Here is a 55,316-nt window from a genome sequence, read left to right on the forward strand (position 1 = left end):
CCTGTCCCGCACCCGGCGCCGGCGGGGCCGCGCCCCGCCGCCCCGCCCGGCCCGCCGATCGGGTACGGCCAGCCGCCCACCGCCCCGGCCGGACCGGGGACGGCCCCGGGCGGGTGGCCGCCCGCCTACGGATACCCGCCTCCCGGGTACCCGCCGGCTGGCGGCTCGCCGAGGAACAGTGGCCGGGTGGTGGGCATCGTCGTCGCGGTGGTCGCCGCGGTCGCCCTCGCCTTCTGCGGCTGCCTCGGGGTGGGCGGCGCGCTGGTCGGGCGGCACCTGCCGGGCCCGGCCGTCGACGACGACACCTCCTACGACGCCGACGACCCGTACTACTACGAGGAGGAGGGCGAGGACCCGGTGCCCGCCTGGACCCCGCCGACTCCCAGCCAGCCGGCGAGTCCCGCCGCCTCCCCGTCCTCCAGCCGGGGCAGGTACGCGGTGACCTACGAGGTGACCGGCCCGGGCGAGGCCAATTTGCAGTGGTACGACGCGAACGGCGAGTTCATCCGCCAGGAGGGGGTACGGCTGCCCTGGCGGCAGCGGATACGCACCGACGACCTGGGGCGGGTCATGGTCATCGCCGCCAACCTCACGGACGGTGGGACCATCCGCTGCTCGACCACGGTGACCGGCCGCACGCCGGTGACCGACGCGGGTGAATGGCAGGCGACCTGCACCGGCAGATCGGCCAGCTGAACGGATGCCCTGGCCCCGTAGGCTGACCACCGTGACGACACCCCCCGATGTCGACCCGCTCGTCGCCCGGATGCGGCCGTTCGGGACGACGATCTTCGCCGAGATGTCCGCGCTCGCCGTCCGGACCGGGGCGGTCAACCTGGGGCAGGGTTTCCCGGACACCGACGGCCCGCCGGAGATGCTGGCCGCCGCCGTCGAGGCGCTGCGCGGCGGGCAGAACCAGTACCCGCCGGGTCCGGGGATCCCCGTGCTGCGCCGGGCGATCGCGGACCACCAGCGCCGCTTCCACGGTCTGGAGTACGACCCGGACGGCGAGGTCGTCGTCACCGCCGGCGCCACCGAGGCGATCGCCGCCAGCATCCTCGCCCTCTGCGAGCCGGGCGACGAGGTGGTCTGCTTCGAGCCGTACTACGACTCGTACGCCGCCTCGATCGCGCTTGCCGGCGCGGTCCGGCGGCCGGTGACCCTGCGTCCCGGGGGCGACGGCCGGTACGCCTTCGACCCGGCGGAGCTGCGCGCCGCCTTCGGGCCACGGACCCGGCTGGTGCTGCTCAACTCCCCGCACAACCCGACCGGCAAGGTCTTCACCCCCGGGGAGCTGGCCCTCGTCGCCGAACTCTGCCGGGAGCACGACGCCTACGCGGTCACCGACGAGGTCTACGAGCACCTGGTCTTCACCGACGCCGCCACCCCGCACGTGCCGCTGGCCACCCTGCCCGGGATGCGGGAGCGGACGCTGCGCATCTCGTCGGCGGGGAAGACCTTCTCCTGCACCGGGTGGAAGGTCGGCTGGGCGAGCGGGCCGGCGGCGCTGGTCTCGGCGGTGCTGCGGGTCAAGCAGTTCCTCACCTTCGTCAACGCCGCCCCGCTGCAACCGGCGGTGGCCGTGGCGCTGGGCCTGCCCGACGCCTACTTCACCGGGTTCCGCGACGACCTCCAGCAGCGCCGGGACCAGTTGGTCGCCGGGCTCGGCGACGCCGGGTTCGAGGTGCTGACGCCGGAGGGGACGTACTTCGTCACCGCCGACGTGACCGCGCTCGGCGGCCGGGACGGGGTGGAGTTCTGTCGCTCGCTGCCCGAGCGCTGCGGGGTGGTGGCGGTGCCCACCCAGGTCTTCTACGACGACCCGGAGGCCGGCCGGCGACTGATCCGGTTCGCCTTCTGCAAGCGCCCCGAGGTGCTGACCGAGGCGGTCACCCGGTTGCGCCGGCTGGCGGCGGTCCGATGACCGGCGGGTACGCCGAGCGGGCCCGGCAGATCACGGCGCTGCGCGGCTGCGACCGGATCCTGACGCGTGCCCGGCCCACCTCGGTCCACGACCAGCTCGCGGTCATGCGGGCCACCGCCGACCCCGACGGCCTGCCGGACATCTACGGCGAGGGCGGTGCGGTGGCGGCGGTGGAGCGCCGGGTGGCCGAGTTGCTCGGCACGGCGGACGTGGTCTTCTTCCCCACCGGCACGATGGCCCAGCAGGTCGCCATGCGGTACGGCGCCGAGGTGACCGGCCGCAGCGCCGTCGGCCTGCACCCGCTGAGCCACCCGTTGGTGCACGAGCGGGATGCGTACGCGGTGCTCGGCGGGCTGCGCGCGGTGCTCACCACGCAGGCCGCGCGCAACCCGGACGCCGACGAGGTGGCCGCGCTGGCCGAGCCGATCGGCACCCTGCTGCTCGAACTGCCGCTACGCGACGCCGGTTTCGTGCTGCCGAGTTGGGACGAGCTGACCGCGACGGTGGCGGCGGCCCGCGACACGGGGGCCCGGGTGCACGCCGACGGGGCCCGGCTGTGGGAGTCCACCACCCACCTCGGGCGCCCGCTGTCCGAGGTGGCGGGGCTCTTCGACAGCGTCTACGTCTCGTTCTACAAGTCCCTCGGCGGCATCTCCGGTGCCGCGCTGGCCGGTGACGAGGCGCTGGCCCGCTACGCCCGGGCCTGGCGGCACCGCTACGGCGGGCAAGTCTTCCAGCAGTGGCCGGCGGCCCTGTCCGCGCTGGCCGGGCTCACCGAGGAGCTGCCCCGGCTCGCCGGATACGTGGCGCACGCCCGGACCGTCGCCGCGGCGCTGGCCGAGCTGCCCGGCGCGGTGGTGTTCCCGGCACCCCCGCACACCCACCAGTTCCGGCTCTGGCTGCCGCACCCGGCCCGGCTGCTCGACGAGGCGAATCTCGCCCTCGCCGAGGAGGAGAAGGTGTGGTTCGCCGGCGGCTGGCAGGACACCGAGGTGCCCGGTCTGGCGATGACCGAGGTGACGGTGGCCGGCCCGGCGCTGGAGTTCGACGCCGCCGCCGTGGTCGAGCTGGGCGAGCGCTTCCTGGGCCGGGTCGCCGCGGCCTGACCGCTCCGGCGGGTCAGCCGGCCGCGCGTGCCGCGCCCGGCTCCTCGGTGGACGTCTCGGCGGGGTGCGCGGCGAGCTGGCCGAGCAGCGCGCCGCCGTCGGCGAGCAGGACCGACTCGGCGTCGTCGACGAAGGCGAGGTCCGCCTCGACGTGCCGGGCGGCGGCGGCGAGCAGCAGGCCGACCACCGCGTCCTCGGCGCGGCGCCGCAGCCCGTCGAGGTTGCGCAGCTCGCGCATGAGGTGGCCGCGCTGATTGCTCAGGACCGTCCGCACGGTCGCCGCCTCGCCGGAGCGGGCCGCGGCGGTGACCTTCAGGAAGAAGTCGTCCCGGAAGCCGCCGCTGCGCGGGCTGGGTTCGGTGAGCCAACGGTCCAGCTCGACCCGGCCGCCGTCGGTGATCTCGTAGACCACCCGGTCCGGCTTGACGGGTTGGGCCTGACGCTCGGCGACCACCAGGCCGTCCCGGGAGAGCCGGTCGAGGATCTGGTAGAGGTGCCCGATGTTCAGCGGGCCCCACTGCGGGCCGACCGCCTGTTCGAAGGCGCCCTTGAGCTGGTAGCCGTAGCTGGGACCGCGGGCGAGCAGGGCCAGGACCGCGTGCTGGATCGCCACCGTCTCCTCCAATCCGGCCCGCCAGGTCCACCCGGGTGGGCTCTTGCATTGTCACAATGTATCGCGCACAGTGTGCTCAGCACACGGGGAGGCGCGACATGTTTCGGTTCATCTGGAGACAGCTACGCGGCCGTGCGGGGCGGTCGGTGGCGCTGCTGGCCGGCGTGCTGGTGGCGACCACCGGCTTCGTCGTGCTGACCGGCGCCACCACCACCTCCCGCCTGGCCGTCACCGGCACCGTCGAGCGGAACACCCACGCGGCGTACGACATCCTCGTCCGTCCGCAGGGGACGCGCACGCCCTTGGAGGCCGAGCGCGGGCTGGTCCGACCCAACTACCTCTCCGGCCTCTACGGCGGCATCACCCCAGCCCAGTACGAGCAGGTCAAGGCGGTCGCCGGGGTGGACGTGGCCGCCCCGATCGCGATGCTCGGCCACTCGACCACCCCGATCGACATGCCGGTCGACCTGACCGGCGCGATCGACCGGAGCCTGGACCGCCAGGTCATCCGGGTCGACCGGACCTTCCTCGCCGAACGGGGCCTCACCCACGCCCCGGCCGAGCCGGTCTACGTGTACGTGACGAAACACCGGCTGCTCTACCCGCAGCTGGGCGACAGCTTCGAGCCGGCCGCGGTGCGCTACACCGACGGCCGGGCGTACGACACCCAGGAGTGCGGGCTGGTCGCCCGCGAGGTGCTGCCGGACGGCCGGAACGCGGCGGTCTGCGACCCGTACACCGCCCAGCTCGACACCCTCTTCAGCCTCACCGAGCGGCAGACCCGGCGGGTGGAGACGTTCCGGCTGCTGCCCGACGGGCGCTTCGAACGTCCCACGCCGGGCGACGGGCGGGGCACCGCGCCGTCCAGCGCCGACGATCGGCTCGTGCTGCACCTGCGCCTCACCGTGCCGTTCCTGCTCGCCGCCGTCGACCCGGACGCCGAGCAGCGGCTGGTCGGCCTCTCCGGCGCGGTGGTGGACGGCCGGCCACTCGCCGTCGACGACCGGGTCGCCGACAACCGCTACCAGGGGGGCCTACGGTCGCGGACCCTGCCCGTGCTGGCCACCAGCCGACCCTTCCTCGACGGCACCCTCCGCGCCGGCTACACCCGGATCGCGCCGGGCCGCAGCATCGCCGGGGTGCGGCCGGATGAGCTGGCCGGGACGCTGCGCGGTGCACCCGCCATCCCGGCCGGCGGCAGCACCCAGGACGCCGTGTCGGCGTACCGGAAACAGCTCGCCACCGGGCTCGACGGGAGAACCTGCTGCTTCGGCGAACTGCAACGCATCCTGCAGGCCGGCGAGACCGGCTACGTCGAGCGCCCGGACGGCACCCTGCGCGCCCGTACCGCCCCCGCCGATCCGTCCGTCTACGCCGATCCGAACCTGGCCACCTGGTTCGCCCGGCCGTGGTTGACCGAGGACACCTCGTTTCGGCCGCTGACCACGGTGAAGCTGCCCCCCTCCCAGCAGGACGCCCGGCAGTGGAGGGCGGTGGGCGTCTTCGACCCGCAGAAGCTGGCCGGCTTCAGCGACCTGGGGCGGGTCCCGTTGGAGACGTACGAGCCGCCGGCGGCCGAGGGCGCGGACGCGCGTAGCCGGGCCGCGCTCGGCGGGCAGCCGCTGGAGCCGAGCGGCAACCCGGCCGGCTACCTCTCCGCCCCGCCGCTGCTGCTGACCAACCTGGCCAGCGTGCAGGCGCTGCTGACCGGCACCGGCCCGCAGGGCACGGCCCCGATCAGCGCGATCCGGGTCCGGGTCGCCGACGTGGACGGCTACAGCGAGCGCTCCGCCGAGCGGGTCCGGCTGATCGCCGAGCAGATCAACCGGGTGACCGGCCTGGACGTCGACATCACCCTCGGTTCCTCGCCAGCCCCGCAGACCGTCGAACTGCCCGCCGGGTCGTTCGGCCGACCGGAGCTGCGACTGAACGAGAACTGGTCCGCCCTCGGGGTGGCCTCGACCATCACGAAGGCGGTGGACCGCAAGAGCGTGGCGCTCTTCGGGCTGGTGCTGGTGGTCTGCGTGCTCTTCCTCGGCAACGCGGTCTCCGCCGCGGTCCGGGACCGCCGGCCGGAACTGGCGGTGCTCGCCTGCCTGGGCTGGCCGGCCCGGCGGATCGGCGCGCTGATCCTCGGCGAGGTCGCCGTGCTGGGCCTGGCCGCCGGGTTGCTCTCGGTCGGGCTGGCCGTCCCGCTCGGCGCCGCGCTCGGCATCGACGTGGACTGGCGACGGGCGCTGCTCGCCGTACCGGTGGCCCTGCTGCTGGCGCTGGTCGCGGGCCTGGCACCGGCGCTGCGGGCCGCGCGCGCCCACCCGGCCGCCGCGCTCCGGCCGCCGGTGGCGACGGCCCGCTGGGTACGCCGACCGCGCACCCTGCCCGGCCTGGCCCTGGTCAACCTGGTCCGCACCCCCGGGCGCACCCTGCTCGGCGCGGGCGCGCTGGCCATCGGGGTGGCCGCGCTGACCCTGGTCACCGCCGCCGCGTACGCCTTCCGCGGCGCGATCGTCGGCAGCCTGCTCGGCGACACCGTCTCGCTGAGCGTGCGCGGCGCGGACACCATGGCCGCGGTCGCCACCGTGCTGCTCGGCGCCGCCGCCGTCGCCGACGTGCTCTACCTGAACATCAGGGACCGGGCGTCCGAGCTGGCCACCCTGCGCGCGGTCGGCTGGACCGACGCCGCGCTGGGCCGCCTGATCGGGTACGAGGGAATCGCCCTCGGTCTGCTCGGCGCCCTCACCGGCGCGGCACTCGGCCTCGGCGGCGCGGCCTGGCTGGTCGGTGACCTGCCCCGGCCGCTGGTGCTGGTCGCCGCCGCGGTGGCGCTGGCCGGGGTGCTGGTCACCTCGCTGGCCGCGCTCGTCCCGGCTGCGCTGCTGCACCGCCTCCCCACCGCACGACTGCTCGCAGAGGAGTGACCATGGACGCGACCACGGGCAGTACGGTCCGGACGGCCGGGCTGGTCCGGCAGTTCCGCACCGGCGCCGAGCGGCTCACCGCTATCGACGAGGTCTCGCTGGACGTCGCCGCCGGATCGGTGGTGGCGCTGACCGGCCCGAGCGGTTCGGGCAAGTCGACGCTGCTGCACATGATCGGGGCGATCGAGCAGGCCGACCGGGGCACCGTGACGGTGGACGACGTCGAGGTGACCGCGCTGCGCCGGGCGGCCCTGGCCCGCTACCGGCAGCGGGTCGGCTTCGTCTTCCAGCGCTACCACCTGCTCCCGGCGTTGACCGTGCTGGACAACGTGATCGCCCCGGTGCTGCCCCGCCGTGGGCACGGCGACCACGCCGCCCGGGCCCGGGAACTGCTCGACGCGGTCGGCCTGGCCGGGCGGGAGCGGGCGCTGCCGGCGCAGCTCTCCGGCGGCCAGCAGCAGCGGGTGGCGATCGCCCGCGCGCTGATGGGGGCACCCCGGTTGCTGCTCGCCGACGAGCCCACCGGCAACCTGGACTCCACCACCGGCGGGCAGATCCTCGACCTGCTGCTGGACCTGCGCGACCGGCACGGCATGACGATCCTGCTGGCCACCCACGAGCGGGCCATCGCCGCTCGCTGCGACCGGCTGGTCCGGCTCGGCGACGGGCGGATCGTGGAGGACCTCGATCTCACCGACGGCGAGGACCCGGCCGACACCTTCGACCGCGCCACCCGCCTGCGGCTGTAGCCCCACGGCCGGCCCGCGCCCAGGGCTCCCGACCATTCGGGCGTCCCCGGACCGGCCGGGCCGGAAGCCGGCCAGGGCCGCTCCGGCGCAGGTCCCGCGCGGTCGACGTCATCCGTCCCGCCTCCCGGCCGGACCGTTGCCGCTCGTTACGACCTTGCTGCCGCTCGCTACGAACTTGATGACGGCAACGAATCATGAGGCACGGCACGGCACGGCCGGCGGACGGACGGACCTGCTCGGCCGTGACCCCACCGCCGATTCGTTCACGTCATCAAGTTCGTAGCGTCCGCCACGACCGTCCGGTGAGCAGAGCGCGGGCACGCCGGTGTCGGCGAGGGCCTTGAGGGTCGGCAGACCGGCCGCGCCCGCGCACCCACGCGCGCCCGCCATGCCATGGCCGCCAGACACCGACCCGTGCCCGCCATGCCATGCCGCCGGGCACCGACGCGGGTGCCCGGCGACGACAGGAAGTCAGGAAGCGGGGCTGGCGGTGCGGACGTGCTCGGCGATCCGCTCGGCGACGGAGCGGGCGGTCGCCTCGGTGGCCGCCTCGACCATCACCCGCACCAGCGGCTCGGTGCCGGACGGGCGCAGCAGCACCCGGCCGGTCTCCCCCAGCTCGGCCTCGGCCCGCTCCACCTCGGCCCGGACGGCCGGAGCCGCGGCGCCGACGGTGCGGTCGCCGACCGGCACGTTGATCAGCACCTGGGGCAGCTTGGTGATCGCTCCGGCCAGCTCCGCGAGCGACTTGCCGGTCGCCGCCAGCCGGGCCATCAAATGCAGCCCGGTGAGCACCCCGTCGCCGGTGGTCGCGTACGCCGGCATGACGATGTGGCCGCTCTGCTCGCCGCCGAGGGCGAGGCCGTTGGCCCGCAGCTCCTCCAGGACGTACCGGTCGCCGACCTTGGTCTCGACCAGCCGGATGCCCTCGGCGGACATCGCCAGGCGCAGGCCGAGGTTGCTCATCACGGTCGCGACCAGGGTGTCCTCGGTGAGGGTGCCGGCCTCCCGCATGGCCAGGGCGAGGATCGCCATCAGCTCGTCGCCGTCGACCTCCTCGCCGTCGGCGGTCACCGCGACGCAGCGGTCGGCGTCACCGTCGTGCGCGATGCCGAGGTGGGCGCCGTGCTCGACCACGGCGGCGCGCAGGGCGTCGATGTGGTTCGAGCCGCAGTCGTCGTTGATGTTGAGCCCGTCGGGCTCGGCGTGGATCGCGATCACCTCGGCGCCCGCCTCGCGGTAGGCCACCGGGGCGACCTCGGCGGCCGCGCCGTTGGCGCAGTCGACCACCACCTTGATCCCGTCGAGGCGGTGCGGCACGGTGTTGACCAGGTGCTGCACGTAGTGGTCGGCGCCGTCGAGCAGATCGTGCACCCGGCCGACGCCGGCCCCGATCGGGCGGTCCCAGGCGGTGGTCGCGTTCGCCTCGACGGCCGCCTCGATCCGCAACTCGATCTCGTCCGGCAGTTTGTGCCCGCCGGCGGCGAAGAGCTTGATGCCGTTGTCCGGCATCGGGTTGTGCGACGCGGAGAGCATCACGCCCAGGTCGGCCTTGGTCTCGGCGGTGAGGAAGGCGACAGCGGGGGTAGGCAGCACCCCGACCCGCAGCACGTTGGCTCCGGCGCTGGTCAGCCCGGCGACCACCGCGGCCTCCAGCATCTCGCCGCTGGCCCGGGTGTCCCGGCCGACCACGGCCAACGGGGGATGGCTCCTGTCCGACTCCGCGAGGGTGTGCGCGGCGGCCACCGCCACCGCGAGCGCCAACTCCGGGGTGAGATCCGCGTTCGCCCGCCCGCGTACGCCGTCCGTGCCGAACAACCGGCCCATACCCGCCAACCTCCGATGAAAGGGTCCCAGGGGAAAAAGCGAACGGCCGGGCCACCTCCTGTGAAGGGAGGCGGACCCGGCCGTCCGTCAGAAGTACAAGGCGCGGCTGAAGATCAGCGCTTCGAGTACTGAGGAGCCTTACGGGCCTTCTTGAGGCCGTACTTCTTGCTCTCCTTGACGCGGGCGTCCCGGGTCAGGAAGCCGGCCTTCTTGAGGGCCGGACGGTCGTCGGGCTCGTTGACGATCAGCGCCCGGGCGATGGCCAGCCGCAGCGCACCGGCCTGGCCGGTGGTGCCGCCGCCGCGCAGGTTGGCGATGACGTCGAACGCCTCGGGCTTCTCGGCGGTCACCAGCGGGTCCTTGATGAGCTGCTGGTGCACCTTGCTCGGGAAGTAGGCCTCGAGGTCGCGGCCGTTGCAGGTGATCTTGCCACTGCCGGGGACGATGCGCACCCGGACGATGGCCTCCTTGCGCCGACCCACGGTCTGGATCGGGCGGTCACCACGCGGCGCGCGGGCGACGGGCGCGGGCGCCTCGGTGGCCTCGGGGGCGACCTCGGTCTCGGTGATGTCGGTCATGCTGTTTCCTTCGCCCGCGCTCACTGCGCGATCTGCTTGATCTCGAACGGCACCGGCTGCTGCGCGCCGTGCGGGTGCTCGGCACCGGCGTAGACCTTCAGCTTCTTGATGAGCTGACGGCCGAGCTTGTTGTGCGGGAGCATGCCCTTGACGGCCAGCTCGATGGCCCGGTCGGGACGCTTGGTCAGCAGCTCGTCGTAGCCGACCTGCTTCAGACCACCCGGGTAACCGGAGTGGCGGTAGGCGACCTTGGTGTGTCGCTTGTTGCCGGTCAGCGCGACCTTGCCCGCGTTCACGATGACGACGAAGTCGCCCGTGTCGACGTGCGGCGCGAAAGTCGGCTTGTGCTTGCCGCGCAGCAGCGTGGCGGCGTGGGTGGCCAGGCGGCCCAGCACGACATCAGAGGCGTCGATAACGTGCCACTGACGCTCGATCTCACCCGGCTTCGGGCTGTACGTACGCACAGGTCTACCTTGTCTCGTCGTCGGTCTGGGGTCGCGCGCCGAATTGATCAGGCGCGCACGAACGACCAAGCGTACCTGATGCGGCACGCCTCTGGATGTCGTACAACAGCAGGCAACGATACCCGCCGCCCGGTCCGCAGGTCAAAACGGGGGGTTCACCCAGCGTGGCTTGCGGCTCCACGATGTCACAGGTCACACGCCGGTCAGCCGGTGGGGGCCCCTCCTCAGGTAGACGGCCCAGGTGACCAGGAAGCAGAGCGCGTACCAGCCGATGAAGGCCAGGTAGGCCGCGTCGGCGTTGCCCGAGGCCAGGAACGACTGGCGGAACGCCACGTTGACCAGCACCCCGCCGGACGCCCCGACCGCGCCGGCGATGCCGATCAGCGCCCCGGAGAGCCGCCGGGCGCGGCGCTGGGCCGCCTCGGGGTCGCCGGTCAGCTCGGCGTCGGCCGCCGCCCGGGCCCGGAAGATCGCCGGGATCATCTTGTACGTCGACCCGTTGCCGATCCCGGAGAAGACGAAGAGCGACAGGAACCCGGCCAGGTAGAGCGGGAAGGACCTCTCCCGGGCCGCGTAGAGCACCAGCCCGGCGCCGACGGCCATCGCGACGAAGTTCCAGAAGGTCACCCGGGCCCCGCCGAGCCGGTCGGCGAGCTGCCCGCCGACCGGCCGGATCAGCGAGCCGACCAGCGGCCCGAGGAAGGTCAGCCAGGCCGCGTCGACCGGGGTGGGGAACCGGTCGTGGAACTGGAGCTGGAGGACCTGACCGAAGGCGAAGCCGAAGCCGATGAACGAGCCGAAGGTGCCCACGTAGAGCAGGGACATCACCCAGGTGTGCGGGTCGCGGGCGGCCTCGCGCAGCGCGCCCGGCTCGTTGCGGGCGCCGGGGAGATTGTCCAGCCAGCGGGCCGCGGCGAGCGCGGCCAGCACGATCAGCGGCAGGTAGACCGCCGGCACCAGCCGGGGATACGCCGCCCCGGCGGTGGCCAGCACCGCCAGCCCGACCAGCTGCACCGCCGGTACGCCCAGGTTGCCGCCACCGGCGTTGAGCCCGAGCGCCCGGCCCTTGAGCCGGTCCGGGAAGAAGAGGTTGATGTTCGCCATCGAGGAGGCGAAGTTGCCGCCGCCCACCCCGGTCAGGCAGGCGAGCACCATCAACGTGGTGTACGACACCCCCGGTTCCAGCAGCAGCGTCATCGGCACCGCCGGCACCAGCAGCAGCAGGGCGCTCACGATGGTCCAGTTCCGCCCGCCGAAGCGGGCCACCGCCAGGGTGTACGGCAGCCGCAGCACCGCGCCCAGGGCGGCGGGCACGGCGGTGAGCAGGAACTTCCCGGCCGGGTCGATGCCGTACGCCGGGCCGAGGAAGAGCACGGTGACCGACCAGAGGCTCCACACCGAGAACCCGACGTGCTCGGCGAAGATCGAGACCCAGAGGTTGCGTCGGGCGATCCGGGCGCCCGTCGTACCCCAGAAGGTGGGGTCCTCGGGCCGCCAGTCGTCGATCCGGTGCCGGCCGGCGACGGCCGGCGGGTCGGCGGTGACTGCGGTGGTGCTGGCGAGCGTGCTCACGGCGGCTCCTCCTCGTCGATGTGACCAGGGGGAACGCTAGGAACGGCGGGTTACCCGACCGTGCCCGTCAGGGGTCGTTCCGGAAACGGAGATCGCACGTCCGCCGGCCGGCGATGGTGAGACTCAGATTTCCTGGAGGATGCGCAGCGCTCGGCCGACCCGCTGCATGGTCTCGGTGTCGGCGACGTCCACGCACTCGGTGAACCACTTCTTCATCGGCGAGGAGAGCCGGTCGGGCATCACCACCCACCGGCCCATCACCACGGCGAGCGGGGAGTCGCGCAGCAGCGACTCGTCGACCACCTCCACCACGATCACGATCGGCACGTCGGTGGAGTTGTAGACGTCGGAGCTGATCACCAGTCCCAGCCGCTCGCGGGCGCCCTCGATCCGCCAGACCTCTCCCCTACGCAGCACGCCCACGCCCGCCGAAGAGCACGTCGTCGACCATGCCGACCTCCGCCGCGTCGGCGAGGGCGGCGGATTCGAGGTCGATCCCGGCCCGCGCGACCGCCGCGGCGTGTGCGGTGAAGACCTCACGCAGGGCCTTCTCCCGGGCCGCCTGGTCCATCCACGCCGAGAGCGAGAGCCCCTCGCGCTTGGCGAACCGGCGCGCCTCCTCGATCGTCTCGTCGGAGAAGGAGAGTGTCACCTTGGCAGTCATGCCGCTGAGACTACCCATTGGTATGACCACCAGTCATCCCCGCTCGCGCCCGCCGTCGAACCGGTCAAACCGGGCGTGCTCAGCGGGCCCGCCCACCGAAGACGGCGAACCGCCAGGCCTTGAAGAAGCAGTCGACGTCGACCAGGCCGGCCTCGTCGAGCCAGCGGCACTGGTCGGAAACGGAGGCCGGACGATCGTGCCGCATCCGCTCCCGGGCGGCGGCGATCTCCTCGGCATCGGAGCCGAGCGCGGTGATCTGCGCGACCCAGACGTCGTCGTACCGGCGGTCGAGGGCCGGGGTGGGGCCGGCCACCTGCTCGGCGTTGACGAACACCCCGCCGGGGGCGAGCGCGCGTGCGGCCCGCCGGTAGAGCGCCCGCTTGCCGTCGTCGTCGAGGTGGTGGACGGCCAGGGCGGAGACCACCGCGTCGTAGCGGCCGGCGGGGAGCGGGTCGGCCAGGTCGGCCACCACCGTCCGGTGCGGCACGCCGCGGGCGGCGAGCCGCTCGGCGGCCACCGCGAGCATCCTCGGCGCGCCGTCGACCAGGGTCGGCCGGATCCCCGGCACGGCCGCGGCCAGCAGCAGTGAGAGCAGCCCGGTGCCCGCGCCCAGGTCCAGCACCTCGGGGGTACGCCCCGCCGCCAGCGCCGCCCGCAGCGGCGGCGCGGCCACCTCGACCGCTGTGCCGTAGAAGCTGTCGAAGCAGGGCACCAGGCGGCGTCTCGCCTCGTCGTAGCTGCCCGCCACCGCGTCGAAGGCCGCCGCCACGTCCATCCCAGCCTCCCACTTGTTGAGAAAGTCGTCTCATATTCTAAACCTCGCGGACCGTCCCGGTGGTCCCGTGCGTAGTGAGCCGCTCTTGACAGGACCGAAACAGAAGGGACCCGGACCGGAAACCGCTCCCCGGCACGCTTTGCCGACATGACAGACGGTGTGCACTTCGCGACCGCACCGGGGGCCGACCCTCGGCAGGCGGAGACGCACTGCCCGTACTGCGCCCTCCAGTGCGGGATGCTGCTGCGCGACACCGGCGACCGGGTCGAGGTGCTCCCCCGGCAGTTCCCCACCAACCGGGGCGGCCTCTGCCAGAAGGGCTGGACCGCCGCCGACCTGCTCGACCACCCCGACCGGCTGACCACGCCGCTGCTGCGCGACCGGCCCGACGGCGAGCTGCGGCCGGCGAGCTGGGACGAGGCGCTGGACCGGATCGCCACCGGCATCCGCACCGTCCAGGCGGGACACGGGCCCGACGCGGTCGCCGTCTTCGGCGGCGGCGGCCTCACCAACGAGAAGGCGTACGCGCTGGGGAAGTTCGCCCGGGTGGCGCTGCGCACCCGGCACATCGACTACAACGGCCGGTGGTGCATGTCCTCGGCCGCGGCGGCCGGGCTGCGTGCCTTCGGCGTCGACCGGGGGCTGCCCTTCCCGGTCACCGACCTCGCCCGGGCCGAGACCCTGCTGCTGGTCGGCGCCAACCCGGCCGAGACCATGCCGCCGCTGATGCGCCACCTGGCCGACCAGCGGCGGGCCGGCGGCCGACTGATCGTGGTCGACCCCCGGGAGACCGCCACCGCCCGACAGGCCGACCTGCATCTGCAACCGCTGCCCGGCACCGACCTGGCGGTGGCCAACGCGCTGCTGCACATCGCGCTCACCGAGGGCCTGGTCGACAAGGCGTACGTCGACGCCCGCACCACCGGCTTCGACGAGGTCCGGCGGACCGTGGCCAGGTACTGGCCGGCGGAGGTGGAACGGCTCTCCGGGGTGCCGGTGGCCGACCTGGAGGCGACCGCCCGGGCGCTCGGCACCGCCCGCAGCGCGATCATCCTGACCGCCCGCGGGGCGGAGCAGCACGCCAAGGGCGTCGACACGGTCAGTGCCCTGGTCAACCTGGCGCTCGCCCTCGGCCTGCCCGGCCGCCCCGGCTCCGGGTACGGCTGCCTCACCGGCCAGGGCAACGGCCAGGGCGGGCGGGAGCACGGGCAGAAGGCCGACCAGCTGCCCGGGTACCGGCGGATCGACGACCCGGCCGCCCGGGCGCACGTGGCCGGGGTCTGGGGCGTGGACCCGGACGAGCTGCCCGGGGCGGGCGTGCCGGCGTACCAACTGCTGGACTCGCTCGGCCAGCCGGGTGGGGCCCGCGCGCTGCTGGTCTTCGGCTCCAACCCGGTGGTCTCCGCGCCCCGGGCCGCCCGGGTCACCGAGCGGCTGCGCGGGCTGGACCTGCTGGTGGTCGCCGACTTCCTGCGCTCCGAGACGGCCGAACTCGCCGACGTGGTACTGCCGGTGACCCAGTGGGCCGAGGAGGACGGCACGATGACCAACCTGGAGGGCCGGGTGCTGCGCCGCCGCGCGCTGCGCCCACCCCCGCCGGGCGTCCGCAGCGACCTCGACATCCTCGCCGGCCTGGCCGAACGCCTGGCGGACGACGACCGGGCCGCCGAGCGGTTCCCCACCGACCCGCGGGCCGTCCTCGCCGAGCTGGGCCGCGCCTCGGCCGGCGGGCCGGCCGACTACGCCGGGGTGAGCTGGGAGCGGATCGACCAGGCCGACGGCGTCTTCTGGCCCTGCCCCGAGCCGGACGGACCGGACACGCCCCGACTCTTCGCCGAGTCGTTCCCCACCCCCGACGGCCGGGCCCGGTTCCACCCGGTGACCCACCGGCCGGCCGCCGAGGAGGTCTGCCCGGACTACCCGCTGCACTTCACCACCGGGCGGGTGCTGGCCCAGTACCAGTCCGGCACCCAGACCCGACGGGTCGCCGCGCTGCGCCGGGCCGCGCCCGGTGGCTTCGTCGAGCTGCACCCCGAGCTGGCCGCGCGGCTCGACGTGACCGACGGGGACGAGCTGCGGGTCACCTCCCGCCGGGGCGAGCTGCGCGCGCCGGCCCGGCTCAGCCCGGCGATCCGGCCGGACACCGTCTTCGCGCCGTTCCACTGGCCCGGCGCGGCCCGGGCCAACTCGGTCACCAACGACGCGGTCGACCCGGTCTCCGGAATGCCCGAGTTCAAGATCTGCGCCGTCCGGGTGGAGAAGGCATGAACATCGTCATCGTCGGATACGGAATGGCCGGCTCGCGGGTCGCCGCCGAGCTGCACGCCAGGGACGGCGACCGGAAGGTCACCGTGCTCGGGGCGGAGCCGCACCGGGCGTACAACCGGATCATGCTCTCCACCCTGCTCGCCGGGAAGATCGGCGAGCCGGACGTGGAGCTGGCCGAGGTGGCCGGGCAGGGCGTCGACGTGCGGACCGGAGTGGCCGCCGTCGCGATCGACCGGGCCGCCCGGGAGGTGCGGACCGACGACGGCGACCGGATCGGCTACGACCACCTGGTGCTCGCCACCGGTAGCCGGGCGGTGGTGCCGCCGCTGCCGGGCCTGGACCCGGGCGACCTGCCGGCCCGGGTGGCCGCCTTCCGCACCCTGGAGGACTGCCGGCGGATCCTCGCCGCGGCCCGGGACGCGCGCACCGTCCTGGTGCTCGGCGGCGGACTGCTCGGGCTGGAGGCCGCCCGCGGACTGGCCGCCCGGGGCCTCGACGTGACCGTGGTGCACCCCATGGGGCACCTGATGGAACGGCAGCTCGACCCGGCCGCCGGGGCGGTGCTCGCCGGCACCCTCGCCGGGCTCGGCATCCGCACCGAGCTGTCGGTCGGGGCATCCGGGGTGGACGTCGCCGACGACGAGGTCCGGCTCCGGCTGACCGACGGCCGTACCCTCGCCGCCGACCTGCTGGTGCTCTCCTGCGGGGTACGCCCGGACACCACCCTCGCCGCGTCGGCCGGGCTGGCCGTGGAGCACGGCGTGACGGTGGACGACCGGCTGCGCACCGACGACGAGGCGATCTCCGCGATCGGTGACTGCGCCCAGCACGCCGGAACGCTGACCGGGCTGGTCGCGCCGGCCTGGGCGCAGGCCCGGGTGGTGGCGCAGCTGCTCACCGGGGAGGACCCGGCGGCCCGGTACCGGCCCCGTCCGGTGGTGACCCGGCTCAAGGCGGCCGGCATCGACCTCGCGGCGATGGGCGACCCGACCGACGGTCCGGGCGAGGAGCTGACCTTCGCCGACCCGGCCCGGGGCACGTACGCCCGGCTGCGCATCCACGACGAGCGGCTGACCGGCGCGATCCTGCTCGGCGACAACCCGGCGGTGGGCACGGTGGTGCAGCTCTTCGACCGGGGTGGCCCGGTGCCGGCGGACCGGCGGGCGCTGCTGCTCGGCCGGGCGCTCGGCAGCGGCCCGGCGGCGCCCGTGGAGTCCCCGGCGCTGATGCCGGACGCGGCGACCGTCTGCCAGTGCAACGACGTCAGCAAGGGGGCCCTGGTCCGCTGCTGGCGGGCCGGCGCCCGGACGGTGGACGAGGTGGTCGCCACGACCCGGGCCGGCACCGGCTGCGGCGGCTGCCGCGACGCGGTCGCCGGGATCGTCGGCTGGCTGTCCGAGGTGGACTCCGTGGACGCGACGCGATGAACACCGGACCCAGAGGAGGTGACGCGATGACCGGCGGAAGACTGGTGGTCGTCGGCAACGGCATGGTCGGGCAGCGGTTCGTCGAGGCGCTGCGCGCCCGGGACCACGACGGCCGTTGGCGGGTGACGGTGCTCGCCGAGGAGGGCCGGCCGGCGTACGACCGGGTGCGGCTCTCGGCGTACTTCGACGGGGTGAGCGCCGAGGAGCTGAACCTGCACACCCCCGACGACGGGGTGGAGCTACGCCTCGGCGAGCCGGTCACCGGCATCGACCGGGAGCGGAGGGTGGTGACCACCGCGACCGGCGAGCACCCGTACGACGCGCTCGTGCTGGCCACCGGGTCGTACGCCTTCGTGCCGCCGGTGGACGGCACGGACCTGCCCGGGGTCTTCGTCTACCGCACCCTGGACGACCTGGCGGCGATCCGGGAGCACGCCCGGGGCCGGCGGACCGGCGCGGTGATCGGCGGCGGCCTGCTCGGGCTGGAGGCGGCCAACGCGCTGCGGCTGCTGGGGCTCGCGACCCATGTGGTGGAGTTCGCGCCGCGGCTGATGCCGGTGCAGGTGGACCCCGCCGGCGGGGCGATGCTCCGGCGCTACGTCGACGAGCTGGGGGTGAGCACCCACCTCGGGGTGGCCACCACTGCGCTGCGGCCCGGCCCGGCCGGCGCGGTCGGCGCCCTCGAGCTCTCCGACGGGAGCACGGTCGACGCCGACCTCGTCGTGGTCGCCGCCGGCATCCGCCCCCGCGACGAGCTGGCCCGGGCGGCCGGGCTGGCCCTCGGCCCGCGCGGCGGCGTGCTGGTCGACCCGACCTGCCGGACCGCCGACGAGCGGATCTGGGCGGTCGGCGAGTGCGCGGCGGTCGACGGCACCTGCCACGGCCTGGTCGCCCCCGGGTACGCCACGGCGGAGGTGGTCGCCGACCGGCTGCTCGGCGGCTCGGCGACCTTCCCCGGCGCGGACACCGCCACCAAACTGAAGCTGCTCGGGGTGGACGTGGCCTCGTTCGGGGACGCGCACGGGACCACCCCGGGCTGCCTGGACGTCACGTTCACCGACCCGGCCACCCGGTCGTACGCGAAGCTGGTCCTCTCCGACGACGCGCGGACGCTGCTCGGCGGCGTGCTGGTCGGGGACGCCACGGCCTACCCGACGTTGCGGGCCAGTGTCGGCGGGCCGCTGCCCGCTCCCCCGCTCGCGCTGCTCGCCCCGGCGGGCGAGGCGGGCGGCGGGGTGACCGCGCTGCCCGGCGCGGCGCAGGTCTGCTCCTGCAACGCGGTGACCCGGGACGACATCGACGTGGCGATCGCGGGCGGCGCGGCCGACGTGCCGGCGCTGAAGGCGTGCACCCGGGCCGGCACCAGTTGCGGCTCCTGCGTGCCGATGCTGAAGCAGCTGCTCGACGCGGCCGGGGTGGCGCAGTCGACCGCGCTCTGTGAGCACTTCGACGCCAGCCGGCAGGAGCTCTTCGACATCGTCCGGGTGCGCGGCGTGCGCAGCTTCTCGCAGCTCATCGCCGAGCACGGGCGGGGGCGCGGCTGTGACATCTGCAAGCCGGTGGTCGCCTCCATCCTCGCCTCGCTGGGCAGCGGGCACGTGCTCGACGGCGAGCGGGCGTCGTTGCAGGACACCAACGACCACTTCCTGGCCAACCTGCAACGCGACGGCAGCTACTCGGTGGTGCCCCGGATCCCGGGTGGCGAGATCACCCCGGAGAAGCTGATCGTGATCGGCGAGGTGGCCCGCGACTTCCGGCTCTACACCAAGATCACCGGTGGGCAGCGGATCGACCTGTTCGGGGCCCGGGTCGAGCAGCTGCCGCAGATCTGGCGGCGGCTGGTCGACGCGGGCTTCGAGTCCGGCCACGCGTACGGCAAGGCGCTGCGCACGGTGAAGTCCTGCGTCGGCGAGACCTGGTGCCGGTACGGGGTGCAGGACTCGGTCGGGCTGGCCGTCGCGCTGGAGCTGCGCTACCGGGGGCTGCGTGCCCCTCACAAGATCAAGTCGGCGGTCTCCGGCTGCGCCCGCGAGTGCGCCGAGGCGCGCAGCAAGGACTTCGGGATCATCGCCACCGAGACCGGCTGGAACCTCTACCTCGGCGGCAACGGCGGCTTCCGACCCCGGCACGCCGACCTCTTCGCCACCGATCTGTCCACGGAAGCGCTGATCTCGCTGATCGACAGATTCCTGATGTACTACATCCGCACCGCCGACCGGCTGCAACGCACCGCCGCCTGGATCGAGGCGATGGAGGGTGGCCTCGACCACCTGCGCGCCGTCATCGTGGACGACTCACTCGGGCTCTGCGCCGAACTCGACGCGGCCATGGCCCGGCACGTCGCGTCGTACTCCGACGAGTGGCGCGACGTGCTCGACGACCCGGAACGGCTGCGCCGGTTCACGTCCTTCGTCAACGCCCCCGACGTGCCCGACCCGTCGATCACCTTCGCGGTCGAACGCGGTCAGCCGGTACCCGCGCGCGGGGCACCGCCCGGGGCCGGCGCGGACCGCCGCCAGCCCGTCGCACTCGGCCTGCCGGAGGTACGGCGATGAACACCACGACCCTGGACTGGACCGCGGTCTGCCCGCTCCACCGACTCGACCCGGACCGCGGCGTCGCCGCCCTGGTCGACGGCGTGCAGGTGGCGCTCTTCCACACCGGCGGCGAGCTGTACGCCGTCGACAACCTCGACCCGGTCGGCGGCGCGTACGTGATGTCGCGGGGCATCGTCGGCAGCCGCGGCGGCGTACCGACGCTCGCCTCCCCCCTGCACAAGCAGGTCTACGACCTGCGCACCGGCGACTGCCTCGACCTGCCCGGAGTGCGGCTGCGGCGGCACCCGGCGCGTTGCCGGGACGGTCTGGTCGAGGTGCGGCTGCGACTGGAGGAGTGATGGCCGACGAACTGGCCGGCTTCACCATCGGAGTGACCGCCGACCGGCGACGCGACGAACTGGCCGCGCTGCTGCAGCGGCGCGGCGCCCGGGTGGTGCTCGCCCCGGCCCTGCGGATCGTGCCGCTGGCCGACGACACCGACCTGCGCGAGGCCACCCGGGCCTGCCTCGACCGCCCGCCGGACATCCTGATGGCCAACACCGGCATCGGGATGCGCGGCTGGCTGGAGGCGGCCGAGGGCTGGGGGCTGGCCGAGCCGCTGCGCGGGGTGCTCTCCCGGTCGTACGTGGTGGCCCGGGGGCCCAAGGCGCGCGGCGCGATCCGGGCCGCCGGACTGCACGACCAGTGGTCCCCCGACTCGGAGAGCTGCGAGGAGGTCGTCGACCACCTGCGCCGACGCGGGGTGGCCGGCCAGGTCATCGCCATGCAGCTGCACGGCGACCGGCAGCCGGAGTGCACCGAGGCGCTGGAGGAGGCCGGGGCCACCGTGATCGAGGTGCCGGTCTACCGGTGGGCGCCACCGACCGACCCGGCGCCGCTGCACCGGCTGATCGACCTGGTCGCCGGGCGGCTGGTGGACGCCGTCACCTTCACCTCCGCACCGGCCGCCGAGGCGCTGCTGCGGGCGGCCGGGGACCGGACCGAGACGGTGCTGGAGGCGCTGCGTGGGGACGTGCTGGCCAGCTGCGTCGGTGCGGTCACCGCGGAGCCGCTGGTCCGACGCGGGGTGCCGGTGAGCGCGCCGAGCCGGGCCCGGTTGGGCGCGCTGGTCCGGACGATCGTTGACGAGCTGCCCCGCCGGACGGTCAGCGTCAAGGCCGCCGGGCACGTGCTGACCCTGCGCGGGCACGCCGCCCTGGTCGACGGGGAACTGCAACCGCTCGCCCCCGCCCCGATGGCGGTGCTGCGGGCGCTCGCCGCCGCGCCGGGCCGGGTGCTCTCCCGTACCGAGCTGCTGCGGACCCTACCCCGGGGCGCGGACGAGCACGCGGTGGAGATGGCGGTAGCCCGGCTCCGGGTGGGGTTGCGGGCCCCCCGGGTGGTGCAGACCGTCGTCAAGCGCGGCTACCGGCTGCGGGTGGAATGAACCGCCCACCCGCAGCCGGTACGGCTCAGCCGACCGGCGCGGGCTGGTGGCCCCGGCCCTGATCGGCCTGGAGCCGGAGCATGGCGTGCTCGACCACCGTCACCAGCACCTGCTTGACCGACTCCCGCTGCCGGGCGTCGCACATCACCAGCGGCACGTCCGGCGAGATGGCCAGCGCCTCCCGGACCTCCTCCGGCTCGTACTGCGGGGCGTCGTCGAACCGGTTCAGCGCCACCACGTACGGCAGGTTGCGGTTCTCGAAGTAGTCCAGCGGCGCGAAGGCGTCGGTGATCCGCCGGGTGTCCACCAGCACGGCGGCACCCACCGCACCCCGGATGATCTCGTCCCACATGAACCAGAAGCGGGTCTGGCCCGGCGTGCCGAACAGGTACAGGATGAGGTCCTGCGCCATGGTGATCCGGCCGAAGTCCATGGCGACCGTGGTGGTCTCCTTGCCGGGCACCTTCGACGGATCGTCGATGCCCACGCCGGCGGCGGTCATCAACGCCTCGGTGGTCAACGGCGTGATCTCGGAGATCGCCCCGACCATTGTCGTCTTGCCCACGCCGAAGCCACCCGCGACCACGATCTTCGCGGAGATGATCTCCCGGCTACGGCGCGCCCCGGCGGGGTCATAGTTCGCGAAGTCCACTTAGCACCCTTCCCAGCAGGTTCATCCGCTCCTCGAATCCTTCGGCGGGAGCGGCAGTGTGTAGCGTCAGCAGGCCCTCGGCCACCAGGTCGGCGACCAGCACCCGGGTGACGCCGAGCGGCATCCGGGTATACGCGGCGATCTCCGCCAGCGACTGTGCCCGGCCCTCGCAGACCGTGGCGATGCGGTACTTGTCGTGCCCCGCGAACCGTGACTCGGCGACCTGGGTGGGGGTGGACGACAGCACCGCCTCCAGGGCGATGTCCCGGCTGGGCTCGGTACGACCCCGGGTGACCGCGTACGGGCGCACCAACGCACCGCGCGGGTCCCGCCGTGGTTCCATCCGCGATCACCTCCTTCCGCCCGGAGCCACCGGCCCCGGACCCCTCATTCCCCGGCCGGGCGCGGTCGCGCCCGGCCGTACAGCCGCCGTGTCAGGAACGCACGGCGTCCCGCGGCAGCGGGACCAGAGCGGCACCCACCCGCTCGACGAGCAGCGCCATCTCGTACCCGACCTGCCCCACGTCGCAGCTGCGCGCCGCGAGCACGGCCATCGAGGAGCCGTCGCTGATCGACATCAGGAAGAGGTAGCCGCTGTCCATTTCGATCACGGTCTGCAACACCCCGCCGGCGCTGAACATCCGGGCGGCGCCCTCGGTCAGGCTCACCACGCCGGAGGTGATCGCGGCGAGCTGGTCGGCCCGGTCCGTGGGGAGGTCCCGCGAGGACGCGAGCAGCAGCCCGTCCGCGGACACCGCCACGACGTGGGCGATGCCCGCCACGCTGTCGGCGAAATTGGTGAGCAGCCAACCCATGTCCTGCATGGCAGCTGGCCTGTTCATCGGCTCGTCTCCTTGGTCGAGGTGCTGTTCAGGTCCGCCCCGGCCGTCCGCCCGCGCTGTACGCCGCGGTGGTAGGCCGAGAGCAGGCCACGTACTTCGTCCGGGGTGCGCCGGCTGCGGTCCCGGCCGCCCTTCGGTTCGATGCCGCCCGGCACGAGCTGGGCCTGCGGCACCCGCTTCGGCAGACCGGAGCGGGTGGTGCCGGCGGCGGCCGGTTCGGCCGCCTTGGTGGCCCGGGTCCAGCCCTCGTCGGCGGCCGTGCGCCAGGCCTCCGAAGCCGGCTCCGGCGCGGTGGCCGGCTCCGGCGCCGCCGGGGAGGCCGGCGGCGCGGACGGCACCGGCGGCGGGACGTACGACGGGGGCGGGGTGGCGGCGGCCGGCGGTTCGGGGGTGCCGGCCGCCGGGGCGAAGGTGGGGGTGCCGCTGGCCGCCGGCGCGGCCGGCACCCGGGTCGGCAGCGGTGGCCGGGCCGGCGACGCAGCGCTGGGCCGCCCCGTGGCCGGGGCGGCGGCGGACGGCTTGTCGTCGAAGCGCGGCCGGGTGAAGATCGCGGTGGCGTCGTCCCCGTGGGACCGGAACCAGACCGCCTCCATCTCCCGGAAGATCGGGGAGTCTGCCGGCGGGGTGGGCCGGGCGACCACCGGGGCGCTGGGCGCCGCGGCCGGCGGGGTGTACGGCACCGCCGGGGCGACCGGCGTCGGGGCCGGGGTCACCGGCGCGGCGAACGGCGCCGGGGCGTAGGACGCCGGGGCGGCCGGGGCGTAGGACGACGGGGCGGCCGGCGCGGCGCCGAACGGGGCGTACGACTCGGCGGTCGGGGCGCCCGGGGCGCCGGCCACCGGTCCGGCCGGTAGCCCGGGGACGCCCTCACCGGCCAGGGACCGCCTCGCCAACGGGTCGATGGTCGGGTTCGCCACCGTGGAGCTGCCCGCCGAGAACCCGCCGAAGGAGGCGGGCTCCGCCGGCACCGCGGAGGTCGGCACCGCGGACGTCGGCACCGCGGACGTCGGCACCGCGGAGGTCGGCACCGCGGACGTCGGCACCGCGGACGTCGGCACGGCCGGCGGGGACGACACCGGGCCGCCGAGTCGCACCGCCGACGCGGTGTCCCGCGCGTCGACCGGAGGCTGCCAGGGCGCCGGAGCCGGCGGCGCGGTACGCCACTGGTCGGTCAGCGTCGCCGTCCGGCCACCGGGCAGCTGGTCGCCGAGCCCGACCGGGGTGAGCGGCGTCTGCTCGACCGCCATCGGCTGACGCGGTCGCATGATCGGCTGGTCCCGGCCCCGGTGGGCGGGGAGGACCACGGTGGCGTTCGGCAGCGTCACCTGGGCGACCGTGCCGCCCTCGACGTTGCGGCGCAGCTCCACGCGGATGCCGTAGCGGGAGGCGAGCCGGCTCACCACGGCCAGACCCATCAGCCGGAACGCGGCCACGTCCACGGTCGGCGGCGCGGCGAGCCGCCGGTTGAGCGAGTCGAGCTGCTCGTCGGCGAGGCCGAGCCCCCGGTCCTCCACCTGGATCAGCACGTAGTCCCGGATCCGCCGGCCGTCGGCGACCACGGTGGTGGTCGGCGGCGAGAAGCGGGTCGCGTTGTCGAGCAGCTCGGCGACCAGCCGGACCACGTCGTTGACCGCGTGGGCGGAAACCGAGATGTCGGTGTCGACGGTGCCGAACTCGATCCGGTTGTAGAGCTCGACCTCGGACTGGGCGGCCCGCAGCACGTCCACCAGGAGCGCGTCGTCGCGGCGCGGCACGGCCGAGTCGGCGCCGGCCAGGACCAGCAGGTTCTCGTCGTTGCGGCGCATCCGGGTGGCCAGGTGGTCCAGCTCGAAGAGCTGGGCGAGGCGCTTCGGGTCCTCCTCGCCGCGCTCGATCGCGTCCAGCTCGCCGATCATCCGGTCGACCAGGGTCTGACTGCGCCGGGCCAGGTTGAGGAACATCGCCGAGACGCTGGTACGCAGCGCCGCCTGCTCGGCGGCGACCCGGACCGCCTCCCGGTGGACCACGTTGAAGGCCAGCGCCACCTGGCCGACCTCGTCCCGGTTCTCCAGCCGGATCGGGTCGCGTACCTGGCGGACGATCTCCTCCACGCCGCCGTCACCGACGCTGCCCATGTTCTGCAGTCGCTGCACCGCGTCCGGCAGGTCGTGGTTGGCCACCGAGAGGGCACCCTCCCGCAGCCGGCGCAGCGAGTGGTTGAGCGAGCGGGCCAGCACCACGGCGAGGCTGATCGCGATGAGCAGGGTGAGCAGCACCAGCACCGACTCCACGACGGCCTGCCGGATCACGTCACTGCGGGCCTGCTCGGCCCGGGAGAGGAGCCGGTCCTGGAGCTGGAGCTCGGCCCACCGCATCAGGTCGTTGACCGCGCCGATCGAGGCGCTGGCGTCCGCCGCGCTGACCGGCGAGCGCAGCCCGACCGAGCGGGTGATATCGGTGCCCACCCGGTCGGCGAGGCCGACCGCGTCGCCGGAGACCGCCCCGTCGACCAGGGCCCGCTGATCCGGGTCCGCGGCGAGCGAGAAGGAGAGCAGCGCCTCCTGCTGGCCGGTGAGGGTGGCCAGGAAGGAGGAGAGCTGTTCCTGGTCGAGTCGGCCGCCGCTCAGCGCGGTGAAGGCGACCGCCTCCTCCTCGGCGACCGCCGCCTTGGCCCGGGAGAACGCGGCCACCGCCCGGCGGGCGTCGGCCAGGCTCTCCTGGCCGGGGAGCTGGGCCAGGGTGTCGCCGTAGGAGACCAGGTCGGTGAGGATGACGCCGTACCGGAGGGTGGCCTCGGCGACCGGCATCTGCCGGCGGTCGAGCACCTCCTGCCGGGTGGCGTCGAGCGTCTCCAGGTGGTCGTCGATGACCTTGAGCCGGTCCCGCACCGCCGCCGGGACGTCGCCGATCGTGCCCCGCTCGGCCCGGTACGCGTCGATCCGCGCCCCGGTGGCCCGGACCCGCAGGTTGTAGTCGTCGGGGCGCTGCTGCGGGTTGGCCAGGTAGCCGGCCGCGGCCATCCGCTCCTTGTGCAGGTCCTGGGCGAGGGCGCTAACGTCGACGGAGAGCGCGGTCAGCGACCGGATCCGGGTGGCGTCGACCGCACCCTCGCCGGTGGAGACGAGTCGGATTGTTGCCAGTGCAATGACGGCGGCGACCGGGACGACCAGGATCAGGGCGAGCTTCGAGCGGATCCGCGCATCCCGCAGGCGAGGCAGCCGCCGCCCCCGGTCACGTCCGGCGGAGTCGCCGATCTCGGGTAGGGTCGTCGGTCCGGTGCTCACGACATCGCCTCCGTCGTTTCTTCCACGCCTGACCCACCGACCCGCGCCCGGTGCAACGGACAGCGCCACGCGCGGCACGGCCGCGATTTCATCAGAGTTGGTCCTGTTTGGGAAGCCGCAGTGAGGCACGAAACGGTCAACCAGCGAGCCCGTTGCGATTTAGCCTCATTGCCGCGCACGCTCTGAACAGGCGATGTCACTCCTGAGTGGCCGCACAGCCTCTCCGGAGTGAGCATCTGTAAATATCTGATGACCCCACCATGTGGGATTCGCGTCCCGAAACCGCCGCCGACATCTGCGCTTGACCGCAGCCGTCCCGCATTGGCAAGGTTTTGCAGGCTTTCACGCACACCGTACGGCACCCAATCCCGTTCTTCCACTGAGGACGGACTAGCGGCGGTGACCGGGCAGCGTCCCGCGCCGCACCTGGAGGACTGAGTTGAGCCCCATCCGCTCCGCGACCATCGTGGCGCTCGCATCGGCCGTGCTGGCCACCACGCTCACCGGCTGCTCGTTCGGGGCGGGGCAGGAGGACGCGAGCCCCATCGTCATCGCCGCCGACCTGGAACTTTCCGGCGCCTCCGCACCGATCGGCAAGGCGTACCAGCGCGCCCTGGAACTGAAGGTCGAGCAGCTGAACTCCTCCGGCGCCCTGGGCGAACGGAAGATCAAGCTTCAGGTGAAGGACAACCGTTCCGACGCCAGCGAGTCACTGCGCAACATCGGTGACTTCAGCAACGATTCCAAGGTCAGCGCGATCATCATGGGTGGCTGCAACGAATGCGCGGTCGGCGCCGTGCGCACCATCAACGAGAAGAAGATCCCGACCATCGCGCTCGCCGCTTCCGGCGCCGTCGCCGACCCGGTCGCGGACCGGCGGTACGTGTTCAAGCTGGCCCCGAACGCGGCCGACAGCGCGGACGCGCTCACCACCGAACTGCGCCGTCGCGCCATTCGCAAGGTCGCCGTCCTGTACAGCGACGACGACTACGGCCGCGAGGGACTCGACGCCCTGGGCGGCGAATTCCGCAAGGCCGGCATCAAACTGCTGGACCAGGAAAACGTCAAGGGCACCGACACCGATGTCAGCCAGCAGGTCCGCAAGCTGACCCGCAACGACCCCGACGCCCTGGTCATCTGGACCCCGCCGGAGCAGGCGACGCTCGCCGCCGTCAGCGCCACCCAGGCCAAGTTCACCGGGTCGCTCTTCCTGGACGCGGCGGCCGCGGGAGACCTGTTCCTTCCCGGCGGCCGGGCCACCGAGCGGGCCACCCTGGTCTTCACCCAGACCATGGTGATCGACGACGTCATCGCCACCACCCCGGCCAAGGCCGCCCGCCGGCAGTGGTTCCAGGACTACACCGCCCGCTTCGGCGGCTACCACGGCTTCTCCTCGTTCGCCGCGGACGCCGTCCAACTCGTCGCCGACGCCTCGCTGCGGGCCGGCGGGGGCGACCGGGTCAACCGGGACGGCATCCGGGACGTGCTCGAGACGTCCCAGCTGGACGGCCTCTCCGGGCCGATCCGGATGACCCCGGACAACCACTCCGGCCTGATGCCCCAGGCGCTGACCACGCTCGTCGCCCGCGGCGGGCGCTGGCGCCTCGCCAGCTGAGCCGCCGGTGTGGCCCGTCGCCTGCGGCGGGCCACACCGGGACCGGTCAGCGGGCCGAGGTGGTGGCCCGGACCCAGGGCAGGGCGATCCGCTCGACCAGGGACAACGCCGCGTAGAGCACGATGCTCATGATCGCGATCAGCACGATCGCGGCCCACGCCGTCGGGGTGTCGCCGATCCCGTTGTACTGCAGGATCTGGTAGCCCAGCCCGGGCTTGTCCGAGTAGAACTCCCCGATCACCGCGCCGATCGCGGCCAGCGGCATGGCCACCTTGAGCCCGACGAAGATCTGCGGCAGCGCGGCCGGGAGGCGCACCTTGCGGAACGCCTGCCACCACGACGCGTTCAACGACCGGGCCAGCTCGGCCAGGTCCGCCGGCGTGGTGGTCAGCCCCGTCGCGGTGGAGAGCACGATCGGGAAGAAGCAGAGCAGGAAGACCATGGTCAGGATGGGCTTCTGGCCCCAGCCGACCGAGACCACCAGCAGCGGGCCGAGCGCGATCTTCGGCACCGCGTTGACCGCCACCAGCAGCGGCGCGAACATCCGCTCCACCCGGCGGGAGGCCGCCAGCGCCATCCCGATCAGCACCCCGGCAACCGACGAGAGCAGAAAGCCCAGCAGCGTCATGCCGGTGGTGATGCCGAGCGCCGGCAGCAGCACGTCCGTCGCGGCCGTCAGCGCCCGCCAGACGTCCTGCGGAGGCGGCAGCGACGCCGGGTGCACCAGCTTCAGCCCGGACGTGACCAGCCACCAGACGGCCAGCGCGATCACCAGGCCGAGCAGCGGCAGGCCGACGGCGCCGGGGCGTACCCGGAACCGGCGGGACGCGGTCGCGGCCGGCGGCGCCGTCGCCACGTCGGACCGGCGCTGATCGTCACTCACCACGTCGACCGGGGTACGGGTCAACTCCGTCATCGTCTCCTCCTGTCCTGCCGGCCCGGTGCCGGCACGCGACGGGGGTGCGGCCGACCGTCGTGCCGGTCGGTCGCACCCCCGTTCGCACGGTCGGCGTCGATCAGGCCTTCGGCACCAGGCTGAAGTCGATGATCTGGTCCGGGGTGATGTTCTGCTTGAGCGCGCCCGCGCCCTGGAGGATCGCGATGCTCTTGGCGACCCGGTCGCTGTCCAGCGTGCCGATCGCGGTGCCGGAGTTGCTGGACCGGACGTACCCGGCCATCAGCTGGAGCTCGGCGGCGGCCGCGGCCGGGTTGGTGGCGGCGACGTTCTTCTTCAGGATGTCGGCCGCCTCCTGCGGGTTGGCCAGGGCGTACTCCAGGCCCTTGAGCAGCGCGGCGGTGAACTTCTTCACCATCTCCGGCTTCTCCTTCGCGGTCTTGCTGGACGTGATCAGGGCGTTGCCGTAGAGGTCCTGCATCACGTTGCTGTACGGAAGCACGACCGGCTTCTTCTTGGTCACCGCCTCGACGGTGGGCTGGCCGACCACGAACTGGCCGATGCCGTCGACGGTGCCGGAGGCGAGCGTGCCCATCAGGGTCTGCGCCTCGCCGTTGACCCAGGTGACCTTGCTGGCGTCGACGCCGGCGAGCCGGGCGTACGTCGGGAAGAGCTGACGGACCACGGAGGTGGGGGTGTCGGCGAGCTTCTTGCCCTCCAGGTCCTTCGGCGAGGCGATGCCCTTGCCCTCGACGGTGACCACGGCCGCCATGGTGCGCTGCTGGATGGCCGCGACCGCGACGAAGTCCTTGGCCACGCCGTTGCCGAGCTGGAGCAGGCCGCCGGTCAGGTCGATCGGGCCGAAGTCGGCCTGGCCGCCGACCACGGTCTGGATCACCGAGCCGGTGCCCTGGCCCGGCTTGATCTCGACGTCGAACCCGGCCTCCTTGAAGAAGCCCTTGTCCTTCGCCACCCAGGCGTACGAGTCACGACCGAAGTTGCCGAAAGAGGTGAGGTAGGTCACCTTCTCCAGGGTCTTGCCGTCGCCGCCCTTCGCGTCGTCCGAGGAGTCCGCGCCGCTGCTGCAGGCGGAGACCAGGGCGAGGGCGGTGGCCAGGGCGGCCGCGGCGACCGTACGGGTCAGCCTTCTCATCAGTGCACCATGTCCTTTCCGACCGGGCGTGGGGTACCCGGAAGGGGTCGTCGGTCGGCGGCGTCGACGTGAGGGGGAAGCGGACGCCACCGTCGTGAAGGGACTTCTGACGGCACAGCGTACGAGACACCCACCGTCACGACACCAGGCGCATCGGGTTGCGGAACGGAAACATCTGGACTCCACCCCGGACGGTGCGCAAGGGACACTCGCCCGATAGCCTTTGTCGGATTCCTGACCCGCAACTCAGGGGAGGCACGGCCGAGATGATCCGACTGTCCGAAGTGTCACGGATCTTCGACGGCCGCTCCGGTCGGGTCGAGGCGCTGCGCGGCATCGACCTGGAGGTCGCCGACGGCGAGTTCGTGGCCGTGCTCGGCCGCTCCGGCTGCGGCAAGTCCACCCTGCTCCGCATGATCGCCGGGCTGCTGCCGGTCAGCTCGGGCGAGATCACCGTCGCCGGCACCCCGGTCACCCGGCCCCGCCCGGACATCGCGATGCTCTTCCAACGCCCCGCCCTGCTCCCCTGGCGCTCGGTGCTCGACAACGTCCTGCTGCCCGCCGAGATCTTCGGCTGGAGCCGGGCGAAGCACCGCGAACGGGCCCGCCAACTGCTCGACATGGCCGGCCTCGCCGGCTTCGAGAAGCGGCTGCCGCACGAACTCTCCGGCGGCATGCAGCAGCGGGTGTCGCTCTGCCGGTCACTGCTCGGCGAGCCCCGGGTGATGCTGATGGACGAGCCGTTCTCCGCCCTGGACGCGCTCACCCGGGAAGAGCTCTCCGGCGAACTCCAGCGGGTGCACATGGAGACCGGCGCCACCGTCGTCTTCGTCACCCACTCGATCGACGAGGCGGTGCTGCTGGCCGACCGGGTGGTCGTGCTCAGCCCCCGCCCGGGCCGGATCCGCGAGATCGTCGAGGTGGCCGTCCCCCGACCGCGGACCCTCGGTCGGCACGCCCACCTGGCCGACGTCGCCCGGATCAGCGCCGAACTGCACGAACTGCTGATGGAACGCGAGGCGCCGGCGGCTGCCGGAGCGGCGGAGGGACGATGAGCATGCGGGTGGCGGTCTTCACCGAGCCGCACCGGGGCGCCGACTACGACGACCAGCTCCGCTTCGCCCGGGCGGTCGAGGCGGGCGGGTTCGACGGCTTCTTCCGGGCCGACCACTACCAGGCGATGGGCGACGAGCCGGGGCTGCCCGGCCCGACCGACGCCTGGCTGACCCTGGCCGCCCTGGCCCGGGAGACCAGCCGGATCCGGCTCGGCACCCTGGTCACCTCGGCCACCTTCCGGTTGCCCGGGCCGCTGGCCGTGATGGTGGCCCAGGTCGACCGGATGAGCGGCGGCCGGGTCGAGCTGGGCATCGGCGCCGGCTGGTACGCGCGCGAGCACACCTCGTACGGCATCCCGTTCCCCGCCGTCGGCGAGCGCTTCGACCGGCTCGCCGAGCAGCTGGAGATCGTCACCGGCCTCTGGCGCACCCCGGTCGGCGAGAGCTACAGCTTCACCGGCGACCACTACCGGCTGGTCGACGCCCCCGCGCTGCCCAAGCCGGTGCAGCGACCCGGCCCACCGGTGATCGTCGGCGGGCGCGGCCCGAAGCGCACCCCCGAGCTGGCCGCCCGGTACGCCGACGAGTTCAACATGCCGTTCAAGTCGGTGGCCGAGACCGCCGAGGCGTACGAGCGGGTCCGCGAGGCGTCCGACCGGACCGGCCGTACCGCCTCCGGACGTGACCCGCTCGTGCTCTCCGCCGGCGTGGTGGTGGCGATCGGACGCACCGACGCCGAGGCCCGCCGCCGGGCGGAGCCGCTGCACGTCAAGAGCGCACTGCCGCCGGAGGACCCGGTGGTCGGCTCGCCCGCGCAACTGGTCGACCGGCTGGGCGAGTTCGCCGCGATCGGCACCACCCGGGTGCACCTGCGCCTGATCGAACTCGACGACCTGGACCACCTGGAGCTCATCGCCGCCGAGGTGCTCCCCCAACTGGACGGATCCCGATGAGCGACGTGACCCAGGACCTGGAACTCGGCCCGGTCGGCCAGGAGATCGTCTTCGAGAACGACCGGGTACGGGTGTGGCACATCCGGCTGGCGCCGGGCGAGCGGCAGCCGCTGCACCGGCACGACCACCCGTACCTGGTGGTGGCGATCGAGGGCGCGAAGAACGTGGTGCAGACAATCGACGGCACCCGGATCGACGCCGACGAACCGACCGGCGGGGTGGTCTACCGGGATCCGGGCGCCGTCCACATGCTCACCAATGTCGGGGACACGACGTACCTGGCCCGGCTGGTCGAACTGAAGTAACCCCAGGCTGCCGCCTCGCCGCGCCACAGTGGCGATCGGGCGCACCGGGCCGTAACGTGCCCGACATGGCCTTTCGGACGTGGGGCAGACTGCTGCTCACGGCACTCGGGGTGAGCGTACTGGCCGGGGCCGGTCAGCTCGGCATCGCGTACGGCTTCGGCATCGTCCGGCTCACCGGCGCCTTCACCGACGTCAACCGGTGGCCGGCCCAGCTCGCCTGGGTCGGCTGGTTCGCGGTGACCGCGGCCGTGGTCGGCGCCGTGCTGACCGGACGCCTCGCCCGGCGGGAGGGCCTGCCGGACGGCACCGGCGTCCAGCTGGCCGTCTCCGGCGCCGCCGCGCTCGGCGCCGTCGTCGTCGCCCCGCTCTGCATGCAGCCCGCCCGGGCCGCCGAGCTGAGCACCATCGACCCGGTCTGGGCGGTCGGGATCTGCGCTGTGGTCGGCGCGGTGGTCGGCGCGGGCGCCGCGTCGGCCGTGCTGCTCCGCCCGCCGCTGGGCTGGAACGTCGCCATCATCACCGGCGCGGTCTGGCTGATCGCCCTGGTCTCCGCGACGCCGGCGCTGCTGTCCGGCGGGCCGCTGCACACCGTACGTCTCGGGGTGCTGGAACCCTCCTGGCTGGACGCCGACGCCGCGCAACGGCTGACGATCGTCGTGCTGCCCCTGGTGGCCCTGGTGGCCGGCGCGGTGACCGGTGGGCTGGCCCGCCGGCGCGGGCACGTCCCGCTGATCGCCGCCGCCGCGGGAGCGGCCGGCCCGGTCCTGCTCGCCTTCGCGTACCTCACCGCCGGCCCCGGCGACCCGGCCGACCGCTACCAGCTCGCCCCGTACTACGGCGCGCTGATCGCGGTGGCGGCCGGCGCGCTCGGCTCGGCCGCCACCGCCCTGCTGCGCTGGCCGCTCCTGCCGGCCCGGGACACCGCCCAGGACGCCATCGAGCCCAGCGACATCCTGGCCCCCCTGCCGGCCGTGCCCTCGCCGGTGTCGCCGGCAGGTGCGGGCGCGCGGTCGGCCGCCGGTACGGCGGACAGCCCCAGCACCGTCGACCTCTCCGGTGCCGTCGGGGCCACCGGCCACACCCCGGCCCACTGGGACTGGCCCGCCCCGTCCACCCACACGGCGACCCCCGCGCCCGGTGCGCCGCCGGCCGCGGTGCCCGCCCCCGCCACGTGGAAGCGCGGCGACGTGGTGGCCGCTGGCCCCACGCCGATGGGTCCGCTCACCGCCGCCAGCGGGCAGCGGCCCGACCGGACGTGGACGCCGGAGCCGTTCCCGACTCCGACCCCGTCGCCGGCTGACGCTCCGGACGGGGCCGCTGTAGCGACTCGGGAGACGGTGCAGGACCAGGCTTCGGCCGTCCAGGGTCGGGTGCCGGAGGCCGCCCCGGCCGCCGCTGGGGCACCGACCCCCGCTGCGGGCCGCGCGGACGCAGCGCCCCCGACCCCGACACGGGGGCAACCTGTGACCCCGGCCTCGACCCCTGCTCCGGTCCCGGCCCCAGCTTGGGTCCCGGCCCCAGCTTCGGCCCCGGCCCCGGCCCCGGCTGCGGCTGCGGCTGCGGCCCCGGCTCCGGTCCCGGTCCCGGTCCCGGTCCCGGCTCCGGTCCCGGCTTCGGCTCCTTCTCCGGCCCAGGCTCCGGCTCCGGCGGAGCAGCCCGCGCCGGCCCGCGTTCCGGCGGTCGCCTCCGCTCCCGTTGCAGACGACGCCCCGCCGGCTCAGCAGGCCGACCACGCCGAGCCGGCTCAGCCGGCCGAGCAGCCCGAGACTCCCCGGGCGGAGACCGCGCCGAAGCCCCGGGCGAAGCGGGTCCGCAAGCCCCGGGCGACCGCCGCCGCCACCGGCACTCCACCGTCCGAGGTCGAGCCGGCACCGGCCGGGCCCACCGTCGCCGCCCCCTCCGTGGCCGCCCCCTCCGTGGTCGGGCCGGCGGCACCCGCAGCCGCCGCGCAGGAGGACCGGTCCGGCGACAGCGCACCGCCGTCTAACGGAAGCACCGCACCGCCCCCGAAGCGGAGCACCGCACCGCCGCCGAACCGGACCACCCCGCGGGTCACCGGGGACACCGCGCCGGCAGCCACCCGGGACACCGCTCCCGCAGCCACCCGGGACACGGAGCCGGCAGCCGCCGGGGACGCCGCCCCGACGGCGACCGGGCCGGCCAACGGCATCGCCGACCGGACGTCCGGCGTCCTCCGGCACACCCCGCCGGTCCCCACCGAGTCGACGCCCCGCCCGCGCCACCGGCTGCCCGACCTGAGCAGCGCCGGCAACTGGGACGCCTTCGCGGGATCCCGGACCACCCCGCCGCCGGCGGCGCTGCCTTTCCCGGATCCCGGCACGGATCCGGAGTCGACGCCCGAACCGGTCAGCCTGCGCTGGGACACCGACGCCCCCGCCCCGGACCGGAACGCCGAGCCGTCCCGCCCGTCGGCACCCGACGGCGGGGAGCCGCCGGCCGGGAAGCCCCGGGGCAAGCGCGGGCTGTTCCGCCGCAATCGGGCCCGCGTCGCCGAGCAGGAGCCCGCGAGCGTCCCGGCCGAGCCGCTGGCGACCCAGGACGAGGAGTACGTGGACTGGGTCACCGGGTTGAGCCAGCCGGTGGCGGACAACGAGCCGGAGACGGAGACCGCCCGCCGCTCGCTGCGCTCCACCGGCCGGCACCACCGGGACTGACCAGGTCGGACGCGCGAACGGGCCGCCGGTGTCGCCACCGGCGGCCCGTGCCGTCGACGGGTCGGGTCAGGCCAGCGGCAGGTACACCCGGCCGCCGCCGGAGAGGAACTCCTCCGACTTGTCCTTCATGCCGCGCGCCGCGTACTCCTTCAGCTCCTGGGTGATCTTCATGGAGCAGAACTTCGGCCCGCACATCGAGCAGAAGTGGGCGGTCTTCGCCGGTTCGGCGGGGAGCGTCGCGTCGTGGTACGCCCGCGCGGTCTCCGGGTCCAGCGCCAGGTTGAACTGGTCCTCCCAGCGGAACTCGAACCGGGCCTTGGAGAGCGCGTCGTCCCACGCCTGCGCGCCGGGGTGGCCCTTGGCCAGGTCCGCCGCGTGGGCCGCGATCTTGTACGCGATGACGCCCGCCTTCACGTCGTCCCGGTCCGGCAGGCCCAGGTGCTCCTTCGGGGTGACGTAGCAGAGCATCGCGGTGCCGAACATGCCGATCATCGCGGCGCCGATGGCCGAGGTGATGTGGTCGTACGCGGGCGCGATGTCGGTGGTCAGCGGGCCGAGCGTGTAGAACGGGGCCTCGTGGCACCACTCCTGCTGGAGGTCCACGTTCTCCTTGATCTTGTGCATCGGCACGTGACCCGGGCCCTCGATCATCACCTGGACGTCGTACTCCCAGGCGATCTTCGTCAGCTCGCCGAGGGTACGCAGCTCGGCGAACTGCGCCTCGTCGTTGGCGTCCGCGATCGAGCCGGGCCGCAGCCCGTCGCCGAGCGAGAAGGTGACGTCGTACTTCGCCAGCAGCGAGCACAGCTCGCGGAAGTTGGTGTAGAGGAAGTTCTCCTCGTGGTGCGCCAGGCACCAGGCCGCCATGATCGAGCCACCCCGGGAGACGATCCCGGTGACCCGGTCGACGGCGAGCGGCACGTACGGCAGCAGCACCCCGGCGTGCACGGTCATGTAGTCGACGCCCTGCTCGGCCTGCTCGATCACCGTCTCCCGGAACACCTCCCAGCTCAGCTTCACCGGGTCGCCGCCGACCTTCTCCAGCGCCTGGTAGATCGGCACGGTGCCGATCGGCACCGGGGAGTTCCGCACGATCGCCTCGCGGGTCTCGTGGATCCGCTTGCCGGTCGACAGGTCCATCACCGTGTCGGCGCCCCACCGGGTGGCCCAGGTCAGCTTCTCCACCTCCTCGGCGACCGAGGAGGTGACCGCCGAGGTGCCGATGTTGGCGTTGACCTTGACCAGGAAGGCCTTGCCGATGATCGCCGGCTCGCACTCGGGGTGGTTGACGTTGAGCGGCAGCACCGCCCGCCCGGCGGCGATCTCGTCCCGGACCAGCTCCGGCGGGACGCCCTCGCGGAGCGCCACGAACTCCATCTCCGGGGTCACCACGCCCGCCCGGGCGTAGGCGAGCTGGGTCGGCCGCTTCCCCTCCGTCCCGGCCAGCGGCGTCCCCGCGCCGCGCACGGGAGCGACATCCCCCCGGGAGGCGATCCACGGCCCGCGCAGCGGCGGCAGCCCCACCTCCGGGTCGGAGCCCGGTCCGGAGGTGTCGTAGAGGCGTACCGGCGGGTTGTCCCCGGTCAGCTCCACCTCGGCGAACGGCACCCGGACGTCCGGCCGGGGCCCCTCGACGTAGACCTTGCGACGTGCCTGCATGACAGCCTCCCTGATGGTCAACGGGACCAGCCGAAGTGGTCCAGTGGGCCGCGTCCCGCGCCCAGCTCCCAGTCCCGCGCGCCGGTCAGCGCGCGGGTGACGTACTCCTTGGCGGCGGCGACCGCGACCGGTACCGGATCACCGGCCGCCAGCCGGACGGCGATCGCCGCCGAGAACGAACAGCCGGTGCCGTGGCTGTGCCGGGTCGCCACCCGGGGCGCCCGGAGCAGGGTGGTCCGGCCCGCACCGACCAGCACGTCGACGGACTCGCCGCCGGCGTCCACGTCGCCGCCGGTCACCACCACGTGCGCCGGGCCGCCGGCCGCGAGGGCCTCGGCCGCCGCGACCATCTCCTCGACCGTGGTCACCGGGCGTCCGGTGAGGGCCGCGGCCTCCGCGCAGTTCGGCGTCGCCACCTCCGCGTACGGCAGCAGCCGCTCCACCGCCGCCACCACGCCGAGCCGGTGTCCACTGGTGGCGACCAGCACCGGGTCGACGACGAGGTGCGGCAGGCGTCCCGCCCCGGCCGCCCCAGCCACCGCGTCGGCGACTGCCGGGGTGCCGAGCATGCCGGTCTTCACCGCCCGCACCCGGAAGTCGGCGAGGACGCTGTCGAGCTGCTCGGTGACGGTGCGCGGGGGCAGCGGCAGGACGGCGTCCACGCCCCTGGTGTTCTGCGCGGTGACGGCGGTGAGCACGCTGGTGCCGTACGCGCCGAGGGCGGCGAAGACCTTGAGGTCGGCCTGGATGCCCGCTCCCCCGCCGGAGTCGGATCCGGCGATGGTGAGGAGCGTTCTCGGCGTCACTGGTGTCCTCTGGTTGCGGTGGGGGGTTGCGGGGTGGGCGACACCGGGGTGGCCGCCTCCGCGAAGGCGCTGCCCAGCGTGGCGGCGGCCTCGGTGGCGTCGGCGGCTCGCATGATCGCGCCGAGCACCGCCACCCCGACGGCTCCGGCTTCGACGCAGGCCGTCACGTGCTCCGGTGTCTCCACTCCCCCGAGCGCGAGGACCGGGACCAGGCTGAGCCGGACCAGCCGGGCGAGCCCGTCGGGGTGCAGGGGTGGGCCGTAGCCGGGTTTGGTGCGGGTGGGGAAGACCGGCGAGAGGGTGACGTAGTCCTCGGTGGTGAGCCGGCTCAGCTCCGTCTCGTCGTGGCAGGAGCGGCCGACCAGGCCGAGTCGCGGCGGCGGGTACGGGCCGGCGGCCGGCAGGTGGACGGCGTCGCCGCCGAGCGGGTCGGGGCCGGCGACGACCAGGGTGCCGCCCACCTCGGCCAGGATCGGCCGCAGCGCGGCGGCGAGGGCGGCGCGTTCGGCGCGCGGCAGGTCCTTCTCCCGCAGCACCACCACCCGTGCTCCCCCGGCGACCGCCGCCGCGACCACCTCCGGCAGCGGCTGCCGTGCCTGCCACCGGTCGGTGAGCACCACCAGTCCCGAGGGCGCCGCCCGCCCGACGGGCCACCCCGTGCCGGCTCGCCGCGCGACCGTGAGCTGCTCGATCGCGGTCACAGCTCGGGCCTGCCCTGGTCCGGGGTGGAGGCGAGGGCGTGGAAGCGACGGGCGATCCGCCCGGCCCCGTACGCGAGCCGGCCGGCCTCGACGGCGTACCGCATCGCGGTGGCCATCGCGACCGGGTCGGCGGCCCGGGTGACGGCGCTGGCCAGCAGCACCGCGTCGCAGCCCAGCTCCATGGCGAGCGCCGCGTCGGACGCGGTGCCGATCCCGGCGTCGAGGATCACCGGCACGTCCACGCCCTGCCGGATCAGCCGGATGTGGTGCGGGTTGCTGACGCCCAGCCCGGAGCCGATCGGCGCGCCGGCCGGCATCACCGCGGCGCAGCCGACGTCGGCCAGCCGGCGGGCGAGGATCGGGTCGTCCGAGGTGTACGGCAGCACGGTGAACCCGTCGGCGACCAGCTCCTCGGCGGCGCGCAGCAGCTCCACCCCGTCGGGCAGGAGGGTGCGCTCGTCGCCGATCACCTCCAGCTTCACCCACTCGGTGTCGAACGCCTCCCGGGCCAGCTGGGCGACCTTCACCGCCTCGCCGGCCGTGTAGCAGCCGGCGGTGTTCGGCAGCAGCCTCACCCCGCACCGGTCGAGCAGGTCGAGCAGCCCGCCGGCGGTGCCGGGGGCGGTGTCGACGCGGCGCAGCGCGAGGGTGACCAGCTCGGTGCCGGCGGCGCGGATCGCCTGTTCCAGCACGTGCAGGTTGGCCGCGCCGCCGGTGCCGAGGATCAGCCGGGACCCGAACGTCTCGCCGGCGATGGTGAGGGTCACCGCGCTCACCCGCCCTGGGCGGCGCTGAGCACCTCGACCCGGTCGCCGTCGCGCAGCACGGTCGCCGGCCAGCCGCCGCGCGGCACCACCTCGCCGTTGACCGCGACCGCCAGGCCGCGCCGCTGGTCGGTGACCGCGCGGACCAGGTCCGCCACTGTCGAGCCGCCCGGCAGGTCGCGCCCGGCGCCGTTGACGGTCAGTTCCACGTCTCCTCCTCGGTGACGGATGTGGGCGGGGTCGGGCGGGCGGCGGCCGCGAACCGGTCGGCGCGGAAGGGGGCGAGCAGCGGGTCCGGTTCGCCGCCGACGACCAGCCCGGTGATCAGGTCGGCGGTGACCGGGGTGAGCACGATGCCGTGCCGGTGGTGGCCGGTGGCGGCGAGCACGCCGGGCCGCCCGGGCAGCGGCCCGAGCATCGGCGCGTTGTCCGGGGTGCCGGGGCGCAGCCCGGCGGACGCCTCGACCAGGTCGTACTCGGCCAGCTCGGGGACCAGGTCGACGGCGGCGCGGAGCAGCCGCAGCACCGCCCCGGCGGTCACCTCGGTGTCGGCGCGCTCCTCGACGGTCGCCCCGACCACCACCTCGCCGGTGTCCCGGGGCACCAGGTAGACCGACTCGCCGTCGGCGTACCCCCGGATCACGTGCCGGAAGCCCGGCGCGCCGCGGCCGGGCGCGCGGAGCCGGAGCACCTGCCCCTTCACCGGCCGGACCGGCAGTCCGGCCAGCGCGGCGCTCCCGCAGCCCGCCGCGAGCACGGTGACGGCCGCGTCCACGTCGGAGAGTCGGGCGACCGCGCCGGGCAGCAGCGTGACGCCGGCCCGCTCGGCGGCGGTCCGCAGCGCGGCGACCAGCCGCCGAGGGTCGACCTGGTGGTCGCCGGGGGCGACCGCGCCGCCGCGCAGCCGCGGCGCCAGCGCCGGCTCGCGCTCCCGCAGCTGCGAGGGGCGCAGCGGCGTGATCGGCAGCCCCAACCCCTGCTGGTACGACCAGAGCCGCCGCGCCTCGGCCAGGTCGTCGGCGGTCAGCCCGACCACCATGGTGCCCTCGGTGCGGTACCCGAAGTCCGTGCCGGCGGCCTCGGCCAGCTCGGCGGCGAACCCCGGCCAGCGGGCGGCGGAGTCGGCGAGCAGTCCGGTCAGCTCGGGCTCCCCGAAGTACGCCTCGGCGACCGGCGACAGCATCCCGGCGGCCACGTGGGAGGCGCCGGAACCCGGGGCGGGATCGTGCACGACGACCCGTAGCCCGCGCGCCGCGCAGCGCCACGCGATCGCCAGCCCGACCGGTCCCGCCCCCACGATGGCGACGTCCGGTCGGGTCAGCACGTCAGCGCCCCGAGCAGGACGGCGGTGGCTCTTCCCGGGTCCGCCGCTCCCGACAGCGCCCCGACCACCGCCACCCCGTACGCCCCGGCGGCCCGCAGCGCCGACACCGACCCGGCGGTCACCCCGCCGATCGCGATGACCGGCACGGGCACGGCCTCGGCGACGGCGCGTACCCCAGCCGGGCCGATCGGATCGGGCAGGCCGGTCTTGGTGCTGGTCGGGTGGCACGGCCCGACGCCCAGGTAGCTGGCTCCGGCGGCGACCGCAGCGGCGGCGGCCACCGGTTCCCGGGCGGTCGCGCCGAGCACCGCTCCGGTGCCGAGCACCCGGCGGGCCGCCCCGACCGGCAGGTCGTCGGCGCCGACGTGGCCGCCGTCGGCGCCGACCGCGAGCGCCACATGCAGCCGGTCGTTGACCAGACAGGTCGCCCCGTACGGCGCGCAGAGCGCCACCACCCGCCGGGCCAGGTCGTACGCCTCCCGGTCGGTGGCGGCGTCCTCGACCCGGACCTGGACGACCAGCTCGGCGCGGGCCACCGGCAGCGCGGCGCGCAGCACGGCGAGCGGGTCACGCCCCGGCCGGGTGTCGGTGATCAGATGCAGTCGTCCGAGGGACGGCACGGCAACACTCCTCCCTGCGCCGGCATTACCCGGATCAGGTTCAACGGTCGGGGGCTTCAGCCCCCCTCTCAGCCCGGTGCACCGGGCTCCCGTGGGTCACTTGCGGCATACCGTACGACGGATGCGGCGGATTCGCCAAGGGCGGGGGTGCGCTTTTCCCACTGACCGTCTCATGTCGACGTCATGGGCAGCGCGTCACCGTCCACTCACGCCATGCTGTCCGGATGCCCTCGGCCGCCCGCGTTCCCCGCGGTCTGGCGTTCCTGCCGTTTCGGGCGCCCGGCGGACGTTGACACGGCGGCGGGCTGCGCGGGCATGGCCCGGCGAGTGGAACACCAGGGCCGTCGAACGGGCCGGATGACGTACCTGGTGTTCCACTCGCCGCGGCGGCAGCGAGGGGTGCGGCGGGTCAGAGAATGGCGTCGAGGGCGGCGAGATCCTCGTCGGTGGGCTGCCAGGTGCCCGCCTCGGCGTTGGCGCGTACCTGCTCGGGCGTGGTGGCGCCGGCGATCACCGACGTCACCGCGGGTCGGGCGGCCAGCCCGCCGATGGCCACCTGGAGCATGGTGACCCCGCGCTCGGCGGCGTACGCCTCGATCGCCTCAATGGTGTCCCAGTCCGCGGCGGCGAGGCGGGCGGCGTACCGGCCGCCGCCGGAGAGCCGGCTGCCGGCGGGCGGGGCCTCGTTGCGCCGGTACTTGCCGGTGAGCAGGCCGTTGGCGAGCGGGAAGAACGGCAGCATGCCGAGGCCGAACCGCTCGCAGGCCGGGATGACCTCGGTCTCGACCGAGCGCTCCAGCAGCGAGTAGTGGTTCTGCGCGCTGATGAACCGGGCCCGGCCGTTGGACGAGGCGACCCAGTCGGCGTCGGCGATCTGCCAGCCGGCGAAGTTGGAGTTGCCCAGGTAGCGGACCTTGCCCGCGCGGACCAGGTCGTCCAGGGCGGCCAGCGTCTCGTCGATCGGTGTGCCCGGGTCGGGCTCGTGCAGCTGGTACAGGTCGATGTGGTCGGTGCCGAGCCGGCGCAGCGACGCCTCGACGGCCCGGGCGATGTAGCGCCGGGCGCCCCGGGCACCGAAGTCCGGCCCGTTGAGGCCGTTCATGTCCATGCCGAACTTGGTGGCCAGCACCACGTCGTCGCGGCGACCCTTGAGCGCCTGGCCGAGCAGTTCCTCGGAGCCGCCCTGGGGCTCGCCGTAGATGTCGGCGGTGTCGAAGAAGGTGATCCCGGCGTCGAGCGCGGCGTCGACCACCGCCCGGGTGGCGTCGAGGTCCAGCTTGCGGCCGAAGTTGTTGCAGCCGATGCCGACCACGGACACCACGAGCCCGGAGTCGCCCAGCCGGCGGTAGTTCATCTCAGTCACGAGATCCACCCTATGCCGGCCCGACGTCCGCCACGGGCGCAGCCGGCCGCCGCCCGGCAAGCGCCGCCCGACGCAGGCCCGTATCCGGGCTCCCCGACGCCAGCGATTCGTTCACGTCATCAAGTTCGTAGCGTCCGCGCCAACCCCCGGCCCCGCCCCGAGCCGGAACCGTGGGCACTCAGCCGAGCACGTCGGCGACCAGCTCACGAGCGGCGCCGATCGCGACGGCCAACTCCTCCGGGGTACGCCCCACCCCACCGAGCAGCGCCTGCGCCCGCCGCGCGAAGTCGGCCGGCGCGCCGGGCAGCCGACCGGCCGCGGCGACCATGCCCTTCTCGTTGACCAGGTCAGCTCACCGGTTTGGTCACCACCCAGCACCGGCAGAGCTCCACCTCCCCGGCGTAGGCGTGCGAGTAGAAGCCGAGCGGATGCCCAGCCTGCACGCCGACGGAGTACCGGCCGGCGCGGCAGTCGGCCCACACCTGGCGTACCCGGTCCAGGTCGCGGTAGATCCGGCTGCCGCCGAGCGCCACCGCGACCACCCCGTCGACCGCGCAGAGGCGGTCGACCAGCGCGGGACCGATCACTTCACGTCCCACACCGGCTCGTTCGTCTCCACCACCTCGCCGTCGCCGCGGAAGAGCACGAACCGGTCGAACGATCGGGTGAACCACCGGTCGTGGGTGACCGCGACCACCGTGCCCTCGAACGCGGCCAGCCCCGCCTCCAGCGCCTCGGCGGAGGCCAGGTCAAGGTTGTCGGTCGGCTCGTCGAGCAGCAGCAGCGTCGCCCCGGAGAGCTCCAGCAGCAGCACCAGGAAGCGGGCCTGCTGGCCGCCGGAGAGGGTGCCGAAGCGCTGGTCGCCCTGGCCGGCCAGCTCGTACCGGCTGAGCGCCGCCATCGCCGCGTGCCGGTCCATCCCGTCCCGGTGCTCGTCGCCCCGCCAGAGGATGTCGACCAGGGTCTTCGCCATCAGCTCGGGGCGGTCGTGGGTCTGCGAGAAGTGCCCGGGGCGGACCCGCGCGCCGAGCCGGGCCACCCCGTCGTGACTCACCGGGGGGAGCGCCGCGGCGCCGTCGACGGGGCCGTTGGCCGGGTCCGGGTCGGTGCCACCCCGGGCCAGCAGCCGCAGGAAGTGCGACTTCCCCGTTCCGTTCGCGCCCAGCACGGCGACCCGGTCGCCGTACCAGAGTTCCAGGTCGAAGGGGTAGGTCAGGCCGTCGAGCTCCACCTGCTGGCAGATGACCGCGCGCTTGCCGGTCCGCCCGCCGGACAGGCGCATCCGGATGTCCTGGTCCTTCGGGGGTACGGGCGGCGGCCCGGCCTCCTCGAACTTGCGCAGCCGGGTCTGCGCCGCCTGGTACCGCGACGCCATCCCGTCGTTGTACGCCGCCTTCTGCTTGTACATCAGCATCAACTCGCGCAGCTTCTGGTGCTCCTCGTCCCACCGCTTGCGCAGCTCGTCGAGGCGGGCGTGGCGGGCCACCCGGGCCTCGTGCCAGCTGGCGAAGCCGCCCGGGTGCACCCAGGCACTGCCACCCTCGACCGCGACCACCCGGTCGGCGGTACGGGCCAGCAGCTCCCGGTCGTGGGAGACGTAGAGCACCGACTTGCCGGACTCGCGGAGCCGGTTCTCCAGCCAGCGCTTGCCGGGCACATCCAGGAAGTTGTCCGGCTCGTCGAGGAGCAGCACCTCATCGCCGCCGCGAAGCAGCAGCTCCAGGGCGAAGCGCTTCTGCTGGCCGCCGGAGAGGGTCCGGACGGGACGGTCCCGGGCGGCGTCCCACGGCAGGTCGAGCACGATGGTGGTGACGGTGTCGAAGAGCACCTCGACGTCGTACCCGCCGGCCTCGCCCCAGGCGGCCAGCGCGTCCGCGTACGCCAGCTGGGCCTTGCCTGCGGCGGTGCTGAACTTGCCGCGCAGCTCGGTCGCCCGCATGGCCGCCTCGGTGTCGGCGAGCCGGCGGCCGGCGTCGCGCAGCGCCGGCGGGGCGAGCGAGAGGGCCAGGTCGGCGAGGGTGGACTCGTCGCCGATCATGCCGATGAACTGCCGCATCACGCCCAGCCCGCCGGCGCGGGCGACCACGCCGGTCTTCACCGGCAGGTCGCCGGCGACCATCCGCAACAGGGTCGTCTTCCCGGCGCCGTTCGGGCCGACCAGGGCCACCTTGGCGCCCTCACCGACCCGGAACGACACGTCGGCGAAGAGTTCCCGACCGTCGGGCAGGATGTGCCCGACCCCTGCCACGTCCACGTATCCCACCCGGGCATCCTGCCGGAGCGGGCCGGCCGGGCGACACTCGTTTACCGGGTGACCCGCAGCACCCGGTAGCCCTTCTGGCTGGCGCGCCGCTCGACCTGCCAGCCCTCTTCGGTCAGCCAACGGTGCAGCGAGTCGCCGCCCAGGTGCCGGGCCACCACCAGCCAGGCGGCGCCGTCCGGGGCGAGCCGGGGCAGCCAGCGGCGCAGCAGCTCGTGCAGTTCCGCCTTGCCGATATGGATCGGCGGGTTGGACCAGATCTCGGCGAAGGAGACGTCGGCGGGCACGTCGTCGGGGGCGACGGCGCGGACCCGGTCGGCGGCGCCCACCCGCCCGGCGTTCGCGGCGGTCAGGGCGCGGGCCCGTTCGTTGACGTCCACCGCCCACACCGTCGCGGCGGGCGCGACGTCGGCCAGCACGCAGCTGATCGGGCCGAAGCCGGAGCCGATGTCGAGCAGGTTGCCGGTGGCGCCGGCGGGCAACTCTGCCTTGCGCAGCAGGACCGCGGTGCCCGGGTCGAGCCGGGCGGCGGAGAAGACGCCACTGGAAGAGGCGAGGGTGTAGTCGCGCCCCGCGACGGAGAACTCGACCTCGCGCGGGCGGGCCGCGACGGTCGGTTCAGCGGTGAAGTAGTGGTCGCCGGTCACGTCCGGCATTCTCCCACCAGCGGGTGAGTGACTCGCTGCCGCCTCGGCCGGAGGGCGCGACGCGCCGCGCGCCGCAATTTCCCATTATTACCCTCTAAAGGGACAATGGGCCCTACTCTGGGCGACATGGTGTATCGGTACGAGTCCGATGAGGACGTATTCGCGGAGTACCCTCCGCCCGGCTCGGAGCTGTCGGAGCTGCCCGTCGGTCCGCCCCGGCCGGCCGGGCCCTCCCCGTCCCGCTTCCCCACCCCGTCGCTGCCGCGCAGCGTGCCGCCGCCGCCCCTCCCGGCCGCCGATCCCATCCCGGTCCACTCGTCCGTCCAGGCCCCACCGCCGCCCCCCACCCACGAGTACGCCCCGACCGAGCCACTCGACCTGCCCCGCCCCCGCCGCACCGCCCCCGAGTCGCGGGGCGGCCGGCTCTGGCAGGTGCTCGTCGGCGGCGCGGCGGTGCTGGCGCTCCTCGGGCTCTGCGGCATCGGCGCCGCCGCCCTGCTGGTCGACCGCTCGTCGAACGACCCGGCCGTGGAGGACACCCAGCAGGCCGCGCCCGCCGAGCAGCCCAGCGCCGCGGACCCCTCGGCCGGCCCGGCGCAGCAGGATCTCGACTCCCGGGACACCGACCAGCAGCCGCTGACCGCCGCGGAGGTGTTCCCCGGCCGCAAGCTGGTGGTCGCCGACGGCCAGCCCGCCTACGAGGTGCTGAAGACCCAGTCCGGCGGGGCCTGCGCGGTCGCCGCCACCGGGGAGATCTCCGACCTGCTGGTCCGGCTCGGGTGCAGCCAGGTGGTCCGGGCCACGCTCCGCTCCCCTGACGGGCAGTACCTGATCACCGCCGGCCTGTTCAACCTCACCGACGTGGCCAGCGCCCAGCGGGCCCGGGACCGGATCCGGCAACTGCTCGACGCGCGGCAGGGCCGCTTCCGCGGCATGCCCGCCGACGACGACACCGGCTCGATCGCCACCGCCGCCGCCCGGGTCGGCTGGCAGGTACGCGGCCACTACATCGCCTACTGCCTGGTCACCCGCGCCGACAGCGGCGCGGTGGCAGCCGGCGACAGCGCGGTCCGCGGGATCATCTACGACCTGATCGAGCGGCACCTGAACCGGGGCGTGCTCGACCGGCGGGCCGATGTCGGCAGCGTCGTACAGCCCGGCGCCCAGCCGTCCGCGGCGAGCACCAGCCCCAGCCAGCGCCGCACCACCGGCAGCGACAGCCCGGACGACACGAACACCAACGAGCTGCCCGGCAACTGACCGGCGGGCCTGGTCGTGTTCAGGACTCGGTGGGCACCCGCAGCCGGCGGGTGAGGTCGGCGCGGCGGGCGTACTCCGCCGGGTCGTCCGGATAGCCCACGGCGACCAGGGTGAGCCCGTGCGCCGGCGCCACGGTCACCTCGCTGGAGCGTTCCCGGCGGGTGAGCAGGGTCGCCGGCCACTCGACCGGCTTGCGGCCGTCCCCGGCCACCAGCATCGCCCCGACCAGGCTGCGCACCATCGCCTGGCAGAACGCGTCGGCCTGCACGGTGGCGACGAGGATGCCGTCCGGGTCGCGCCGCCAGTCCAGCCGGCTCACCGCGCGCAGCGTGGTGGCGTTCTCCTTGCGCCGGCAGTACGCGGCGAAGTCGTGCTCCCCCACGAGGCCGGCCGCGGCGGCGTTCAACGCGGCCAGGTCCAGCGGCTTCGGCCAGGCGAGGGTGTCGTGCCGGCGCAGCGGCTCGGTGCCCCACGGCGCGTCGGTCACCCGGTACTCGTAGCGGCGGAACGTCGCCGAGAAGCGGGCGTCGAAGTCGGGGGGCACCTCGGTCATCGCCCGGACCCGCACGTCGGTGGGGAGCAGCCGGGCCAGCCGGCGCAGCAGCCGCCCGTCGTACTCGCGCCACACCGGGTCGGGCAGGTCGAGGTGGCAGACCTGCCCGGTGGCGTGCACCCCGGCGTCGGTGCGGCCGGCCACCGTCAGTCCGGTCACGGTGCCCGCCCCGAGCACCAGGTCGAGCGTCTCCACCAGGACCCCGGCGACGGTGCGCCGGGTCGGCTGGGCGGCCCAGCCGGAGAAGCCGGTGCCGTCGTACGAGACGTCCAGCCGTAGCCGGATCCGCTCGTCCACCTCGTACCTCCCGTTCAACGGCGGCGGGCCCGGCACCCCACGGGGGATGCCGGGCCCGACGACGGTGCCTGTGCTCAGGCCTTGTTCTCGGTGTTCTCGGTGGCCTCGTCGCTGTCCTCGCGGGCGGCGTCGGTGTCACCGGAGGCCGAGACCGGGGCCTCGGAGTCCTGGTCGGCCGGGGCCGACTCCGGGGTCTCCTCGGCCGGGGCCAGCGCCTCGACCTTGTCCTGCTGGGCGGTCTTGCGGGCGGCCGTCTTCTTGTTCGCCTTCGGCTCGGCGACCTGCAGTTCCTCGACCAGCTCGATGATGGCCATCGGAGCGGCGTCACCCTTGCGCGGACCGGTCTTCACGATCCGGGTGTAGCCACCGTTGCGGTTGGCGTACCGGGGCGCGATCTGGTCGAACAGGGCGTAGACCACGTCCTTGTCCTTCACGACGCCCAGCACCCGACGCCGCGCGGCGAGGTCGCCCCGCTTGGCCTTGGTGATGAGCTGCTCGGCGAGCGGACGCAGCCGCCGGGCCTTCGTCTCGGTGGTCTTGATCTTGCCGTGCTGGAACAGCGCAGTGGCCAGGTTGGCCAGCATCAGCCGCTCGTGCGCGGGGCTGCCGCCGAGGCGGGGGCCCTTGGTGGGCGTGGGCATGCTTGGTGCTCCTCAGGTGTGGCGGCAGCGCGGACTAGAGCTGCTCGGTCTCGCGGTAGTCGTCGGTGTCGTAGTCGGCCTCGCCGAAGGCGTCCACGACGTTCGCCGGGTCGAAGTTGGGAGCCGAGTCCTTCAGCCCCAGACCCATTCCGGCGAGCTTCATCTTGACCTCGTCGATCGACTTCTGACCGAAATTCCGGATGTCGAGGAGGTCGGCCTCGGTGCGCCCGATCAGCTCACCAACGGAGTTGATGCCCTCGCGCTTGAGGCAGTTGTAGGAGCGGACGGTGAGGTCCAGCTCCTCGATCGGCAGGGCCAGGTCCGCCGCCAGCTGGGCGTCCTGCGGGGACGGCCCGATGTCGATGCCCTCGGCGGTCTCGTCCAGCTCCCGGGCCAGGCCGAAGAGCTCCACCAGCGTCGAGCCGGCGGAGGCCAGCGCGGTACGCGGGCCCATCGACGGCTTGGTCTCGACGTCGATGATCAGCCGGTCGAAGTCGGTCCGCTGCTCGACCCGGGTCGCCTCGACGCGGTACGTCACCTTGAGCACCGGCGAGTAGATCGAGTCGACCGGGATCCGGCCGATCTCGGCGCCGGCCTGCTTGTTCTGCGCCGCCGTGACGTAGCCGCGGCCCCGCTCGACGGTCAGCTCCATGTCGAGCCGGCCCTTGCCGTTGAGGGTCGCGAGCTTCAGGTCCGGGTTGTGCACCGAGACGCCGGCCGGGGGCTGGATGTCACCCGCGGTCACGTCGCCCGGGCCCTGCTTGCGCAGGTACATGCTGACCGGCTCGTCGTGCTCGGAGCTGACGCAGAGCTCCTTGATGTTCATGACGAGCTCGACCACGTCCTCCTTGACCCCGGGGATCGTGGTGAACTCGTGCAGCACACCGTCGATCTTGATCGAGGTGACCGCGGCACCCGGGATGGACGACAGCAGCGTGCGCCGCAGCGAGTTGCCCAGGGTGTAGCCGAAGCCGGGCTCCAGCGGCTCGATGGTGAACCGGGAACGGGTCTCGTTGATCGACTCTTCGGAGAGAGACGGTCGCTGGCTGATGAGCATTTCTTCTCTTCTCTTCCGGGACGCCCGCTATTTGACGTCCACGACACAAACTGTTCCGGTGGCCCGCCCCGGAGGGCGGGCCACCGCAACGAGCCCTTACTTGGAGTAGAGCTCGACGATCAGCTGCTCCTGGACCTGCGTGTCGATGACCTGCCGGGCCGGGAGCGAGTGCACGAGGATCTTCATCTGGCTCGGGATGGCCTCGAGCCACGCCGGAACCGATCGCGAACCGGCCTGAGCCTGCGCCACCACGAACGGGGTGAGCTCCTTGCTCTTGCCCCGGACCTCGATGATGTCGTGCTCCTTGACGCGGTACGACGGGATGTCGACCTTCTTGCCGTTCACCGTGAAGTGACCGTGCTTGACCAGCTGGCGGGCCTGGTCCCGGGAGCTGGCGTAGCCGGCCCGGTAGACCACGTTGTCCAGCCGCGACTCGAGGATCTGCAGGAGGACCTCACCGGTCTTCGCCTGCTTGCCCACGGCCTCTTCGTAGTACCCGCGGAACTGCTTCTCCAGCACGCCGTAGACACGACGGGCCTTCTGCTTCTCACGGAGCTGGAGCAGGTACTCCGTCTCCTTCGTGCGGCCGCGGCCGTGCTGCCCGGGCGGGAACGGCCGGGACTCGAACGGGCACTTCGGACCATCGCACTTGCTGCCCTTGAGGAACAGCTTCATCTTCTCCCGCCGGCAACGGCGGCAGTCAGCACCGGTATAACGAGCCATTTCTCTCTAACCTCTCAGACCCGACGACGCTTCGGCGGACGGCACCCGTTGTGCGGCTGCGGGGTGACGTCGGCGATCTGGCCGACCTCGAGGCCCACGGCCTGCAGCGAGCGGATGGCGGTTTCCCGGCCGGAGCCGGGGCCCTTGACGAACACGTCGACCTTGCGCATGCCGTGCTCCATGGCCCGCCGCGCGGCGGCCTCGGCGGCCAGCTGCGCGGCGAACGGAGTCGACTTGCGGGAGCCCTTGAAGCCAACCTGGCCGGCGGAGGCCCAGGAGATGACCGCACCGGTCGGGTCCGTGATGGACACGATGGTGTTGTTGAAGGTGCTCTTGATGTGCGCCTGCCCGTGGGCGACGTTCTTGCGTTCCTTGCGCCGGACCTTCTTGACAGCGGCTCCGGCACGAGCCTTCGGTGGCATAAGTCTGTGCGCTCCTAGTTACTTCTTGCCGGGCTTCTTCTTGCCGGCGACGGTCCGCTTCGGGCCCTTCCGGGTCCGCGCATTGGTCTTGGTCCGCTGGCCACGCACGGGCAGGCCCCGGCGGTGCCGGATGCCGGCGTAGCAGCCGATCTCGACCTTGCGGCGGATGTCAGCGGCGACCTCGCGGCGCAGGTCGCCTTCAACCTTGTAGTTGCCCTCGATGTGGTTGCGGAGCTGGACCAGCTCCTCATCCGTGAGGTCACGGGCGCGCTTGTCCGGCGAGATGCCGGTGGCGGCCAGGGTCTCCAGGGCGCGGGTACGACCGACCCCGAAGATGTAGGTGAGCGCGATCTCCATCCGCTTCTCGCGGGGGAGATCCACGCCGACTAGACGTGCCATGTGCGGGCGTACTCCTCGTGATGTGTGGCGGAGGTGTGGACCCGTCCCATCCCGCTACCGATCGTCCCGTCCTTCCGGCGCTGTGTGCGCCGGCGACCGGGGTCGATCGCTGCCCGAGCGGGCCCCGGCCTCCGACCGGGGGTCAACCACGATTGAGTACGCGCTGCGTACCGCTCGCGGCTGGGACGAGCTGGTGAGATGTGTCGAGATCTGCTGCCGGGACCTGTTCCGCCGGCCGCTCGTCGCGGTCGGCGGGACTGTGTCAGCCCTGGCGCTGCTTGTGGCGCGGGTCGGTGCAGATGACCATGACCCGTCCGTGCCGGCGGATCACCCGGCACTTTTGGCAGATCCTCTTGACGCTCGGCTTGACCTTCACGGTTGCCTTACTTCCCATCTGGCCCGGAGACGCGACGACTCGCGACACCGGACGTCGAAGACGGACACGGGGACGTCCCGGCCGCCGTCAGGCTTACTTGTAGCGGTAGACGATGCGCCCGCGGGTCAGGTCGTACGGCGATAGTTCGACGACGACCCGGTCTTCCGGCAGGATGCGGATGTAGTGCTGCCGCATCTTGCCGCTGATGTGAGCCAGCACCTTGTGACCGTTCGCGAGCTCCACCCGGAACATGGCGTTCGGCAGGGGCTCGATGACCCGACCCTCGATCTCGATGGCTCCGTCTTTTTTCGGCATGTCCTCCGCTGTCCTGACGTCGGTTACTCCGGACGGCTCACAACGTCTTACACGGGCAATCTGACCAAGATCAGAGAACCCGCGCCAGCCGCGGCTCCGACTCCCACCGAAGCGCAGGATGGGCATGCCGGAGTGGACGCTGTGCGCCGATCTGAAAGTGTACGCCCGCCTGCGGTCCGTCGCCAAACCGGCCACCCCGCGCGTCACCCGCGCCGGAAAAACCGGACAGCCGCCCCACCGGGAACGCCCTCACCACCCGCCGGTACGCCGCTTCCGCCGGGCCCGGCGCCGTGCGTCCCGCCCGACGGTCCGCCGCCGCGCGACCGCTCCGCGCGCCCGCCCTCCGGCGTCGCGCCGCGAATCCCCGGAGGCGAGCCCGCCGGCGGTGCGCAGGAGCAGCAACGCCCCCCACGGCCCGAGCACCCAGACCGGCCAGAAGAAGCCGATCTCCCGCCTGCCGACCGCGCCGATCAGCCAGATCGCGGCGAGGATGGCCGCCACCCGCAGCCAGGGCGCCCACACCTCGGTGAGCCAGCCACGCGGATCCCCGGCCACCGGCCGGTCCGCGCCGGCCGTCCCGCTCGCGGCCGCCGCCTCCAGCGGCGCTGCCGGCACCGGTCCCCCGGTGTCCGGGCCGCTGGTGTCCAGTCCGCCGGGGCCGGTCTGGCGCGGGGCGAGGGCGGAGCGCTCCGCCGACGCGGGCGCGGGCAGGTCGCCCACCACCGCGTCCAGTTCCCCGTAGGTCTTCGCCTCGTACGCCAGCCGCAGGCGCTCGTCGTACTCGTGCAGATCGAGCCGGCCCTCGTCGACGGCGACCCGGAGCTGTTCCGCCACCGCCTGGCGGTCGGCGTCTCCCGCCCGCATCCGGTCCCGCGCCTCCATGACGGCAAGCATGCCACCGGGCCGCCAGTGCCCACCGCCCTACGATCCGGACCACCAGGCAGGATCCGCCTGACCGGGTTGGGTCACGGCCGGGTTGGGTCACGGCCGGGCCGGGTCACGGCCGGGCTGTCCGACGAACCGGACGGGGCGGGCTCAGGCCGCCGGGGAGTCGGCCGGCTGGCGGGAGGTGACCAGGTCACCCAGGCGGGCCCGGCCGCCGTCGAACGCGGTCAGCACCCAGACGCCGTCCTTCAGCAGGGCCATCGAGTGCTCGACGTGCACCGCCATCGACCGGTCGCGGGTGACCACGGTCCAGCCGTCGGAGAGCTCGACCGTCCGGGGCGAGCCCATGGTGATCATCGGCTCGATCGCCAGCGCCAGGCCGGGCACCAGCCGCGGCCCCTTGCCCGGGCGGCCGTGGTTGAGCACGTGCGGGTCCTGGTGCATCTCGGTGCCGATGCCGTGCCCGCCGTAGCCGTCGACGATGCCGTACCGGCCGCCCTTGCGGACCGCGGTCTCCACCGCGTGCGAGATGTCGGTGAGGCGCCCCTTGCCGCTGGCGGCGCCGCGCGCGGCGGCGGCGATGCCGGCCCACATCGCGTCCTCGGCGACCGCGGCCATCTTCAGCAGCGAAGGGTCGACCTCGCCCACTCCGACGGTGATGGCGGCGTCGCCGTGCCAGCCGTCGAGGATCGCGCCGCAGTCGATCGAGACCAGGTCGCCGTCGCGGAGCACCTGCCCCGACGACGGGATCGCGTGCACCACCTGCTCGTTGACCGAGGAGCAGATCGAGGCGGGGAACCCGTGGTAGCCCTTGAACGAGGGGACGGCCCCGGCCTCCCGGATCGTCGACTCGGCGATCGCGTCGAGGTCGGCGGTGCTCACCCCGGGCGCCACCGCCTCGCGCATCCGACGCAGGGCCTCGGCGACCACCAGGCCGGCGGCCCGCATCTTCTCGATCTGGTCGGGGGTCTTCAGCTGGATGTCCAGCTGGGGACGGCGCATGGAGCGGTACCTTTCGTTGCCGAACAGCGAACAGCGGGGCACGTCTCGCGTACCCCGCTGTTCGCACTCTATCCGCCGGATACCCGGCGGTCAGTCACCCGCCGTACGACCGGAGTGCGTCTATGGCGCGGACCGTGACGTCCTCCACCGGCCCGGTGGCGTCGATCCCGACCAGCTTGCCCTGGGCGCCGTAGTAGTCGACCAGCGGAGCGGTCTTCTCGGCGTACTCCCGCAGGCGAGCGGCGATGGTCTCCGGCTTGTCGTCGTCCCGCTGGAACAGCTCCGCGCCGCAGCGGTCGCAGATGCCCTCACGGGTCGTCGCGTCGAACTCGACGTGCCAGATCTTGCCGCAGCCCCGGCAGGTACGCCGGCCGGAGAGCCGCCGGATCACCTCGTCGTCGTCGACCACCAGTTCCAGGACCAGGTCCAGCGCCGTGCCCAGGTCCGCGAGGAGCTTGTCGAGCGCGGCCGCCTGCGGCGTCGTCCGGGGGAAGCCGTCGAGGAGGAAGCCCTCGCTGGCGTCCGGCTCGGCGAGCCGATCCCGGACCATGTTGATGGTGACCTCGTCCGGGACCAGCTTGCCGGCGTCCATGTACCGCTTGGCCTCGACCCCCAGGGGCGTGCCCTGGGAGACGTTGGCCCGGAAGATGTCCCCGGTCGAGATCTTCGGCACCGAGAGGTGGGCGGCGATGAACTCCGCCTGTGTGCCCTTGCCCGCGCCCGGCGGGCCAACCAGAACGAGTCGCATCTACCGCAGGAACCCTTCGTAGTTCCGCTGCATGAGTTGGCTCTCGATCTGCTTCACGGTCTCCAGACCGACGCCGACCATGATGAGCACAGCGGTGCCGCCGAACGGGAAGTTCTGGAACTGCTGACTGTTCAGCCAGATGAAGAAGAAGTTCGGCAGGATCGCGACGATGCCCAGGTAGAGCGCGCCCGGCAGGGTGATCCGGCTGAGGATGAAGTCGAGGTACTCGGCGGTCGGCTTGCCGGGGCGGATGCCCGGCACGAAGCCGCCGTACTTCTTCATGTTGTCCGCGACCTCGGTCGGGTTGAACGTGATCGACACGTAGAAGTACGTGAAGAAGATGATCAGCAGGAAGTAGATGGCGATGTGCTCGGGCGCGCTGGCCTTCACGATGTGGTTCGTGATCCAGGCCTGGGTCTTGCCCGGGTTGGTCTGGTCGAAGAACTGCAGCGCCAGCTGCGGCAGGTAGAGCAGCGACGAGGCGAAGATGACCGGGATGACGCCGGCCTGGTTCACCTTGAGCGGGATGTAGGTCGAGGTGCCGCCGTACATCCGCCGGCCGATCATCCGCTTGGCGTACTGCACCGGGATCCGGCGCTGCGCCTGCTCGATGAAGCAGACCGCCGTGATGACCAGCAGGACCAGGACGAGCACCAGGAAGAACTTGGCCCAGCCCTCGTTGGTCTTGATCTTCCAGCCCTCGCTGGGGAGGCGCGCGGCGATCGAGGTGAAGATGAGGACGGACATGCCGTTGCCGACGCCGCGGTCGGTGATCAGCTCACCGAGCCACATCACCATGCCGGTACCGGCGGTCATCGTCATGACCAGGATGCTCAGCGTCAGCCAGTTCGGGATCCCGGTCCCCTCGGGGATGATCGGGAACTGGTCGCAGCGGTTCTGGAAGAGCTGCCCGGAGCGGGCCAGCGCCACGAAGGCCGACGACTGGAGAATGCCCAGGCCGAGGGTCAGGTAGCGGGTGTACTGGGTGATCTTCGCCTGGCCGGCCTGGCCCTCCTTGCGGAGCTGCTCCAGCCGCGGGATGACCACCGTGAGCAGCTGCAGGATGATCGACGCGGTGATGTAGGGCATGATGCCCAGCGCGAAGACCGAGAGCTGCAGCAGCGCGCCGCCGGAGAACAGGTCCAGCAGGTTGAGCACACCGGTGTTCTGACCCTGCAGCGAGTCGAGGCACTTCTGCACGTTGCCGTACGAGACGCCGGGGCTGGGCAGAGTGGCGCCGAGCCGGTAGACCGCGATGATGCCTACTGTGAACAGCAGCTTCTTGCGCAGGTCAGGCGTACGGAACGCACTGAGAAAGGCGGACAGCAACTTCTTCCTCCTGCGCGAGGCGGGCCGCCGGTGATCCCTGGCGGGTCGGGGTGGGTGCCGGGCGAGTGCCCGATATCCATAGCTGGGATGGGACTCTAACAGCCCGCTCCCGCTCCGGGCAGACGTGCCCGGCTACATAAACCGAATCCGATGTTACCCGGCGCACATACCCCGGGCAGACCAGGGCGCCCGCCCAGTTGCGGACAACTGAGCGGGCGCCATGGGTACCAGCCTTACAGCTCGGTGACGGAGCCACCGGCAGCGGTGATCTTCTCCTTGGCCGACGCGCTGAACGCGTGCGCCGACACCTGGAGGGCCACCCCGCCGAGGTCGCCGGTGCCGAGGACCTTGACCGGCTGGCCCTTGCGGACCGCGCCGGCCTCGACCAGCTCCAGCGGGCCGACCTGGCCGCCGTTCGGGAAGAGCTCGGCGAGCCGGTCCAGGTTGACCACCTGGAAGACGACCTTGAACTTGTTCTTGAAGCCCTTCATCTTCGGCAGGCGCATGTGGATGGGCATCTGCCCACCCTCGAACGCCGCCGAGATGTTCTTGCGGGCCTTGGAGCCCTTGGTACCGCGACCGGCGGTCTTGCCCTTGGAGCCCTCACCGCGACCCACACGGGTCTTCGCGGTCTTGGCACCCGGGGCCGGGCGCAGGTGGTGAACCTTGATCGTCATTACTCGACCTCCTCGACCTTCACGAGGTGGTTGACCGCGAAGATCATGCCCCGGATTTCGGGACGGTCCTCCTTGACCACCACGTCGTTGATCCGCTTCAGGCCGAGCGAACGCAGCGACTCACGCTGGTTGTGCTTGGCGCCGATCTCGGACCGGAGCTGGGTGACCTTCAGGCGAGCCATCAGGACGCCACCCCCGCCCGCGACGCCAG

At 73.6% G+C, this 55,316-nt stretch carries 57 protein-coding genes, 1 pseudogene and 1 riboswitch (1 of these 59 running past the window's edge); of the genes and pseudogenes, 16 read left to right on the forward strand and 42 right to left on the reverse strand.

The features are described from left to right. The first annotated feature begins 186 nt into the window (after nucleotides 1-186). Genes V6U81_RS12190 through V6U81_RS12200 form a run of 3 tightly spaced genes read left to right on the forward strand, consistent with a single transcriptional unit; the run spans nucleotide 187 to nucleotide 3,030 of the window. Nucleotides 187-696: an MmpS family transport accessory protein gene (locus tag V6U81_RS12190; RefSeq protein WP_334488147.1), complete on the forward strand. Its 510-nt coding sequence runs from the start codon at nucleotides 187-189 to the stop codon at nucleotides 694-696. A gap of 4 nt (nucleotides 697-700) precedes the next feature. Further along, nucleotides 701-1,924 carry a pyridoxal phosphate-dependent aminotransferase gene (locus V6U81_RS12195; RefSeq protein WP_334488150.1) on the forward strand — a complete coding sequence of 408 codons (1,224 nt, stop codon included), beginning with the start codon at nucleotides 701-703 and terminating at the stop codon, nucleotides 1,922-1,924. Beyond that, a complete protein-coding gene (locus V6U81_RS12200; RefSeq protein ID WP_334488151.1) occupies nucleotides 1,921-3,030 on the forward strand; it encodes a threonine aldolase family protein in 1,110 nt (369 codons plus the stop codon). The genes V6U81_RS12195 and V6U81_RS12200 overlap by 4 nt, the downstream gene beginning before the upstream one ends. Before the next feature lie 13 nt (nucleotides 3,031-3,043). Here the strand turns inward: V6U81_RS12200 and V6U81_RS12205 are convergent, their stop codons facing one another. Continuing rightward, nucleotides 3,044-3,643: a PadR family transcriptional regulator gene (locus V6U81_RS12205; protein WP_334488154.1), complete on the reverse strand. Its 600-nt coding sequence runs from the start codon at nucleotides 3,641-3,643 to the stop codon at nucleotides 3,044-3,046. A 98-nt stretch (nucleotides 3,644-3,741) separates the two neighbouring features. On the opposite strand from V6U81_RS12205, the gene V6U81_RS12210 reads away from it, so the two are divergent. Beyond that, nucleotides 3,742-6,561 carry an FtsX-like permease family protein gene (locus V6U81_RS12210; protein ID WP_334488156.1) on the forward strand — a complete coding sequence of 940 codons (2,820 nt, stop codon included), beginning with the start codon at nucleotides 3,742-3,744 and terminating at the stop codon, nucleotides 6,559-6,561. A gap of 2 nt (nucleotides 6,562-6,563) precedes the next feature. Further along, nucleotides 6,564-7,310 carry an ABC transporter ATP-binding protein gene (locus V6U81_RS12215; protein WP_334488159.1) on the forward strand — a complete coding sequence of 249 codons (747 nt, stop codon included), beginning with the start codon at nucleotides 6,564-6,566 and terminating at the stop codon, nucleotides 7,308-7,310. 471 nt (nucleotides 7,311-7,781) lie between these two features. Here V6U81_RS12215 and glmM read toward each other — a convergent pair whose 3' ends face one another. The 7 genes from glmM to V6U81_RS12250 all read right to left on the reverse strand — a co-directional run bounded on the left by glmM (nucleotide 7,782) and on the right by V6U81_RS12250 (nucleotide 13,190). Further along, complete coding sequence (glmM, locus tag V6U81_RS12220; protein WP_334488161.1) at nucleotides 7,782-9,137, reverse strand: phosphoglucosamine mutase; 1,356 nt, start codon at nucleotides 9,135-9,137, stop codon at nucleotides 7,782-7,784. 113 nt (nucleotides 9,138-9,250) lie between these two features. Next, nucleotides 9,251-9,715, reverse strand: coding sequence for a 30S ribosomal protein S9 (gene rpsI / locus V6U81_RS12225; RefSeq protein ID WP_088998399.1), 465 nt, complete (start codon nucleotides 9,713-9,715; stop codon nucleotides 9,251-9,253). Nucleotides 9,716-9,735: 20 nt separating this feature from the next. Further along, nucleotides 9,736-10,179 (reverse strand): 50S ribosomal protein L13, encoded by a 444-nt coding sequence (gene rplM, locus V6U81_RS12230; protein WP_334488166.1) that lies wholly within the window; start codon nucleotides 10,177-10,179, stop codon nucleotides 9,736-9,738. 192 nt (nucleotides 10,180-10,371) lie between these two features. After that, nucleotides 10,372-11,751, reverse strand: a complete 1,380-nt coding sequence (locus V6U81_RS12235) for an MFS transporter (RefSeq protein WP_334488168.1) — start codon at nucleotides 11,749-11,751, stop codon at nucleotides 10,372-10,374. Nucleotides 11,752-11,874: 123 nt separating this feature from the next. Further along, nucleotides 11,875-12,168: a hypothetical protein gene (locus V6U81_RS12240; RefSeq protein ID WP_334488171.1), complete on the reverse strand. Its 294-nt coding sequence runs from the start codon at nucleotides 12,166-12,168 to the stop codon at nucleotides 11,875-11,877. After that, complete coding sequence (locus V6U81_RS12245) at nucleotides 12,158-12,415, reverse strand: DUF6364 family protein (RefSeq protein WP_334488174.1); 258 nt, start codon at nucleotides 12,413-12,415, stop codon at nucleotides 12,158-12,160. The genes V6U81_RS12240 and V6U81_RS12245 overlap by 11 nt, the downstream gene beginning before the upstream one ends. 79 nt (nucleotides 12,416-12,494) lie before the next feature. Then, on the reverse strand, nucleotides 12,495-13,190 hold the full coding sequence (locus V6U81_RS12250) for a class I SAM-dependent methyltransferase (RefSeq protein ID WP_334488176.1): 696 nt from the start codon (nucleotides 13,188-13,190) through the stop codon (nucleotides 12,495-12,497). A gap of 147 nt (nucleotides 13,191-13,337) precedes the next feature. On the opposite strand from V6U81_RS12250, the gene V6U81_RS12255 reads away from it, so the two are divergent. The 5 genes from V6U81_RS12255 to V6U81_RS12275 are packed head-to-tail and all read left to right on the forward strand — an operon-like array spanning nucleotide 13,338 to nucleotide 20,869. Further along, complete coding sequence (locus tag V6U81_RS12255; RefSeq protein WP_334488179.1) at nucleotides 13,338-15,458, forward strand: molybdopterin oxidoreductase family protein; 2,121 nt, start codon at nucleotides 13,338-13,340, stop codon at nucleotides 15,456-15,458. Further along, entirely contained in the window at nucleotides 15,455-16,885 is a 1,431-nt protein-coding gene (locus V6U81_RS12260) for an FAD-dependent oxidoreductase (RefSeq protein ID WP_334488182.1), read from the forward strand. Before V6U81_RS12255 ends, V6U81_RS12260 begins: the two co-directional genes overlap by 4 nt. Nucleotides 16,886-16,911: 26 nt before the next feature. Further along, nucleotides 16,912-19,440 (forward strand): nitrite reductase large subunit NirB, encoded by a 2,529-nt coding sequence (gene nirB, locus V6U81_RS12265; RefSeq protein WP_334488184.1) that lies wholly within the window; start codon nucleotides 16,912-16,914, stop codon nucleotides 19,438-19,440. Then, nucleotides 19,437-19,781 carry a nitrite reductase small subunit NirD gene (gene nirD, locus V6U81_RS12270; RefSeq protein WP_334488187.1) on the forward strand — a complete coding sequence of 115 codons (345 nt, stop codon included), beginning with the start codon at nucleotides 19,437-19,439 and terminating at the stop codon, nucleotides 19,779-19,781. Before nirB ends, nirD begins: the two co-directional genes overlap by 4 nt. Beyond that, a complete protein-coding gene (locus V6U81_RS12275; RefSeq protein ID WP_334488189.1) occupies nucleotides 19,781-20,869 on the forward strand; it encodes a uroporphyrinogen-III synthase in 1,089 nt (362 codons plus the stop codon). Before nirD ends, V6U81_RS12275 begins: the two co-directional genes overlap by 1 nt. 25 nt (nucleotides 20,870-20,894) lie before the next feature. Here the strand turns inward: V6U81_RS12275 and V6U81_RS12280 are convergent, their stop codons facing one another. The 5 genes and pseudogenes from V6U81_RS12280 to V6U81_RS29175 form a co-directional block, all read right to left on the reverse strand. Then, on the reverse strand, nucleotides 20,895-21,521 hold the full coding sequence (locus tag V6U81_RS12280) for a GTP-binding protein (protein ID WP_334488191.1): 627 nt from the start codon (nucleotides 21,519-21,521) through the stop codon (nucleotides 20,895-20,897). After that, entirely contained in the window at nucleotides 21,502-21,864 is a 363-nt protein-coding gene (locus tag V6U81_RS12285; protein WP_334488193.1) for a DUF742 domain-containing protein, read from the reverse strand. Before V6U81_RS12285 ends, V6U81_RS12280 begins: the two co-directional genes overlap by 20 nt. Before the next feature lie 91 nt (nucleotides 21,865-21,955). Beyond that, on the reverse strand, nucleotides 21,956-22,363 hold the full coding sequence (locus V6U81_RS12290) for a roadblock/LC7 domain-containing protein (protein ID WP_067313320.1): 408 nt from the start codon (nucleotides 22,361-22,363) through the stop codon (nucleotides 21,956-21,958). 867 nt (nucleotides 22,364-23,230) lie between these two features. Continuing rightward, nucleotides 23,231-23,527, reverse strand: coding sequence for a pentapeptide repeat-containing protein (locus V6U81_RS29170; protein ID WP_420884014.1), 297 nt, complete (start codon nucleotides 23,525-23,527; stop codon nucleotides 23,231-23,233). 158 nt (nucleotides 23,528-23,685) lie between these two features. After that, nucleotides 23,686-25,755 (reverse strand): annotated as a pseudogene (locus tag V6U81_RS29175) (sensor histidine kinase); the annotation flags it as partial. Between the two features lie 310 nt (nucleotides 25,756-26,065). Between V6U81_RS29175 and V6U81_RS12300 the strand changes: the two are divergent. Further along, nucleotides 26,066-27,241, forward strand: a complete 1,176-nt coding sequence (locus V6U81_RS12300; RefSeq protein ID WP_334488202.1) for an ABC transporter substrate-binding protein — start codon at nucleotides 26,066-26,068, stop codon at nucleotides 27,239-27,241. Between the two features lie 46 nt (nucleotides 27,242-27,287). On the opposite strand, the gene V6U81_RS12305 is transcribed toward V6U81_RS12300, so the two are convergent. Together V6U81_RS12305 and V6U81_RS12310 are read right to left on the reverse strand one after the other, a co-directional pair. Further along, the gene (locus tag V6U81_RS12305) at nucleotides 27,288-28,157 is read right to left on the reverse strand and encodes an ABC transporter permease (protein ID WP_334488205.1); all 870 of its coding nucleotides are present in this window, start codon (nucleotides 28,155-28,157) and stop codon (nucleotides 27,288-27,290) included. A gap of 100 nt (nucleotides 28,158-28,257) precedes the next feature. Further along, nucleotides 28,258-29,289: an ABC transporter substrate-binding protein gene (locus V6U81_RS12310; RefSeq protein WP_334488206.1), complete on the reverse strand. Its 1,032-nt coding sequence runs from the start codon at nucleotides 29,287-29,289 to the stop codon at nucleotides 28,258-28,260. 266 nt (nucleotides 29,290-29,555) lie between these two features. On the opposite strand from V6U81_RS12310, the gene V6U81_RS12315 reads away from it, so the two are divergent. The 4 genes from V6U81_RS12315 (at nucleotide 29,556) to V6U81_RS12330 (ending at nucleotide 34,277) form a co-directional block, all read left to right on the forward strand. Next, on the forward strand, nucleotides 29,556-30,344 hold the full coding sequence (locus V6U81_RS12315; protein WP_334488210.1) for an ABC transporter ATP-binding protein: 789 nt from the start codon (nucleotides 29,556-29,558) through the stop codon (nucleotides 30,342-30,344). A 2-nt stretch (nucleotides 30,345-30,346) separates the two neighbouring features. Further along, complete coding sequence (locus V6U81_RS12320) at nucleotides 30,347-31,297, forward strand: LLM class F420-dependent oxidoreductase (protein ID WP_334488449.1); 951 nt, start codon at nucleotides 30,347-30,349, stop codon at nucleotides 31,295-31,297. Then, complete coding sequence (locus tag V6U81_RS12325) at nucleotides 31,294-31,602, forward strand: cupin domain-containing protein (RefSeq protein ID WP_334488213.1); 309 nt, start codon at nucleotides 31,294-31,296, stop codon at nucleotides 31,600-31,602. The genes V6U81_RS12320 and V6U81_RS12325 overlap by 4 nt, the downstream gene beginning before the upstream one ends. 65 nt (nucleotides 31,603-31,667) lie before the next feature. Continuing rightward, a complete protein-coding gene (locus tag V6U81_RS12330) occupies nucleotides 31,668-34,277 on the forward strand; it encodes a hypothetical protein (protein WP_334488216.1) in 2,610 nt (869 codons plus the stop codon). Between the two features lie 66 nt (nucleotides 34,278-34,343). Here the strand turns inward: V6U81_RS12330 and thiC are convergent, their stop codons facing one another. From thiC to V6U81_RS12390, 12 genes are all read right to left on the reverse strand, one after another. Beyond that, the gene (thiC, locus tag V6U81_RS12335; RefSeq protein ID WP_334488219.1) at nucleotides 34,344-35,936 is read right to left on the reverse strand and encodes a phosphomethylpyrimidine synthase ThiC; all 1,593 of its coding nucleotides are present in this window, start codon (nucleotides 35,934-35,936) and stop codon (nucleotides 34,344-34,346) included. Nucleotides 35,937-35,953: 17 nt separating this feature from the next. Next, complete coding sequence (gene thiD / locus V6U81_RS12340) at nucleotides 35,954-36,742, reverse strand: bifunctional hydroxymethylpyrimidine kinase/phosphomethylpyrimidine kinase (RefSeq protein ID WP_334488222.1); 789 nt, start codon at nucleotides 36,740-36,742, stop codon at nucleotides 35,954-35,956. Next, nucleotides 36,739-37,434 (reverse strand): thiamine phosphate synthase, encoded by a 696-nt coding sequence (locus V6U81_RS12345; protein ID WP_334488451.1) that lies wholly within the window; start codon nucleotides 37,432-37,434, stop codon nucleotides 36,739-36,741. Before V6U81_RS12345 ends, thiD begins: the two co-directional genes overlap by 4 nt. Before the next feature lie 5 nt (nucleotides 37,435-37,439). Next, nucleotides 37,440-38,219 (reverse strand): thiazole synthase, encoded by a 780-nt coding sequence (locus tag V6U81_RS12350; RefSeq protein WP_420884012.1) that lies wholly within the window; start codon nucleotides 38,217-38,219, stop codon nucleotides 37,440-37,442. After that, nucleotides 38,216-38,416: a sulfur carrier protein ThiS gene (gene thiS, locus V6U81_RS12355; protein ID WP_334488228.1), complete on the reverse strand. Its 201-nt coding sequence runs from the start codon at nucleotides 38,414-38,416 to the stop codon at nucleotides 38,216-38,218. The genes V6U81_RS12350 and thiS overlap by 4 nt, the downstream gene beginning before the upstream one ends. Then, nucleotides 38,407-39,531 carry a glycine oxidase ThiO gene (thiO, locus tag V6U81_RS12360; protein ID WP_334488231.1) on the reverse strand — a complete coding sequence of 375 codons (1,125 nt, stop codon included), beginning with the start codon at nucleotides 39,529-39,531 and terminating at the stop codon, nucleotides 38,407-38,409. Before thiO ends, thiS begins: the two co-directional genes overlap by 10 nt. Next, entirely contained in the window at nucleotides 39,525-40,151 is a 627-nt protein-coding gene (gene thiE / locus V6U81_RS12365; RefSeq protein WP_334488233.1) for a thiamine phosphate synthase, read from the reverse strand. The genes thiO and thiE overlap by 7 nt, the downstream gene beginning before the upstream one ends. Further along, a riboswitch (TPP riboswitch) is annotated at nucleotides 40,146-40,254 on the reverse strand. (Overlaps the previous gene by 6 nt.) A 306-nt stretch (nucleotides 40,255-40,560) precedes the next feature. Further along, nucleotides 40,561-41,523 carry an aldo/keto reductase gene (locus tag V6U81_RS12370; RefSeq protein ID WP_334488235.1) on the reverse strand — a complete coding sequence of 321 codons (963 nt, stop codon included), beginning with the start codon at nucleotides 41,521-41,523 and terminating at the stop codon, nucleotides 40,561-40,563. 169 nt (nucleotides 41,524-41,692) lie between these two features. Further along, nucleotides 41,693-41,842, reverse strand: coding sequence for a hypothetical protein (locus V6U81_RS12375; protein WP_334488237.1), 150 nt, complete (start codon nucleotides 41,840-41,842; stop codon nucleotides 41,693-41,695). Between the two features lie 19 nt (nucleotides 41,843-41,861). After that, nucleotides 41,862-42,113: a hypothetical protein gene (locus V6U81_RS12380; protein WP_334488240.1), complete on the reverse strand. Its 252-nt coding sequence runs from the start codon at nucleotides 42,111-42,113 to the stop codon at nucleotides 41,862-41,864. Next, a complete protein-coding gene (locus V6U81_RS12385; protein WP_334488243.1) occupies nucleotides 42,098-43,777 on the reverse strand; it encodes an ABC-F family ATP-binding cassette domain-containing protein in 1,680 nt (559 codons plus the stop codon). The genes V6U81_RS12380 and V6U81_RS12385 overlap by 16 nt, the downstream gene beginning before the upstream one ends. Nucleotides 43,778-43,818: 41 nt before the next feature. Beyond that, nucleotides 43,819-44,421, reverse strand: a complete 603-nt coding sequence (locus V6U81_RS12390; protein WP_334488453.1) for a class I SAM-dependent methyltransferase — start codon at nucleotides 44,419-44,421, stop codon at nucleotides 43,819-43,821. A 126-nt stretch (nucleotides 44,422-44,547) separates the two neighbouring features. Between V6U81_RS12390 and V6U81_RS12395 the strand changes: the two genes are divergently transcribed. Beyond that, nucleotides 44,548-45,681, forward strand: a complete 1,134-nt coding sequence (locus V6U81_RS12395; protein WP_334488246.1) for a hypothetical protein — start codon at nucleotides 44,548-44,550, stop codon at nucleotides 45,679-45,681. A gap of 19 nt (nucleotides 45,682-45,700) precedes the next feature. Here the strand turns inward: V6U81_RS12395 and truA are convergent, their stop codons facing one another. The 15 genes from truA to rpsE all read right to left on the reverse strand — a co-directional run. Further along, a complete protein-coding gene (gene truA, locus V6U81_RS12400; protein ID WP_334488248.1) occupies nucleotides 45,701-46,531 on the reverse strand; it encodes a tRNA pseudouridine(38-40) synthase TruA in 831 nt (276 codons plus the stop codon). Between the two features lie 74 nt (nucleotides 46,532-46,605). Continuing rightward, nucleotides 46,606-47,172, reverse strand: coding sequence for a 50S ribosomal protein L17 (rplQ, locus tag V6U81_RS12405; protein WP_334488251.1), 567 nt, complete (start codon nucleotides 47,170-47,172; stop codon nucleotides 46,606-46,608). 34 nt (nucleotides 47,173-47,206) lie between these two features. Next, the gene (locus tag V6U81_RS12410; protein WP_117665116.1) at nucleotides 47,207-48,229 is read right to left on the reverse strand and encodes a DNA-directed RNA polymerase subunit alpha; all 1,023 of its coding nucleotides are present in this window, start codon (nucleotides 48,227-48,229) and stop codon (nucleotides 47,207-47,209) included. 96 nt (nucleotides 48,230-48,325) lie between these two features. After that, a complete protein-coding gene (rpsD, locus tag V6U81_RS12415; protein ID WP_334488256.1) occupies nucleotides 48,326-48,952 on the reverse strand; it encodes a 30S ribosomal protein S4 in 627 nt (208 codons plus the stop codon). A 14-nt stretch (nucleotides 48,953-48,966) separates the two neighbouring features. After that, complete coding sequence (rpsK, locus tag V6U81_RS12420) at nucleotides 48,967-49,374, reverse strand: 30S ribosomal protein S11 (protein ID WP_030329919.1); 408 nt, start codon at nucleotides 49,372-49,374, stop codon at nucleotides 48,967-48,969. A gap of 18 nt (nucleotides 49,375-49,392) precedes the next feature. After that, on the reverse strand, nucleotides 49,393-49,773 hold the full coding sequence (rpsM, locus tag V6U81_RS12425) for a 30S ribosomal protein S13 (RefSeq protein WP_130340099.1): 381 nt from the start codon (nucleotides 49,771-49,773) through the stop codon (nucleotides 49,393-49,395). A gap of 262 nt (nucleotides 49,774-50,035) precedes the next feature. Then, a complete protein-coding gene (gene rpmJ, locus V6U81_RS12430) occupies nucleotides 50,036-50,149 on the reverse strand; it encodes a 50S ribosomal protein L36 (RefSeq protein ID WP_334488266.1) in 114 nt (37 codons plus the stop codon). A 93-nt stretch (nucleotides 50,150-50,242) separates the two neighbouring features. After that, nucleotides 50,243-50,464 (reverse strand): translation initiation factor IF-1, encoded by a 222-nt coding sequence (infA, locus tag V6U81_RS12435; RefSeq protein ID WP_007073013.1) that lies wholly within the window; start codon nucleotides 50,462-50,464, stop codon nucleotides 50,243-50,245. 249 nt (nucleotides 50,465-50,713) lie between these two features. After that, nucleotides 50,714-51,346 carry a DUF1707 SHOCT-like domain-containing protein gene (locus V6U81_RS12440; RefSeq protein WP_334488269.1) on the reverse strand — a complete coding sequence of 211 codons (633 nt, stop codon included), beginning with the start codon at nucleotides 51,344-51,346 and terminating at the stop codon, nucleotides 50,714-50,716. Nucleotides 51,347-51,499: 153 nt separating this feature from the next. Continuing rightward, nucleotides 51,500-52,351, reverse strand: coding sequence for a type I methionyl aminopeptidase (gene map, locus V6U81_RS12445; protein ID WP_334488271.1), 852 nt, complete (start codon nucleotides 52,349-52,351; stop codon nucleotides 51,500-51,502). Nucleotides 52,352-52,445: 94 nt separating this feature from the next. Next, the gene (locus V6U81_RS12450; protein WP_073834919.1) at nucleotides 52,446-53,099 is read right to left on the reverse strand and encodes an adenylate kinase; all 654 of its coding nucleotides are present in this window, start codon (nucleotides 53,097-53,099) and stop codon (nucleotides 52,446-52,448) included. Further along, complete coding sequence (secY, locus tag V6U81_RS12455) at nucleotides 53,100-54,428, reverse strand: preprotein translocase subunit SecY (RefSeq protein WP_334488281.1); 1,329 nt, start codon at nucleotides 54,426-54,428, stop codon at nucleotides 53,100-53,102. It lies immediately after the preceding gene. Between the two features lie 233 nt (nucleotides 54,429-54,661). After that, complete coding sequence (gene rplO / locus V6U81_RS12460; RefSeq protein ID WP_088991891.1) at nucleotides 54,662-55,105, reverse strand: 50S ribosomal protein L15; 444 nt, start codon at nucleotides 55,103-55,105, stop codon at nucleotides 54,662-54,664. Continuing rightward, complete coding sequence (rpmD, locus tag V6U81_RS12465) at nucleotides 55,105-55,287, reverse strand: 50S ribosomal protein L30 (RefSeq protein ID WP_334488289.1); 183 nt, start codon at nucleotides 55,285-55,287, stop codon at nucleotides 55,105-55,107. Before rpmD ends, rplO begins: the two co-directional genes overlap by 1 nt. Then, nucleotides 55,287-55,316, reverse strand: the 3' portion of a protein-coding gene (gene rpsE, locus V6U81_RS12470) for a 30S ribosomal protein S5 (RefSeq protein WP_334488292.1). 585 nt of this gene lie beyond the right edge of the window; 30 of the gene's 615 nt are visible here — the last part of the coding sequence; its start codon lies beyond the right edge, outside the window; its stop codon occupies nucleotides 55,287-55,289. Before rpsE ends, rpmD begins: the two co-directional genes overlap by 1 nt.

Origin of the sequence: Micromonospora lacuserhaii, from assembly GCF_036902735.1 — a bacterium.
Classification (GTDB): domain Bacteria; phylum Actinomycetota; class Actinomycetes; order Mycobacteriales; family Micromonosporaceae; genus Micromonospora.

Coding starts and splice junctions, on each gene's coding strand:
- V6U81_RS12440 (WP_334488269.1), bottom strand. CDS start 51,346: ATGGAGGCGCGGGACCGGATGCGGGCGGGAGACGCCGACCGCCAGGCG.
- V6U81_RS12200 (WP_334488151.1), top strand. CDS start 1,921: ATGACCGGCGGGTACGCCGAGCGGGCCCGGCAGATCACGGCGCTGCGC.
- V6U81_RS12320 (WP_334488449.1), top strand. CDS start 30,347: ATGCGGGTGGCGGTCTTCACCGAGCCGCACCGGGGCGCCGACTACGAC.
- map (WP_334488271.1), bottom strand. CDS start 52,351: ATGCGCCGTCCCCAGCTGGACATCCAGCTGAAGACCCCCGACCAGATC.
- rplO (WP_088991891.1), bottom strand. CDS start 55,105: ATGACGATCAAGGTTCACCACCTGCGCCCGGCCCCGGGTGCCAAGACC.
- V6U81_RS12250 (WP_334488176.1), bottom strand. CDS start 13,190: ATGGACGTGGCGGCGGCCTTCGACGCGGTGGCGGGCAGCTACGACGAG.
- V6U81_RS12210 (WP_334488156.1), top strand. CDS start 3,742: ATGTTTCGGTTCATCTGGAGACAGCTACGCGGCCGTGCGGGGCGGTCG.
- V6U81_RS12310 (WP_334488206.1), bottom strand. CDS start 29,289: ATGAGAAGGCTGACCCGTACGGTCGCCGCGGCCGCCCTGGCCACCGCC.
- V6U81_RS12450 (WP_073834919.1), bottom strand. CDS start 53,099: ATGCGACTCGTTCTGGTTGGCCCGCCGGGCGCGGGCAAGGGCACACAG.
- V6U81_RS12325 (WP_334488213.1), top strand. CDS start 31,294: ATGAGCGACGTGACCCAGGACCTGGAACTCGGCCCGGTCGGCCAGGAG.
- V6U81_RS12255 (WP_334488179.1), top strand. CDS start 13,338: ATGACAGACGGTGTGCACTTCGCGACCGCACCGGGGGCCGACCCTCGG.
- glmM (WP_334488161.1), bottom strand. CDS start 9,137: ATGGGCCGGTTGTTCGGCACGGACGGCGTACGCGGGCGGGCGAACGCG.
- rpsM (WP_130340099.1), bottom strand. CDS start 49,773: ATGGCACGTCTAGTCGGCGTGGATCTCCCCCGCGAGAAGCGGATGGAG.
- V6U81_RS12290 (WP_067313320.1), bottom strand. CDS start 22,363: ATGAACAGGCCAGCTGCCATGCAGGACATGGGTTGGCTGCTCACCAAT.
- V6U81_RS12285 (WP_334488193.1), bottom strand. CDS start 21,864: ATGGAACCACGGCGGGACCCGCGCGGTGCGTTGGTGCGCCCGTACGCG.
- V6U81_RS12330 (WP_334488216.1), top strand. CDS start 31,668: ATGGCCTTTCGGACGTGGGGCAGACTGCTGCTCACGGCACTCGGGGTG.
- V6U81_RS12410 (WP_117665116.1), bottom strand. CDS start 48,229: ATGCTCATCAGCCAGCGACCGTCTCTCTCCGAAGAGTCGATCAACGAG.
- V6U81_RS12195 (WP_334488150.1), top strand. CDS start 701: ATGCCCTGGCCCCGTAGGCTGACCACCGTGACGACACCCCCCGATGTC.
- V6U81_RS12215 (WP_334488159.1), top strand. CDS start 6,564: ATGGACGCGACCACGGGCAGTACGGTCCGGACGGCCGGGCTGGTCCGG.
- nirB (WP_334488184.1), top strand. CDS start 16,912: ATGACCGGCGGAAGACTGGTGGTCGTCGGCAACGGCATGGTCGGGCAG.
- rplQ (WP_334488251.1), bottom strand. CDS start 47,172: ATGCCCACGCCCACCAAGGGCCCCCGCCTCGGCGGCAGCCCCGCGCAC.
- V6U81_RS12315 (WP_334488210.1), top strand. CDS start 29,556: ATGATCCGACTGTCCGAAGTGTCACGGATCTTCGACGGCCGCTCCGGT.
- V6U81_RS12395 (WP_334488246.1), top strand. CDS start 44,548: ATGGTGTATCGGTACGAGTCCGATGAGGACGTATTCGCGGAGTACCCT.
- V6U81_RS12245 (WP_334488174.1), bottom strand. CDS start 12,415: ATGACTGCCAAGGTGACACTCTCCTTCTCCGACGAGACGATCGAGGAG.
- thiC (WP_334488219.1), bottom strand. CDS start 35,936: ATGCAGGCACGTCGCAAGGTCTACGTCGAGGGGCCCCGGCCGGACGTC.
- V6U81_RS12305 (WP_334488205.1), bottom strand. CDS start 28,157: ATGACGGAGTTGACCCGTACCCCGGTCGACGTGGTGAGTGACGATCAG.
- rpsD (WP_334488256.1), bottom strand. CDS start 48,952: ATGGCTCGTTATACCGGTGCTGACTGCCGCCGTTGCCGGCGGGAGAAG.
- rpsI (WP_088998399.1), bottom strand. CDS start 9,715: ATGACCGACATCACCGAGACCGAGGTCGCCCCCGAGGCCACCGAGGCG.
- V6U81_RS12260 (WP_334488182.1), top strand. CDS start 15,455: ATGAACATCGTCATCGTCGGATACGGAATGGCCGGCTCGCGGGTCGCC.
- nirD (WP_334488187.1), top strand. CDS start 19,437: ATGAACACCACGACCCTGGACTGGACCGCGGTCTGCCCGCTCCACCGA.
- V6U81_RS12375 (WP_334488237.1), bottom strand. CDS start 41,842: ATGGTCGCCGCGGCCGGTCGGCTGCCCGGCGCGCCGGCCGACTTCGCG.
- V6U81_RS12275 (WP_334488189.1), top strand. CDS start 19,781: ATGGCCGACGAACTGGCCGGCTTCACCATCGGAGTGACCGCCGACCGG.
- infA (WP_007073013.1), bottom strand. CDS start 50,464: ATGCCGAAAAAAGACGGAGCCATCGAGATCGAGGGTCGGGTCATCGAG.
- rpsK (WP_030329919.1), bottom strand. CDS start 49,374: ATGCCACCGAAGGCTCGTGCCGGAGCCGCTGTCAAGAAGGTCCGGCGC.
- rpmD (WP_334488289.1), bottom strand. CDS start 55,287: ATGGCTCGCCTGAAGGTCACCCAGCTCCGGTCCGAGATCGGCGCCAAG.